Here is a 57,671-nt window from a genome sequence, read left to right as displayed (position 1 = left end):
GGCTGAGTTTTGATGAGGCTCGGGAGCAAATCAGAACGCGGGTTTCAGAACAGTACATTGGGGTACAGGCCAGTGTTTCACTGGGCGAACTGCGCAGCATGAGAGTTTTTGTGCTCGGAGAGGCAAGAAATCCCGGTTCGTACACGGTTAGCTCGCTCTCTACCATCACCAATGCGTTGTATGTCTCTGGCGGTATCAAACAAACCGGCTCCCTCAGAAACGTACAGCACAAGCGCGATGGTAAGTTATTAGGCACTCTGGATTTGTACGAACTGCTGCTCAAAGGTGATAGCCGCAACGACAACCGCCTGCAAGCGGGCGATGTTATTTTTATCCCACCAGTGGGGAAACGAGTAGGTATTGAGGGCGAAGTCTACCGGCCAGCGCTTTATGAGCTGGATGATGAAAGCTCCCTTGAACAACTGGTCAGCATGGCTGGCGGCCTCACGCCTCAGGCCTACCCGCAACGCATTAACATAGAACGCACAAACGAAGACTTTTTGCGCATCATCGCAGAGGCCGATTACACCAGCCATAATGGCAGAAAAGCCCCGATCCAGGCCGGTGACAGAATTACCATTCCTTCCATAGCAGACATTACCGGCCAGTATGTAGAAGTTCAGGGCGCGGCAGCGAGAACCGGCAAATTTGCCTGGATTCCTGGCATGCGTGTCAGCTCCCTGATCAAGAATCTGGACGCAGACCTGCTTCCGGTGGCCGACAAACAATACGCTGCGGTTGTACGCACAGATCCTGAAAATGACACCATATCTGTACTGAACCTGCAGCTGAGAGAAGCCGTGCGTAACCCCGGTGGCCAGCAGGATCTCCAGCTGCAGGAAAAAGACCGATTGCTGTTTTTCTCAGACGCGGGAAAAGTTGATATCGAAAGCGAAGCCGATCTGGCGCATCAACCGGAGAGCAAAGCAAAAGCCGACGAAGTGTCTGCCAGTGATACCTTCACCCGTGAAAAACTGTTCGAGCCCGTTATCCAGCGCCTGAAGGCCCAGGCCAGCCCGACCCGGCCACAGCAAACCATTGCGATCAGTGGTCCGGTGCGATACCCCGGTGAGTACCCCCTGCCTGCTACCCAAAGGCTGGAGGATGCGATTTTTGTGGCCGGTGGCCTGAAAGACTCGGCGTCGCTCTACCAAGGCGAGATAGCCCGTTACACCGTAGATGAGAACGGCGTGGGCCAAACGCGCATTCTTAACGTGAACCTGGCGGATGCCATGGCAGGTAGAAGCAATATCGAATTGCAAAGCCGCGACAGGGTACTGATCAAGTCCATTCCTGAGTTCGCCAAAACGCGCACCATTGAACTCAAAGGAGAAGTCCGTTACCCGGGTATCTACACCTTCCGTGATGGCGAAAGCCTCAAAGATGTACTCCAACGCGCCGGTGGTTTGACAGAGAATGCATTTCCTCGCGGAGCCGTATTTACACGAGAAAAACTGCGTCAATTGGAAGCTCAGCGCCTGCGCGAAGCCGAAGAGCGCCTGCAGGGCGATTTACTAGGCGTACAACTAGAGGGTGACAACTTTGGCGGCCAAACCTCGCAGCGTATCCAGCAGGTTGAAGGCCTCTTGGAGGATGTCCAGAACAGCCGCCCGGTTGGGCGAATGGTGATTGATCTTGCGGCTGTTTTAAGCGATGAAGACTATCAGCCGATTCGCCTGCAAGACGGCGATAGCCTGACCATACCCACGATTCCCCAAGCGGTTTCTGTCTTCGGGGAAGTTCAATTCCCCACCAGTCATCTGCACCAACAAGGCCTGACCGTGGATGACTACCTCGAACGTTCCGGTGGTCCCACCCGGCAAGCAGATGAAGACCGAGTTTATGTGGTCAAAGCCGATGGCTCCGTTATGCTCCCGGAACGCAGCCGATGGTTTGGTGGCCGAAGCCAGCAGTTGCAACCTGGCGACACCATTATCATGCCGATTGATGTAGATCGCCTGAATCAGCTCGAACTCTGGACCAACGTCAGCCAGATCGTTTACCAGATGGCACTGGGCGCCGCAGCTGTGGGGAACCTCTGATGAACGAGACAGCGCCACAACCGACCTATTACCCGGATGATGAAATCGACCTGCGCGAACTGTTCGCCACTCTCTGGCGAGGCAAATGGATAATAATGCTGACGACACTGGTGTTCGCGGCTGCAGGCGTTGGCTATGCGCTATACAAACCCAACATCTACCAGTCCAGCGTGCTAGTGGCGCCGGCCCAGGAAGAGGGCGGTGGCCTCAGTGGCCTGGCCAGCCAGTTTGGAGGTTTGGCCAGCCTCGCGGGCATTAATCTGGGGGGCGGAAGCTCGAATCAGACCGTTATTGCCAAAGAAGTGCTGCAGTCCCGAGCCTTCCTTACTGATTTTTTCCATCGCCATGATATGGAAATTCCGTTAATGGCCGTGGAAGGTTGGAATAAGAAGACCGGAGACTGGGTGTACGACCGAGACAAGTACAATCCCGAAACGGGCGAATGGCTGCCCGACAGCGATGGTGAGAGCCATAAACCCACCGATTGGGAAATGGTAGAAGCCTTCCGGGAAGACCACTTTAGTGTTGGCGAAGCCAAAGACACCGGCATGATAACGGTGAGCGTGAAACACTATTCTCCGATCCTGGCCAAGGAATGGGCGGAAAAGCTGGTGCAAGATATCAACGAGCACATGCGCAAGCAGGATGTGGAAGAAGCCGAAGCCCGGATAGCGTACCTGGAGCAAAAACTGGACGAAACCAACATCGCGGGCATGCAGCAAGTGTTCTACCAGCTCATCGAGAATGAAACCCGCACAGTGATGTTGGCCAATGCCCAGAAAGAGTATGTATTCAAAACGGTAGACCCCGCGGTTGTGGCGGAGGAAAAGGCCGAACCGAAGCGGGCGCTGATCTGCGTAATAGCAACGCTTCTGGGTGGCATGCTCGGGGTATTTATTGTGTTTATCAGAGCCTTTATCAGAGGTTCCGATGGTGAGAGCTCTAGCCAAAGCAATACCGGCGATACAACCGCGTAATGAAGCACCTGGTCATCAGGCTCACCAACCTCGGCCTGCGGGGCACTACCTTAGTCAGCAAATTTCTGCTGATTTTCATGCTGGCGAGGTTTTTGGAGCCCGCCGAGCTGGGCTTATATGGCCTGCTGACGGTTACCATCAGTTATGCGCTCTATTTTCTGGGCTTTGATTTCTACATCTTTACCACCCGTGAGATCCTGAAAACAGAGCCGGAAAACCGAGGCCAGCTGCTTAAGAGTCAGGTTGCTCTCAGTCTAATCTTGTACGCGGTATTCTTGCCGCTTACTTTCGGCTTGTTCGCCCTGGAATTGCTCCCTTGGTGGTTGCTTCCCTGGTTTCTGGTCATTCTGGTATTGGAGCATATAACCCAGGAACTGAACCGCCTTCTGGTGGCGCTGCAACGGCAACTCGTTGCTAGTTGGGTGTTGTTTTTCCGCGCTGGCGCCTGGTGTGTGGCAGTAGTTGCAGTTATGTTCCTCAATGAACCCAGCCAGGAACTGCCAACCGTGCTTACAGGTTGGATAGCCGGTAGCAGTGTTGGGATGTTGATTGGTGTTGTCGTGTTATGGCGAATACCGATGGGTGGCTGGCTTAAAAGGGTAGATTGGGGGTGGTTGAAAAAAGGCCTGAAGATCGCAATCCCCATGCTGATTGCTACACTGGCTCTGCGTGGAATCTATACTGTTGACCGTTACTGGTTCGAGGCCCTCGCAGGGCTTGATGTGCTGGGTGCCTACGTGCTGTTTATTGGTATGTGCATGGCGTTGCTGGGCTTTATGGATGCGGGCGTGTTTACTTTCCTATACCCGGCTATGATCGCCGCCCATGCCAACAACAATGCCGCAGAGTTCCGGAAAAAGTACCACCAGTTGGCCTGGCAGACGGTAGTACTTACTGCGCTGTTCTCTGTGTGCGCCTGGCTGGCGGCCATGCCGTTGCTGCAGTGGCTGGATAAACCGCTTTATCTTGAACGTATTGATCTGTTTGCTTGGTTGCTGCTCTCCACCGGGCTTTTTGTGGTGGGAATGATCCCGCATTACGGTTTGTACGCCAGAGGCCAAGACAAAGCGCTGATTGTGGCTCATATCGCAGGATTCTTGGTTTTCCTGGCCAGTACTGCTGCCCTGGCGCCGATAGCCGGAGAACTAGCGGTACCTTTTGGGCTGATATCCGCCTTCGCATTTATGCTGGCCTGGAAAACCTTCCAGTTCTACCGATTAACACCCGCCGACTGGCGGTGATACCATTCATCTTTACCGTAAAACCCAGAGAAAGTGACTATGCTCGAAAATTCCACCATCCTCGTCACCGGCGGCACTGGCTCCTTCGGCCATAAATTCATTCCAATGACCCTGGAAAAGTACAACCCCAAGAAAATCATCGTGTTTTCCCGGGATGAAATGAAGCAGTGGGAGATGGCCAAGCTGTTCCAGGGTGACGACCGCCTGCGATTTTTTATTGGTGATGTCCGCGACAGAGACCGCTTGTATCGTGCGCTGGATGGTGTGGATTACGTGGTGCATGCAGCCGCCACAAAAATTGTACCCACCGCCGAGTACAACCCGTTCGAGTGTGTAAAAACCAACATACACGGCGCCATGAACCTGATCGATGCCGCCATCGATAAAGGCATCAAGGGCGTTGTGGCTCTCTCCACCGATAAAGCCAGCAGCCCAATCAATCTGTACGGTGCAACCAAGCTGGCGTCTGACAAGCTGTTTGTTGCAGGTAACTCCTACGCGGGTGGCCACCAAACCAAGTTCTCCGTGGTACGGTATGGCAACGTAATGGGGTCGCGCGGCTCAGTTATCCCGTTTTTTATGTCTATCAAAGACAAAGGCGTACTGCCCATTACCGACCCGCGCATGACTCGTTTCATGATCAGCCTGGAGCAGGGCGTTGAGTTGGTATGGCACGCCTTTGAAGACATGGTGGGCGGCGAAATCTACGTGAAGAAAATTCCGTCCATGAAAGTCACGGATCTGGCCCGAGTTGTTGCTCCAGAAGCCAAGCAGGAAATCGTAGGTATTCGCCCGGGCGAGAAGCTGCATGAGCAGATGATTGGTGCTGAGGATTCATACTTCACCTACGAGTACCCCGAGCATTTCAAAATTCTGCCCAACATCAATGATTGGGGAACGTGTAAAGAGCGCATCAAAGACGGCAAGCCGGTGCCTGAAGGCTTTGTGTACGCCAGTGATAACAACACCGAATGGATGACAGACGAAGAGCTGCAATCCTGGATTGATCGCCACAACAGCGAAATTGGCAAGATCTGACCATGATTCCCTACGGTAAGCAGGATATTAACCAGGCGGATATCGATGCAGTACTGGAGGTGCTGAAGTCAGACTTCCTGACTCAAGGCCCGATGGTGCCGAGATTCGAGCAGTCTGTAGCCCAGCATGTCGGCGCTAACCACGCTTTGGCAGTTAACAGTGCCACTTCAGCGTTGCACATTGCCTGCCTGGCATTGGGCCTGGGGGAGGGCGACTGGCTATGGACCTCGCCTGTTACCTTTGTAGCCTCCGCTAACTGCGGGTTGTATTGCGGTGCCAGGGTCGATTTCGTGGATATCGACCCAAAAACCTACAACCTGTGCCCGGTTGCGCTTAAGAAAAAGCTCGAGCAGGCAAAGCAGGAAGACCGTTTGCCGAAAGTGGTGGTGGCGGTTCACTTGTGCGGCCAGCCCTGCAACATGGAAGCGATTGGTACCCTCGCGAAAGAGTACGGCTTCAAGGTAATTGAAGACGCATCCCACGCGATTGGTGGCAAATACCAGGGCGAGTTCATTGGCAACTGCCGTTACAGTGACATAACCGTATTTAGCTTCCACCCGGTCAAGATTGTGACCACTGCTGAAGGCGGTATGGCGGTAACGAACGATGCTGAGTTAGCGGAAAAGATGAACCTGCTGCGCAGCCACGGCATTACCCGAGACCCAGCCTTGATGACCCATGAACCTGACGGGCCCTGGTATTATCAGCAAGTGGATCTGGGCTTCAATTACCGGATGACCGAATTGCAGGCAGCACTGGGTGTAAGCCAGATGCAGCGGCTGGATGCCTTTGTCGCCCGCAGGCACGACTTGGCAGAACGGTATAACCAACTGCTGGCGGATTTGCCTATCGTGCTGCCCTGGCAGCACCCGGACAGCTATTCCGGCCTGCACCTTTACGTTATTCGCCTGAAGCTGGACAGTATTTCCAGAACTCATAGAGAGGTGTTTGAATCTTTACGGGCACAGGGCATAGGCGTAAACCTGCACTACATCCCGGTGCACACGCAGCCTTTCTATACAGCGATGGGGTTTCAGGCTGACGACTTCCCCCAATCCATGGCCTACTACCGGGAAGCCATCAGCCTGCCAATGTTTCAGGGCCTGACCGACGATCAGCAAGACGAAGTGGTTTCGGCGCTTCGCAATGCGCTGGCGGGAGAGTGATAGTGAGTGCTGTAGCAATCATTCCCGCTCGCGGCGGCAGCAAGCGCATTCCGCGCAAAAACATCAAAGAGTTCTGCGGCAAGCCGATGATTGCCTGGTCTATTGAGGCCGCGATGGAAAGCGGCTGTTTTGACCGGGTGATCGTTTCCACGGATGACGAAGACATTGCAGCTGTTGCCAGGCAACACGGGGCTGAAACTCCCTTCATGCGCCCGGCCCAACTTTCGGACGACTACACCGGAACCATTCCTGTTATCCGGCATGCGGTTGAATGGTTGGCCGATAATGGCTACGCGGTGACCCAAGCTTGCTGTATCTACGCTACAGCTCCCTTTGTCGCTCCGGAAGATCTTAAAAGGGGCCAGCAACTGCTGAACAGCGAAGCCTGCAGCTATGCCTTTTCGGTAACCAGCTACGCCTTCCCCATCCAGCGTGCCATTCGCATCACCGGTGGCGGGCGAGTAGCCATGTTTAATCCGGAACACTTCGGAACTCGATCCCAGGATCTTGAAGAAGCCTGGCACGATGCCGGCCAGTTCTACTGGGGAACCGCCCAGGCCTGGACGCAAGAGCGCCCGATCTTCTCAGAGGATGCAGCCCCCGTAACGCTACCGAGGCACCGGGTTCAGGATATCGATACCCCGGAAGACTGGGTACGAGCCGAGTGGCTGTTTAAAGCCATGCAAGAGCAGGGCGCCCAATAATGCGGATCGCCTTCCGGGCAGATGCCTCCGTTCAAATAGGCACCGGCCACGTTATGCGCTGCCTTACCCTTGCGGATGCGCTGCGCGCTCAAGGGCATGAATGCCTCTTTATATGCCGGGATCACCCGGGAAACCTCTCTGAAGTGATTGCCCTGCGCGGGTTTGAGCTCCATCTGCTGAGTCAGGAGACGGAAGCCTTACGCAGTACTGGTAGCAAAGATGCTGCTACCCCCGAGCACGCCCAGTGGTTGGGGGTGCCGTGGCAGCAAGATGCAGAGGAAACCCTTAACGCACTGAACGGCGAAAAAACCGATTGGTTGGTGGTAGATCACTACTCCCTTGATGCGCGCTGGGAACGCCGCGTAGCCGCTCAGGTGAACAACATCATGGTGATTGATGACCTTGCTGACCGGCCCCATGAATGCCAATTGCTGTTAGATCAAAACCTGGGCAGAGAGGCTCAGGACTATGATGGCTTGATTCCAGAAGCCTGTACCCGCCTCATCGGCCCTCACTACGCACTTCTAAGGCCGGAATTTGCCGAACTTCGGGAAGCCAGCCTCGAACGTAGGAAAACTCCTAAACTCGAACGCATCTTGATTACACTGGGTGGTGTGGACCAGAACAACGTAACCGGCCAAGTGTTGGATGCACTAGCGCAGAGCTCATTGCCACCGGAAACTGAGCTGGACATAGTGATGGGGGCATCAGCTCCGGCCCTTGAAACGGTTCGCCAGCAATCGGAAGCATTGCCGTTCCGGAGCAGCGTAAGCGTGAATGTTTCGGATATGGCGGAACGGATGTACATGGCGGACCTTTGCATTGGTGCTGCCGGAAGTACCTCATGGGAGCGTTGTTGTCTGGGATTGCCGTCGATTATGGTGGTACTAGCCGAAAACCAGCGAGAAATCGGCCATGCGTTGGAGCTTAGCGGAGCCGCCTATCTGCTCGACAAAGAAGAGCTACCCGGGCGCTTGGGACCGTTGCTTGATAGGTTGCGCATGTCCAGCAGCTCCATGGTCGAGCTATCAGGCCGTGCAAATGCTATCTGCGATGGTGGGGGGAGCACTCGGTTAGTTAAGGAATTAAGCAGGAACGAAATGCGATGAATATCACGATACTGTGCAGCAGCCCAGAGCACCCGGTGAACACTTACCTGGAGCAATGGGCTGATGCAAAACGAGGGCAGCACCAGATACATCTGGTGCGAGAACGCAGTGAGTTGCCTGGTGGGGATATTCTGTTTCTCGTTTCCTGTTCCGAGTTGATCAAAGCTGAGCACCGGGCTATGTATGAGCACACGCTGGTGTTGCACGCGAGCGATCTACCGAAAGGGCGAGGCTGGAGCCCGCATATCTGGGAGATTGTAAATGGCGCTGACGCCATCATGCTCAGCCTTCTTGAAGCTGAAGATCGGGTGGACAGCGGTAAAATATGGTTGAAACGAGCGATACCGATCGAAAAAACCGATCTATGGTACGACGTAAACCATATGCTGTTTCAAACAGAGATTGATTTAATGAACGAAGCTGTTGAAGGCTTTGGGCAAATACAACCCCAGCCTCAGGATGCGAGCATTGCTCCCACCTATTACGAGCGCCGAACGCCAATGCACAGCGAACTGGACCCTCACAGAAGTATTGCCGAACAGTTCGACCTGATGAGGATGTGCGATCCTGAACGTTACCCCGCCTGGTTTGAACACCGTGGCCAGAAATACAAGATTAGTCTGGAGAAAGTAGACCATGAAGAAAATTGAAATCGCTGGTCGTCCCATTGGTAATGAATACGAGCCGTACATCATTGCTGAAATGTCTGCCAACCATAACGGCAACATCGAAACGGCGTTCCGGATTATTGAAGAGGCCAAGAAAGCCGGCGCAGACGCCGTTAAAATTCAGACCTACACTCCGGATACCATCACACTGAATTCCGACCTGCCGGATTTCCAGATCAAAGGTGGGTTGTGGGATGGCAAAACCCTGTATGAGCTATACGAGTGGGCCCACACTCCTTGGGAGTGGCACAAGCCTATGTTCGAGCATGCTCGCAAACTGGGCATCACCATGTTCAGTTCACCCTTCGACACCACCGCAGTAGACCTTCTGGAGGACCTGAACGCGCCCGCCTATAAGATTGCATCCTTCGAAGCCATCGATCTTCCCCTGATCCGCTATGTTGCCGCTACTGGCAAGCCAATGATCATCTCTACCGGTATGGCGGACGCTGAAGAAATTGAAGAAGCCATCGCCGCGGCTAGAGAGGGCGGTTGCAAGGAACTGGCTATTCTGCATTGTGTGAGTGGCTATCCGGCACCTGCTGAGGACTACAACCTGCGAACCATACCAGACATGATGGATCGCTTTGGTTTGGTGACAGGGCTATCTGACCATACGTTGGACAACACTACAGCGATAGCAAGTGTGGTTTTGGGGGCATCACTGGTTGAAAAGCACTTCACTTTGGATCGAAATGGTGGAGGGCCGGATGATAGCTTTTCATTGGAGCCCGCAGATCTTTCTGCACTTGCAAGGGACAGCAAAACCGCATGGAAGTCTTTGGGATGCGTAGATTACGGTCGTAAATCCAGCGAGCAAGGAAATGTTCAGTTTAGGCGTTCTCTTTATTTCACGAAGAATCTGAGTCCTGGCGAGGTAATTAAGAGGGACTCAGTCCGCAGTATCCGACCAGGTTACGGTATTTCGCCTAAATATCTCGATCAGATAATTGGGAAAAAGCTAAAAGTTAAAGTAAGCGCACAAACTCCGGTTTTAAAGGAGCATTTAGATATTGGGGAGTGTTCTGAGTAGGTGAAATTTCAGACTACCTGATATCTAGATAAAGGCAGTTTAGAATTCTAGAAGACGTTTTAGAAAATGTTTGACGGTGGGGGGGTGATGCGCCAAAACTACTTGAATTCAATGTCATTTTGCTCATGGATATTATGCCACTCCCTGGTTTACTAGTTCTTTATATTGAATGCATTATTATTGAGTCTTGTTAAGAGAAATTTGATGCTAGGGGTGGCATGAAGAATATACTACTTTTAACCGAAAATAGAGAGGAATTTCAGGACTGTATTGCTCTATTTGCTCAGCTAGGTATTCAGAGCTTTATTTATGCTGGAAGCAATGTTCAGCGTACTGAGTGTATAAAGCTTAGTGAGTCTGCAGGGATTAATTGTTATTTTATAAGTCAAGATAGAAAAGGAGCGATATCTAAGGTTATCTTTCTTATTTCTGTCATTCGAAAGCACCAACCTGATTTTATTATGGTTGGTGCTCAAATTATTTATCATCGAGTCGCCCTCCTGCTAAAGCCAAAAAAAACTAAGTTAATTGTTTATAATAGAGGGCTGCTATGCGATATAGGATCCTCACCTATTTGGTCCTTCCGATTGTTAGAGAAGATGCCGAAATTTTTAAGAGAGCTTCGGTTTCTGAATCCATTTTCTGCCGATTATTCACTAGTTATTGGTCCCGCGAATAAGGCGATGTTAGAAAGCTATTCAGTAAAAAACATCTATAGTGTCGGTCTCTATTATAATAAAAATTTCTCTGATTCCTCGGGCACCCCAAGTGGCTGGATCACAAGAAAGAAACGTATTCTTGTTGTCGCTACTCAAGCATACAATACGCATGGTCTTGCTCACATGCACGAGAATCAAATAAATTTGATCAAGAAGTTAGCTTGTTCGCCATATTTTGACGATTACCAGGTAATAATTAAAAAACATCCTCGTGATGAGTTTTGTTACGAAAAACATTTTCAGGATCTGATAATAAGCTCGGAAAACGCCAAGGAGTTCATTTGCACTGCTTTACAATACTACCGACAAGGCTTTGACATTTTTCTTCTGAGCCCCCCTTCAACATTTTTGATCGAGTGGGTGAACTCGGGGCTTTCTGCATTTATCTATCGAGATCAGGAGGTGAATTTTCTATACCAAAATGTACTGAAGAGTGTAAAGAAAAAGAGCCCGGTAAACGAGTCCTTGGCGGATGCTCTTTTTGAAATTGGCGTTGATGCTTTTGAGGTAAATGGTTCAGTGATGTCAAATTTATATAGTGAAGAGGACGTGGGTAAACTAAGGGCTCGGCTATTTGAATGATAATTTATAGTTTTGCCGTACTGCTCTTTCTACTTATTTTAATTTACATTCCGTACAGGTTCGTTTTTGATAGGCCTGTATTTTACGCTCTACTTCTCCCAATTTACTCATTATCTTGGCAGACAGTTTCTGTTTTAGTGGTCGAGTATGGGTTTTATATAACTGAGCAAAAACTAGTTTCATTCCAAACTGGTGCTGCGTTAAGGACGCTCATTTCGCACGCAATTTTTATTCTATTTTTTTGTTTTTTGAGTGTGCGCCGTAGTCGACTAATAATGATCTCCCATAATAATTCCTCATTTGGTAATCGTGTTTCATTGTTTATCATGGGCTGGGTGGCTTTTGGCCTTCTGATTAGCTACCTGAATGCAGTGCTGTCGCCATCTCCATTATTTAGTGGGAATATTACGCGCTTTAATTATATGGAAAATTCTGCAATGCCATGGTTGAAATATTTGACTTCAGAGCGTTTTTTTTATGCATTTTTTCTAATTGGTTCGCTCTATTCATTCTTTAGCATTTCTAGCTATAAATTTAAAAGTCTAGCCTTTTTTTTCTATTTGGCGTTATTGGTGTATTTGTTCCTGGCTGGTGAGAAGTTTACGGGCCCAGTGTTAGGGAGTTTGGTGTTCTTTATCTTCGTCTTTTCTGCGCATAGCTTAATAGGCTGGCGTCGTAAGGATATAATAGTTTTTAGGCGTTTTATTATCTTTTTTTGCAGTTTAATTTTTTTATATGTTTTGTATTCCTACGTATATAAATATGAATTAGGACAGGCACTTGGATCTCCTTTATTAGGACTTCTGTATCGTGGCTTTGTGTTGCAAGGGCACACGCAATGGGGAGTTGATCTGTTATTTGCTCAGGGTGATTTAGGTGGGGGAAGTTTATGGAAGGAGCACAATTTTTCCGGAATGTCCATTGCAATGCACGCAATTGCTCCCCCAGAAGTATTGCAAGCATTTAGTCAAGTTAATAACGCGTCCTTTTCCTCAGCGTATCCTGGTGTAGTTTTATATAGTTTCGGGTGGTTCGGAGTTATCGTAATACAGCTATTCTTTGCCTTTACTTATTTCGTTTTCTCCAGTATTTTTTCATGGGCGATTTCAAGAAGATATATTTTGTCAAGTGTGCTTTCAATGCAGTGTCTGTTTGTGTTTTTTTACGTGTATAACATGGGTAACTTTAATGCATTCTGGTCATTAAAATTTCTGATCGCTTCTTTTGGCTTGTTTTTTATTATCTTTCTGCGCTCTTTTCAATCGCATGGTGGTTTTAAAAATGTATGAATTCTCTGTTTTAATGTCTGTGTATCGAGGTGATTCCGCCGAACACTTCCTTGAGGCTGCTGAGAGTATTTTAAATCAAACCCTTCCGCCCCTTGAAGTTGTGATTGTTCAGGATGGTCCGGTCCCTTCTCTGCTAGAAGGGGCGATTAGCGATTTATCGAATCGGTTTGAGAAGGTTAAGGTCATCAAGCTTACTGAGAATGTTGGTCTTGCTAAAGCCCTGAACGTTGGTCTTGAGCATTGCAAGTTTGAAATGGTTGCAAGAATGGATGCGGATGATATTTCATTGGAGAATAGGTTCGAGTCTATGATTCCAAAATTTTTGGGGAGGCGCGATCTGTCTTTGATGGGAGGGCAGCACATAGTGTTCGACTCAAACATGAGCATTAGCGAAGGTGTTAGGCGCGTGCCAACGGAGTTTGAGGATATCGTAAAGTTTTCTAGGCTTCGCACCCCTATAAATCACCCTACTATCGTGTTTCGAAAGGCAGATGTTCTTGAGGTTGGTGGATATCCTGAAAACGTTGGCCGTTTTGAGGATTGGGGCTTATGTTTGGCTCTTTTCGCCAAAGGGAAAAAAATTGTAAATTCTAATGATGTTGTTTTACATGTTAGGGGCGGTGGCGATATGATGGCGCGTAGGAGTGGTTTTAAATACATGCTTGAAGAGGTACGCGCATTAAATCAGATGAGAAGGAATGGTTTTATTAGTTTGTTTTGGTTTTCTTTTAATGTTGTGGTTCGCTCTCCTTTGAGGTTTTTGTCGTCGGATATGATAAAAGTCTTTTATAATCGGGTTCTTAGAGCTTGATTCTTCGTTTGAGCTAATTAATATTTTTTTCGATAGGGACTTATTCGGTGAAGGTTGCTGTAATTTTTGGTGGAAATGGTTTTATTGGCAGTTTTTTTGCGAAGCATTTGGTTGAAGAAAAAAAGTTTAGTAAAGTTTATATTTTCGATTGTGAAAGCCTTTCTTCAAAGGATTCCTCTTTTCGCCGAGCTTTGTTGCACTCTCCACGCTCTATTACTCAAGTGATTGGGGACGTTCGTTCATCGATCGATTGGCGTCCGAAAGAACATGTAAACCTCATTGCAAACTTCGCTGCTGTTCACCGAGAGCCTGGTCATGAGGGTTATGAGTATTACGAGACAAATTTGCGGGGTGCTGAAAATGTTTGTGCTTGGGCAGAGAAAGTGGGATGTAATAACTTGATTTTTACCAGCTCGATTGCGCCCTATGGTCCGAGTGAAAGCCCGAAGGATGAGGAATCTCTGCCCGTTCCCATTAGTGCTTATGGTTGTTCCAAGCTTGTTGCGGAGGAGATACACCAGAAGTGGTTGGCTGCCGACGCAGACAATCGACACTTGGTGATTGTGCGACCCGGCGTAGTGTTTGGCCCGGGAGAGGGAGGAAATGTCTCTCGGTTGATTAAAGCGGTTTTGAATCGTTACTTCTTTTATATGGGCAATCAAGACACCAGGAAAGCTGGAACCTATGTGAAAGAGCTTTGTGCGGCCATATCGTGGGTATTAGAAAGGCAGATTGCCGAGGGGGAAAATTTTTCGTTGTTTAATATGAGTATGAACCCAGGCCCTTCTATCAAAGACTATGTGGCTGCGGTTGCCAGCGTCTCGAACATGAAAGTTTGGGTTCCGACGGTGCCTTATGGCTTACTACTGATGATCGCATACGGAATTGATACCTTTGCCAGACCTTTTGGGATCAAGCACCCATTTAGTCCGGTTCGCATACGAAAACTCGTCCGTTCCAACAACATTGAACCTCGCTTTTTGATGGACAACGGCTACGAGTATCGCTATTCGCTTGAGTCTGCTTTTGCAGACTGGCGTAAAGAATGCCCCGAAGAGTGGTAGTGTAAACATCTGTGTTTCGGTTGCATCGTTGATTAGAGTTTTCTGGCGGCCGAGCAGTTGCGGTTAGCGAGTGAGGATGGCGCCCAGATTATTCTGGAACCAATGGGGCGCAGTACCGCGCCCGCAATTGCGCTTGCTGCGCTGCAGTCTGTTGCCGGGGGAGAGGACGATATGCTCCTCGTTCTGGCGGCGGATCATTTGATTGCCGACGCGGCGGCATTCCGAGATACAGTTTCTCGGGCGTTGCCTCTTGCTGAGGCTGGTAAATTGGGTACCTTCGGGATTGTTCCCGGAAAAGCCGAAACTGGTTACGGTTACATTCAGAAAGGCGCAGCGCTGGATACCGGCGGTTTTGTTGTTAAGCGTTTCGTCGAAAAGCCAGATTACGGCACGGCTCAAAGCTACCTTGAATCCGGTGATTATCTCTGGAACAGCGGAATGTTTCTTTTCAAAGCCAACCGTTACCTGGAAGAGCTGGAACGTTTCCGTCCCGATATTCTTGACGCCTGTCGGACTGCTTTAGAGAGTTCCGCAAAGGACTTGCACTTTACTCGAGTCGACCGTGGGGCTTTTGCAGCTTGCCCTGAGGAGTCTGTGGACTACGCGGTGATGGAAAAGACATCTTCTGCGGCGGTTGTGCCCATGGATGCCGGTTGGAGTGATATTGGATCTTGGTCTGCATTGTGGGAGGTTTCAGCCAAAGACGAATCTGGTAACGCGGTTTCCGGAGATGTGATCCAACAGAATAGCTCGGGGTGTCTGGTGCGGGCCGATCATCGCTTGGTAGCGACAGTCGGTGTAGTGGATCTGGTTGTTGTTGAAACCAAGGATGCGGTTCTCGTTGCCCACAAAGATCGAGTTCAGGATGTTAAAAAAGTCGTCAGCCAGATTGAGGCGGATGGTCGCCATGAACACTTGAATCATCGGGAAGTCTATCGCCCGTGGGGTGTTTACGATTCCATTGATAATGGTCACCGTTACCAGGTAAAGCGTATAACTGTGAAGCCGGGCGCCAAGCTTTCGGTGCAAATGCACCATCACCGGGCTGAGCATTGGATTGTAGTTAGTGGTACTGCGAAGGTGACGAATGGGGAGAAAACCTATTTGGTCACAGAAAACCAGTCTACCTACATTCCTGTCGGTCAAGTTCATGCGCTTGAGAACCCGGGGGTTGTGGACCTTGAGTTAATTGAGGTGCAATCTGGTTCGTACCTGGGAGGATGACATTGTGAGATTTGAGGATAAGTACGGCAGGGCCTGATTGATACTCGCGCGGAATTTACATGTTACGTGATCGTTACTGAAAAAGTCGTGCTGTTGGCGTAAACTTGCGCCAATCTCCGAGCAAACGGGCTTTCGTGCGGAGCGAAGGCCCGTTTCTGTTTTTTTGTTTGTAAAATTTCTAGGGTCGTACGATGAAGAAGGCGTTGATTACCGGTGTTACCGGCCAGGATGGTTCCTACCTTGCAGAGTTTTTGCTTGAAAAGGGCTACGAGGTGCACGGCATCAAGCGCAGGGCCTCGTTGTTCAATACCCAGCGGGTAGATCATATCTATCAGGATCCTCACACTGATAATCAGCGATTTGTGTTGCATTACGGTGACCTTACAGATTCTTCCAACCTCACGCGCATTTTGCAGGAAGTTCAGCCAGACGAGGTGTATAACCTGGGCGCGCAGTCCCACGTGGCGGTCAGCTTTGAGTCGCCGGAATACACCGCAGATGTAGATGCCATGGGCACCCTGCGCCTGTTAGAGGCCATTCGTTTGCTGGGGTTGGAGAAGAAAACCCGCTTCTATCAGGCCTCCACCTCTGAGCTTTATGGCCTGGTACAGGAAATTCCCCAAAAAGAGACCACGCCGTTTTACCCTCGTTCGCCTTATGCCGTTGCCAAGCTCTATGCTTACTGGATTACCGTGAATTATCGGGAAGCCTACGGCATGTATGCCTGTAATGGTGTGTTGTTCAATCACGAGTCGCCCCGGCGCGGTGAAACCTTTGTTACCCGTAAGATCACCCGTGGCCTGGCGAATATCGCTCAGGGGCTTGAGGGCTGTTTGTACATGGGCAATCTGGATGCACTCCGGGATTGGGGGCATGCCAAGGATTATGTGCGCATGCAGTGGATGATGTTGCAGCAGGATCAGCCCGAGGATTTTGTCATCGCGACGGGCGTTCAGTATTCGGTTCGGGAGTTTATTAAGTGGTCTGCGGCGGAGCTGGGTATTGAGCTTCGTTTCGATGGTGAGGGTGTGGATGAGATTGGCGTAGTTGTAGCGGTGTCTGGTGATGCAGCGCCAGCAGTGAAGCCGGGCGACGTGATTGTGAAGGTGGATCCCCGCTATTTCCGACCAGCCGAGGTGGAAACCTTGTTGGGAGACCCAACCAAAGCGAAGGAGAAGCTGGGGTGGGTGCCGGAGATTACTGTGCAGGAGATGTGCGCCGAGATGGTTCAGGAAGACCTGCAGGCGGCGAAGCGCCACGCCTTACTCAAGGCCCATGGCCATGATGTTCCGGTATCGGTGGAGAACTAAGATGGCAGAACTGCGCAATCAGAAGGTATTTGTGGCTGGCCATCGTGGCATGGTGGGCTCGGCGATTGTTCGCCGTTTGGAGTCCTTGGGATACTCCAACATCCTGACTGCGGGCAGGGATCAATTGAACCTGTTGGACCAGGCAGCAGTACATGCCTGGTTTGCCGAGCATCAGCCGGAGCAGGTGTATATCGCAGCGGCCAAGGTGGGCGGTATTCACGCCAATAACACCTACCCGGCGGAATTCATCTATGAAAACCTGATGATCGAAGCCAACCTGATTCATGCCGCTCACCAGGCCGGTGTGCAGAAGGTGTTGTTTCTCGGGTCGTCTTGCATTTACCCGAAGTTCGCCGAACAGCCCATGCGTGAAGACGCTTTGCTAACGGGTATTCTTGAGCCCACTAATGAGCCCTACGCAATTGCCAAAATTGCCGGTATCAAACTTTGCGAAAGCTATAACCGCCAATATGGACGGGACTACCGCAGCGTGATGCCCACCAACCTGTACGGCCCGAATGACAACTTCCACCCTGAAAACAGCCACGTGATTCCGGCGTTGTTGCGGCGGTTTCATGAAGCGGTTAAGGCCGGCGATGAGGAAGTGGTTATCTGGGGTAGTGGCAAGCCTATGCGTGAGTTTTTGCACGTGGATGACATGGCTGCGGCCAGTGTGCACGTGATGGAGCTGGACTACGAAACCTATGCCCAAAACACCGAGCCAATGCTTTCCCATATTAACGTAGGTACTGGTGTGGATTGCACCATTCGAGAACTGGCAGAGACGGTTGCCAGGGTAACCGGATTCTCTGGAAGGCTGGTTTTTGACAGCAGCAAACCGGATGGCACGCCGAGGAAGTTAATGGATGTGAGCCGGTTGAAGGCGTTGGGGTGGCATGCATCGATTGCCCTTGAAGAAGGGTTGCGTGGTAGCTACGAGTGGTTCTTGCAGCATGAATCGGCTGTTCGAGGCTAACGGAGGCACCAAAAGCGTCTGATCAACATACTGGGTATATAGCTACTATGCATTCTCCTGCTCCTACAGCGAACGACAAGATTCAGGAAGTTAGCCTGATCGATTTGGCATCGGTTTTTATCCGATTTAAAAAAGTGTTTTTTTTGGCGTTTTCGATCATTCTGCTACTGGCGTTGATTGTTGCTCTGGTTCTCCCTGAGAAGTATCAATATACGACGCTTGTGCAGTTGGCTGAGAAGTCCTCGGAGGAACCGATAGAGTCTTCAGGTGCTTTGGTCGGCTGGCTTCAATACTCTGTTTTACCAACAACTGAAACGATCTACAGAGATGAAAGATCGCAGAGGATGCCCTTCCAACTCGTTATTGAAATTCCCGCCGATACGATGCTGTTGAAGCTGACATCCAAAGCGGAACCAGCAGAACAGAATGATTTGGAGCAAGTCCATCAAAGCGTGACGAACGAGGTAATACAGAGGCAAAAAAACGCGGCTGAGCGTTACCTGAAGGGATTAAAGGCGCAACTCGCCAGCGTAAATGAGACGATTGAACTGTTGCGGGCGATGGAAGATTCAGGGGCTGCACTACCCGACGCTGTAGAAAGGAAGGCAGAAATTGAGCAGAAAATTTCATTTGTAAAAGAGCCCGAAGCCATTACTGTGGCGCAACCTAGTTTGGAGCCCGTCTCCCGGAGTCCGCTATTTATTGTTGTAATTGGAGGGTTCTTAGCCGGTGTCCTGGCGAGTATCGTTACTTTGGTGTGGGCGCTTTTTAGCCATGCAAGAAAGCGTATGAGTGCGGTTTGAGGTTGCGTGATGTCTAGGTTATTGAGCTACGCTGTTCGTTTTTTCCTGTCATTTCTTCCGGTCCAATCTAGACATGCGTCCATTACTCCGCTGGAGAATCGGAATACCTCGTTGGTGATTCTCGCCAATGGCCCGGGGTTAAACCAATACATTGAAGCCTCGCCCGAACCAGAGTCGGGCACTGACTTCATGTGTGTAAATCTTTTTGCCTTGAACAGTCATTTTGAGTTCTTTAAACCCCGTCATTATGTCATTTTCGATCCTTTGTTTGTTGTTGGGCTGGAAGATCCTGATTCGGTGGCGAGTAGAGTTTTTCGCACTATATGCGAAAAACTAACATGGTCGATGACACTTTATATTCCTTTACGGTTCAAAGGATACGAAGCAAAAATTGAAAATTTGGTGTCCTCGGAAAAGCTTCATATCATCTATTTTAGAGATGCAGGATTTCCTTTAGATGGTGGAGCCATCTCGTTGTGGCTAATGGAACATCAAGTGATTATGCCACGGGCCCAGAATGTTATGGTGGCCGCAATCTATGTTGGAGTTCTGCTTGGGTACTCAAGGATATTTCTTGAGGGAGCTGATCATAGCTGGCATAAGTACCTTCATCTGAACAATGAAAACAAGCTAATGATCAAGGATGTCCACTTTTATGATGGTAATCCTAAAATGACTCCGCTACTGAAAGATTCTGAAAATGGGATTCATTTTTCTGTGGAAGATATTTTTCGAGCGTATTACTTGTTGCATAAAAGCTATAAGGTTCTCGCCAGAATTGCCATCCGAAAAGATGTTCGAGTTATTAACCGAACTCCCGATTCGTTTATCGATGCCTTTGAGAAGGGGGGGAGGAGTTAGTTGTGGCATTTCTATCTTTGATCAGAAATAGTTCTATTTCAGAGTTGGCAAAAATTAATAAATTTTGCCGTGTGAATAATGCCGTCATAGGGGACTGTTCGTACGTCGCAAATGGAGGTCGAATTAGCAATGCCGAAGTTGGTAAGTTTTGTTCAATTGGTCCGGATGTACGAATAGGTCTTGGTAAACACCCCGTTCGTAATTATGTATCTACTCATCCTGCCTTTTATTCAAAATCCAATGCATCAGGCCTGAGCTTTTCTGATAGGGATAAGTTCAACGAGTCGGAACGTGTTGTTATCGGTAATGATGTTTGGATTGGACAGAGTGTGATTGTCTGCGATGGTGTTCGCATCGGTGACGGCGCCTGTATAGCTGCTGGCGCTGTGGTTACTAAAAACGTTGAGCCATATTCATTGGTGGGCGGTGTGCCTGCCAGGTTCATTCGATACCGGTTCGATGCCGATGTAATCAAGAGTCTGTTGGCAATAAAGTGGTGGGATAAAGACTTATCATGGATAAAGGAAAACTGGGAGCTGTTTTCAGATATAGAAGCTTTCCTTAACGAAAGTGAGAAGATCGGTGAGGCTTAGTCTTAGCCTGCCCGTGGCGATAAGGTTGGATCGGGCGCTCCTAACAGTGGCGGCGTTGTTTTTTTTAGGCTTTTGCTTTTCAGCGGTTTTTTTGGGAAGCGGCACCTTTAGGATGCTGAGCGGCTTGACTGGAGCTTTCTTTCTTACCTATTTTCTTTCGGTTTATCGAGTTCGTGTCTGGATACCCCTTGTTGTTGCTTTGATAATGCTTGGGATTACCATAGTAAAGGCGGACTCTAATTTTCTCGCAAGCCTTTTTTTTATCTTGTCACTTTTTTCGTCGCTTTGTTTGGCGATATTGATTAGAGATCATGATCTTGGGTGGGTTTTCATAACAATACCGCTTTCCCTGTTTTCATTTTTCTTGCTTTACCTCTTTGCAGTCCTGGAATTCGGGCCGAGTGAATTCAACAGTGTGTTTAAGGGATACAGCAGGAATGGAGTAGGTGCAGTGTTGCTGGCGCTCTTGTCAGGCTATGTGTGGTACTGCTATGAAAAAAACTCAAAGCCTTCAATACTGTTAGGTGCACTGGCACTTTTATTAATGTTCCCGCTATACGGTAGGGCTAACATTGTGGGCGGTGCGGTGCTATTCGCGCTGGTACTGTATCTGAACTTTGGCCTCGCAGGCTCGTTTTTCCTGGGCCTCCTTTCAGTTCTTTTGCTGACGCTGGGCTTCGATCCACTCCTAAACTATATTTCTGGCAGCACTAACTTTTCTGCTGGCTTTGAGAGCCCCCGGAGCGAGATGCTGAGAGAGTATGCCGATCAAACGAACGTGAGCTCTTTGTTTTTGGGTACGGAGCTTTCGGCGGTGGACTCAATTGTTGATCACGGTGGTAACACTCACAATGCCTTCCTTCGTGCCCATAGTTATTTTGGTTTGGTGAGTATTGGTATTATTCTAGCTCTTTCGGTGGCTGTTCTTCTGATGCTATCTAATGGCCTTTTTGTCCTTTCAGTAATATCAGCGGTTTTCATTGCTCGCGCATCGCTCGATATTATTTATCTCGGAAATATCTTTGATTATTTGTTGCTGGGGCCATTCGTGTATTTTTACCGGCCGGATCGTTCAACTGTCGTTTTGTGAGTTTTATGAATAATAAGCTATCTGTATCGATCATTACTGTATGCTTCAATAGTGAGGCAACGATTCGTGGCACATTGGAGTCTGTGCGGTCGCAGTATTATGAAAAACTTGAGCATGTTGTGGTCGATGGTGCCTCGAGTGATGGCACCGTAAACATTGTGAATCAGTACCGTGATAGCGTCAGTACCGTAGTTTCGGAGCCGGATCGCGGTTTGTACGACGCAATGAATAAGGGGATTCACCATGCTACCGGCGATATTATTGGGATTCTGAATTCGGATGATTTTTTTGAAAATAAAGAGGTGGTTTCTGCGGTTGTGCGTCTATTCGAGGATCATCCAGAGATTGATATCGTATTCGGTGATGTGGTCTTCGTTGAGCCTGACAATCTCGAGCGAGTAACACGTTATTACAAGAGCGGCCATTTTCGGCCCTGGAAACTCCGTTTCGGATGGATGCCGCCGCATCCTGCAACGTTTGTCCGGAAAGGCGCATATGAGCGGGTAGGTAAATACCGTCTGGATATGCGTATTGCGGCAGACTACGACATGTTTGTTCGCTGGTTATTGGTGGCTGGTTTAAAATGGCAGTATCTGGATAGAGTGCTCGTTCGCATGCGTGCCGGTGGAGTCAGTACCAGCGGTATCCGAAGCAGCATCCGGCTGAATCGGGAGATTGTCCGCGCCTGCAGAGATAACGGCGTATACACCAATCTGCTGCTTGTTTTAAGCAAGATTCCGTTCAAATTGCTGGAGCTGATCAGGCGGCCCATGCCATGACCAGGCAAAGGATATTGGTAACCGGGGCTTCGGGTTTTGTTGGCGGTGCCGTTGTAAAGCGCCTTTTAGAGCACCCTGAGCTTTACGACGTTGTGGCAGCAGGTCGCTCGGAGCGGGGCGTTGACAGTTCAGCTTGCCGGGTTGTTTCCGGCCTGGAACTGAGTGAGCCAGCCGGCTGGGCTGAAGCGCTTCAGGGTGTTGATGTCGTAATTCATTGCGCTGCTCGCGCTCATGTGATGAATGACACTTCTTTGGATCCGCTAGCAGAGTTTCGGCGTGTGAACGTTGATGGCGCTCTGAATTTGGCTACTGAGGCCAGCAAAGCCGGGGTTAAGCGCTTGGTGTTTGTGAGTACGGTTAAAGTCAATGGTGAGAGCACCAACCACCGCGCTCCATTCAGGGAGACTGATGAGCCGTCGCCGGAGGACGCATACGCTCGTTCAAAGGCTGAGGCCGAGTGGAAGTTGCGCGATTTCTGTAAGCAAGTGGGCTTGGAGCTGGTGGTGGTGCGTCCTCCGTTGGTTTATGGGCCGGGCGTGAAGGGTAATTTCCTGAGTTTATTGAAACTGTGTAACTTGCCGGTACCGCTTCCATTTGGTTCTATGAAGAATAAACGAAGCATGGTTTACGTTGGTAATCTCGCAGACTTTTTGGTGAGGTGTGTTGGTGAGCCCAGGGCGCCGGGTGAGACGTTTCTGATTGGTGATGAGGTAACGCTTTCTTTGGCTGAACTTCTGAAGAACCTCCGGCGAGCGCAGGGGAAAGCGGCCTGGCTGATACCTGTGCCGGTTTTTCTGTTTCGATTGGCGGGAGCTGTGTTTAGCAAGGCAGAGGCTGTGGACCGTTTGACGGGAGAATTGACGATCGATTCGAGCAAGGCTCGTAACGTTTTGGACTGGTCAGCCCCTTATTCAGTTCAGCAAGGACTGAAAGCGACGGTGGACGCTTTCCATCAACGCCCGCAATCCGGAGAGTCCGCGTGATCAGAGTTCTGGATATTCTATTTGCCGCTATGGGGCTTGTGTTTGGGCTTCCGTTTCTGGTGGCTATTTATGTCGTTGGATTGTTTGATACTGGCTCACCTCTGTTTCGCCAAGAGAGGGTTGGGCGTTATAAAAAGCCATTCATCCTGGTGAAGTTTCGTACCATGGCGCCGGAGACCAAATCGGTCGCCAGTCACTTGGCGGATTCTTCGTCTATTACGCCAGTTGGCCGGTTTCTCCGGCGAACCAAGCTGGATGAGCTGCCGCAACTCTGGAATGTGCTCAAGGGCGAGATGAGCCTGGTCGGCCCTCGGCCGTGTTTATTTAACCAGGTGGAGCTCATTCAGGAGCGGGAGAGCCGCGGGGTGCTCGATGCCCGGCCGGGCATTACCGGGCTGGCACAGGTAAATGATATTGATATGTCCACCCCCCAACTGCTTGCGGAAACTGATGCCGCGATGCTTCGCTCGTTGAATTTGAAGCATTATTTTCGCTACATCTTGCAAACGATAACAGGCAAAGGGGCGGGGGATCGCGTTAAATCGCGGGAGTAGACCATGATATCCAGCGCTATTAATTCTATTCTGGGTTGGCCCAGGCCTGTAAAGCGACTTATTTCAGTGGCTGCGGACTTCCTGCTGCTTTCCGTCGCGGTCTGGGGCGCCTTTGCGTTAAGGTTCGAAACTGTTAGCTGGATGCCGGACAGCAAGCAATTGATTGTTTGTTTGGCGGCGGTTCTGGTAACGATTGGCGCATTCATCAAGCTGGGTCTGTATCGAGCCGTTATCCGTTATCTCAGTGAGCATGCGTTTCTGGCCATTATTGTGGGAGTGGCTTTTTCAAGCGTGGCTCTTATCGTGTTTGGTTTCCTTTTTCAGGCCTTGGTGCCGCGCTCCGTTCCTGTTATATACGGCGCCTTTGCGTTTCTTCTCGTTGCCGGAACACGCTTTACGGTTCGTGCCATTGTCCGACGGCCTAGGGAAAAGGCCAAAAACAGCGTGCTTATTGTTGGCGCCGGCCCCAAGGGCATGCAATTGGCATCGGCTCTCTCCCAAGGGGTTGAGTATCGCCCGGTGGGTTTTGTCTCCCTGTTAAGCAGCAATCATCGTTCGGTTATTGGTGGATTGCCGGTCTATTCGGTTGAACATCTGGAAAAGGCGGTGAGGGAGTTGGATGCCTCCCGAGCATTACTGGCATTGGAAGATGCCGTACCGGTGAACAGAAAGCAGCTGCTTTCGTCCCTGGAGAAGCTGTCCATCCCGGTTCAGACCGTGCCGTCGATGTCTGAGCTTGTTGCGGGCCAGGCTCGCATTAACGATATCCGGGATCTGGAGATTGAAGATTTGTTGGGGCGTGACCCCGTTCGGCCGGATACTGCCATTGTCTCCGAAAGCCTCTACGGAAAGTCAGTTATGGTAACCGGAGCTGGCGGTTCCATTGGCTCTGAACTGTGCCGGCAGATCATTCGACACAAGCCAAAGGTGTTAGTGTTATTTGAGCAATCCGAGTTTTCGCTGTACTCCATTGAACGAGAACTTCGGTCCATTAGCCAGATCGAAAGTCTGGATGTAACGGTACACGCAATTCTTGGGAGTGTGACCCACAGAAGGCGGTGTGAGGCCGTTTTGAAGGCGTTTGGTGTTCAAGCGGTATACCACGCAGCCGCCTATAAGCACGTGCCTTTGGTGGAGCACAATGTCATCGAGGGCATACAGAATAACGTGTTTGGTACCTGGCACACGGCAGAAGCGGCCATTGCGGCGGGTGTCGAGCGTTTTGTGTTGATCTCAACGGATAAGGCGGTTCGCCCCACCAATGTGATGGGTGCTACCAAGCGTATGGCAGAGCTTGTTCTGCAGGGCTTGTCGCAACGCCAGAGTCAGACTGTTTTCTCTATGGTGCGCTTCGGAAATGTGCTGGGTTCGTCTGGATCTGTGGTGCCTCTTTTTCGAGACCAGATTCGTGATGGTGGGCCGGTAACGGTTACGCATCCGGATATCATCCGCTACTTCATGACCATTCCGGAAGCCAGCCAGTTGGTGCTGCAGGCTGGCAGCATGGGGCAGGGGGGAGAGGTTTACGTGTTGGATATGGGAGAGCCGGTAAGAATAGCCGACCTTGCCCGTAAGATGATCCACTTGATGGGGCTTGAGGAGAAAACTACGGATTCTCCGGACGGCGACATTGAAATTGTATATACCGGATTGCGGCCGGGCGAAAAGCTTTTCGAGGAATTGCTGATAGGCGATAACCCGCAGGGTACGGCTCATCCCAGAATATTGATGGCGCGCGAAGTGTCATTGACATGGGGTGAAGTTGAGGAATATCTGGGGCGACTAACACGAGCCAGCCAGACCTTTGACTGTAAAGCCGCATTGAGTATTTTGATAGAAGCCCGAACAGCCTATGCGCCGAATGGTGATGTGGCTGATCTGGTTTGGTGTAAAGCAGGGGCGGCAACTCCCGAACATCACGATAAAGATGGCAAGGTCCTCCGCTTAAGCTAACCGCCTGGAACCGTTCCGTTTGGGACATCAACAAGGACTGTTGAATGATTGAAATAAAACACCACGGCGCTGTTAATGGCGTCACAGGTTCCTGCCATGAGCTCCGGGTTCCGGATTTTGGCATTCTGGTTGATTGCGGCCTGTTCCAGGGGCAGGAAAAGGGCCGGGCCTCCTCCGCCATGGACCTGGCGATAGACTTCCCCATTGATCATATCCGCGCCCTTGTGGTCACTCACGTCCATATTGATCATGTCGGGCGGATTCCCTATCTTCTGGCAGCCGGATTTGAGGGGCCCATTGTCTGCTCTGAACCCTCAGCCATTATGCTGCCGGAAATCCTCGAAGACGCGCTGAAGATCGGCTTTACGCGGGATCGGGCTTTGATTACCCGGGTTTTGGACCGTATACGCAGCAAACTGGTGCCGCTGCCCTATGGTCAGTGGTATGAGCTGGTTTCTGAGGGCGATGCTGCGCTGAGAGTCAGGTTGCAGAGGGCCGGGCATATTCTCGGTTCTGCCTATGTGGAATGCGAGCTCCACGATGGCCATCGCAACGAACGTATTGTTTTCAGCGGGGATCTTGGCGCGAGTCATGCACCACTCCTGCCCGAGCCGTTATCACCTGAGAAGGCTGATCGCCTGATCATCGAAAGCACATACGGCGATAAGAACCACGAAGACCGGGAGAGCCGCCGCTATCGATTGAAATCGGTTCTTGAGCATGCCCTGGAAGACGGCGGTACGGTGCTGATTCCGGCATTCAGTATCGGTCGCACCCAGGATCTGCTTTATGAGATCGAAGCACTGATTGCCGAGTTTGGGGAGACTGAGATTTTGCAGTCGAGTGCAGAAGGCTCCTCTGGACCACTCCGATGGCAGGATCTGGAAATTGTTGTGGATTCCCCGCTGGCCGCTGAATTCACCCGAATCTATCGGGATCTCAAGCCATTTTGGGATGATGAGGCCCGGGAACTTGCCAGTGCCGGCCGGCATCCTCTGTCGTTTGAGCAGCTCACAGTGATCAATTCCCACGAGGACCATTTGAATGCGGTTGAGTATTTGGCTCGCACTCATCGTCCCTGCGTGGTTATTGCAGGATCTGGTATGTGTGCTGGTGGAAGGGTGGTGAATTATCTCAAGGCGATGCTGGGCGATGCCCGAAATGACGTGGTTTTTGTGGGGTATCAGGCGGCTGGAACGCCAGGTCGGGATATTCTGACTTACGGGCCGCGTGGTGGATGGGTGGAGCTGGACGGAGAACGATATGGCATTTCGGCTCGCGTTCACGCAGTCGGTGGTTATTCTGCTCACGCCGGGCAAGATGATTTGCTTCGGTTCATTGCAGGTATTCCTGAGACGCCCGCCGAAATTCGCGTTGTCCATGGCGATTCGGGTGCCAAGCGCGCTTTTAAGCTGGCGTTGGAGGCAATGGCGCCGGATTCTGATATTCTGATTCCAGTAGGATAACGGGGTGGGCATGCGCTGATCATGCGATCGTTCGCCCAAGCGCTTAGACCTTATTTAAGGCAGGAGAATATATGAAAAGGATTGCGGTAATCGGCCTTGGTTACGTGGGCTTACCATTGGCGGCTGCATTCGGCGAAAAGCGCGAGGTGGTTGGCTTTGATATCAACCCCAAACGGATTGCCGAGCTGAAGGATGGCATTGATTTCACGCGCGAGGTGAGCCGGGATGAACTGGCGGCGTCGTCGAAACTGTCGTTTACGGATTCTCTGGATGGCATTGCCGATTGCCAGGTCTACATCGTGACCGTGCCAACCCCGATTGACGAATACAAATCGCCAGACCTTACCCCGTTGGTAAAGGCCAGTGAGAGTGTGGGTAAAGTCCTCAAGAAGGATGACATCGTTGTTTATGAATCGACGGTGTTCCCCGGTGCGACTGAAGAAGTCTGTGTGCCGGTTCTGGAAAAGATGTCCGGCCTCAAGTTTAATCAGGATTTCTTTGCCGGTTACAGTCCGGAGCGTATCAACCCGGGCGATAAGGAACACCGCGTTACCACCATTATGAAGGTAACCTCCGGCTCCACGCCCGAGATTGCCGATGAGGTAAATGATCTTTACGCCGGCATCATTACTGCGGGAACCCATAAGGCCAGTTCCATCAAGGTAGCGGAAGCGGCAAAGGTTATTGAAAACACTCAGCGGGATTTGAATATTGCGCTGATGAATGAGCTGTCGATGATTTTTGCCCGCATCGGGATCGATACCCATGAAGTGTTGGCCGCTGCTGGTACTAAATGGAATTTCCTGCCGTTCAAACCCGGATTGGTCGGCGGGCATTGTATTGGTGTAGATCCGTATTACCTCACCCATAAAGCTCAGGCCATTGGTTACCATCCAGAGATTATTCTTGCTGGCCGCCGTGTGAACGACAATATGGGGCCGTACGCTGCCGCTGAACTGGTCAAAGCGATGATCAAGAGGGGGCATACCATTGCCAATTCTCGTGTATTGGTCATGGGGCTAACGTTCAAGGAAAACTGCCCGGACTTGCGTAATACCCGCGTTATTGATGTGGTTAATGAGTTAAAGGATTTCGGTTGTCAGGTGGATGTCACCGATTGCTGGGCCAATAATGAAGAAGCCGAACATGAGTACGGTATTTCTCTGGTTCCGGAACCGAAAGCCGGTGAATATGATGCGGTATTTCTTGCGGTACCGCACCGCGAATATGCCGCTCTTTCAGCGGAGCAACTGCGTGCTTATACCAATAGCAACGGCGTTTTATTTGATTTGAAGGGTGTGTTGCCGTTAGGGCAGGCTGATTTACGCCTTTGATCTTTAGGTGAAATACAAAGCCGGCCATTGTGCCGGCTTTTTTGTTAAATGGATTTAAGTAATTTATTTTGCCTCGTTTCGGTTTCTCTATTATTATTTGTTTCGACTTTCGGTCATATTCAATCAGTATTTAAAACCCCACGATAAAAGGTTTTATTTCCATGGCAAAGATTAATGATTATTACCAGAAGAAGCAGCTGATGGAAAAGCTGGCCGCCGAGCTGGAGAAGCTCGAAAAGGACCAGGCACTGAAAAGCGAACTGGAATTCGAAAACAAAGTTCGTGATTTGATGAAAGAGTATGACAAATCACCGAAGGACGTTCTGCAGATTCTGTCTGCTATTGATCCTTCTATCGCTGGCGCCAAGGCCGAGACTGCAACCGGTACCCGTGCCAAGCGTCCGCTGAAAACCTATAAAAACCCGCACACCGGTGAAGTGGTAAAAACCCGAGGTGGTAATCACAAGACCCTGAATGAGTGGCGTGAAAAGCACGGTAAGGAAGCGGTACAGAGCTGGCAGCAGGATTAATTGCCCATTCCCCTCTCTCAATAGAGGGAGGGGGATATTAACTGAGTACGACTTTGTTCCGCCCGCTTTCCTTGGCTTTATATAAAGCCTCATCTGCCTTTTGCATCCACTGCATATAGTTCTCTGGCGTTTCAGTTAATTGCGCGATGCCCATGCTCACTGTGTAGCGAATATCGCCTGCGGTTGTGCTAACCGTGCTGTTCTCAATCGCCTCACGAATGCGCTCGCAAATGACCCGGGCACTCTCGGCATCGGTTTCTGGCAGAATAATGCCGAACTCTTCACCGCCATAGCGGCCGGCGCTGTCCGATTGCCGGATGTTATTGCGAGTGACTTCGGCGGTATAGCGAATCACCTCGTCTCCGGCCAGGTGGCCGTAGGTGTCATTCACCGGTTTGAAGTGGTCGATATCGAACATCACCAGGCTTGTGGCCTGGCCATAGCGCCGGAAACGTTCATATTCGGCATCCACCAGGTTTTCCCAGGTGCCCCGGTTCAGCAGCCCCGTTAGCCGGTCTGTCATGCTGAGTTTCGCCAGCTGTTCGTTTGCACGTTCCAGGGCCCGTTTGCTGCTGGCGAATTCGGTTACGTCGTAAATCAGCAGGCACACCTTCTCCACCTCTCCGTTCGGAGCGGTGATCGGGCTGATGGTCAGGTTCTGGAACATGTATTCTTCCGTGCCTGTGATAGGGCGTGTATTCCGGAACTTGAACAGGTAAGGGCGCTGTTCCCAGGACGTAAAGGCCCGGGTGTTCAGCATGGCGACGGCGTCTACCTTTCGGGTAAGCCAGGCTTCCGGGATGTCCGGAAAGGCTTCGAACAAAACCTTGTCCTGAATCTGGCTGGCGGTAATGCCACTGTGGTGTTCCATGAAGCCGTTCCATGCCTGGACGTGGAAATCCAGGTCCAGCACGACCAGCCCCACCTCGACGGATTCGAGCATGTCCATCAGCCAATGGAATTCGTTGGCGTCCTGATTAAAGGCCATAGTCAATCCACCAGATACGCGAGGCGTTTTTCAAGGAATGGGATGGAGTCCTCGGTTAGCAGGATCAGCATGTTGCATCGGATATCCCGGTTTTCCAGAGCATAGCTGATCTCAATACACAGCAGCTGTTCTTCCCGCTTGCTGTGATGATCCAACAGTTCGTTAACCGGGCGGTGCTGGCCGAGAACGGTCGGATGACCCAGGCCCAGCTTCAGGTCGAGCTGATCGCCAATACCGTTGATGAACGCGCCAAACAAGATGCTCGACATATCCATGAGCACTTCCACGTTCACGGATTCGCCTTCCAGCACATCGTAGTGCAGCAGTTCCGCCATTTCCCGGAAACTGGCGTCTTCAAACAGCAGCAGTGCCTCACCGGCGATACCCGCGCCTGTAAAGCCCTGGCAAACGGCTGAATAGTTTTCTGCTCGTTGCGCAGCCGATATCGCCATGTGCAGCTCAGAGTTGGCGATAAAAGCGACTTTGGGGATAGGTTGTTTGACAAACACCTTTAGCAGCCGGGCCAGCAGATCTGACGACCGGCCCATGGCCACGTTGGAGATCTCCTGCAGGTAGTCGCTCAGGCTCACGGAGATTTCCGGAGCTTCTGCCTCTCGGCTATGCAGGCTGGCGTCGTTCAGCGCGGTGTCTTCCAGCTCCGAGGGGCGATAGAAGCCGTACTCTTCGAGCAGTCGGGAGACAACGCCGGTGTCGGTTGGCTTCTTGATGAAGTCGATGGCACCCAGTTTGCGCACACGTTCCCGGGCTTCCGGCTGAATATCACCAGAGACCACGATGGTGAGAACCGGCAGGTCTTCCTTGCGAATGTGTTCAAGCACCTGGTAGCCATCGAGCTCCGGCATGTTCAGGTCCAGGAATAGCAGTTCGGCTTTCTGATCGCGCAGGATTTCGAGGGCCTCTTTGCCATCGCCAGCAAACAGGATGTCGTCTGCCAGGCCGGGTGGCAGAGCTTTGGCCATTTGTTTGCGCGCCAGGGCAGAGTCGTCGCAGATCAATATTCTGGTGGTCATGGGGTGCCGTTTGGGGCCTTCAATGAAAGGGCGTAAGTATACCAATATCGAGATTTATGTATATGCGGGCTACATTAAACGTTCGCTAAGTTACTTGTTGCCCATGGGGTAATTGTAATCCTGTGACGGAAATCAAGCTTGAACGACAAATGACGGCCAAGTAATGAATGAATGTGATGTACCTCACTCAATATACGAGCCTCGGTCGGGTATAGTCGTGTTGCGGTCAAAAAGAAACAGTTTGTTACAAAGAATAACGGGCCGCATGCCAGCACCGAAATAATAAAACCAGCGGGCAGGCATGGAGTCGGGTGTCGAAACTGACTCACTAAAACAATCAGAGACACAATCTATGACAACGCAAGCGTACGGATGCGCTGCCCTTACCATGCTTTGCCTGGGTATTTCGCCCGTTTCCCAGGCAGAACTTGAACCCATTTCAGATAATGCAATGGGTAAGGTAACCGGGCAGGCTTTTATGCAGATTGAGAATATTCCAGGCCAGAACCATGAGTTCACGCGCATGACGCTGACCATGGATGTGGAAACCCGCGTGAATATTGATGATATTCAGGCCGGCCAGATCAATGGCGGCACGGATTTCTCTGCCACCCACCTGGCCCTTGGTCACATCGCCCGTAACGATGGCGAGGTTTTCAACGGCAAAACCTACAACGCCGGCGAGGAAATTCCTTTCGAAGCACGCATGCCCTACATCGAACTGGCGGAAGATGCCGCCGGTCTTGCCGGGTTCCGCATGGGGTTTCAGCAAGCTCGGGGTTCGGTGTCGTCTAACACCACCAGTTTCAGCGGTAATATTTCCGGGCTTAAGGTTCGGGAAGATGTGTCGGGCACCATATACGATACCGCGTTGTTTGCCGGGGAAGGAGAGACGGCCACTAATTATCGGGCGTCCCATATTGGTATTGCGCCCAATGGCAGTGAAACGATGACCTGTATTTCGGGTGTAAACTGCGCACCACTGACCAACCTGCGGTCCGTTATCGTAGGCGAGGAAGGCTCCGCCGAAGGCGAGGTTGCCTTTACCGATGGGTTTTTTATCGGTTTACAGCGCGATGATAATGTCGCTTGGCAGACACTGGATGGTGCCAACACCATCAGTGTAGGGAAAGGTGTATTTATTAACCTGCCAACGAATATGACGGTAGATTTGAGTCAATTGACGGGTGGAGGCATTGACCGCCTGCGCACCCATCAGACGGATATGGGTACCAAGCTGTTTTGATTTTGCTAGACTCCTGCCTCTGAACCAACACGCAGGAGTCTTCCTTTGATCCGCTCTTTCTACTGGCACGATTACGAAACCTTTGGCGTAGACCCGGTTCATGACCGGCCCTCCCAGTTTGCGGGTGTGCGCACCGATGCGGATCTGAATATCATCGAAGACCCGCTGGTGATCTATTGCAAGCCAGCCGACGATTACCTGCCTTCTCCTGAAGCCTGCCTGATTACCGGTATTACTCCTCAGAAAGCGCTGGAGGACGGATTTCCGGAAGCGGAGTTTATCGCCCAGATTAACGCGGCTTTCAGTCAGCCTGGCACCTGCGCCGTAGGCTATAACAGCCTGCGTTTTGATGATGAAGTCACCCGCCATACGCTTTACCGTAATCTCCGGGATCCCTATGCCCGGGAATGGCAGAACGGCAATTCCCGCTGGGACATTATTGATATGGTGCGGCTGACTTATGCTTTGCGGCCCGAAGGTATCAACTGGCCCCGGAAAGAAGATGGCAGCCCGAGTTTCCGGCTGGAAGAGCTGACAGTAGCCAATGGCATTGCTCATGAGGCTGCCCACGATGCCATGTCGGATGTGTTGGCCACCATTGCCGTGGCAAAGCTGATCAAGGAAAAACAGCCCAAGCTGTTCGATTTCGTTCTGAACAACAAAGACAAACATTCCGCGAGGCAAATGCTGGATACCGCCGCTATGAAGCCGGTGTTTCATATTTCTGCCAAATATCCAGCTACAAGAGGCTGTTGTGCGCTGGTGGCACCGTTGGCAGAGAGCCTGAGCAACAAGAACCAGGTGATCGTTTACGATCTCCGGGAAGACCCGGAGGCGCTGATCAACGCCTCGGTAGAGGAAATCCGTGAACGGGTATTTACGTCTCAGGCGGAACTGGGGGAGGGCGTTAGCCGTTTTCCACTGAAAGGCGTGCAATTGAACAAGTGCCCTGTGCTGGCGCCGGCGACCATGCTCTCCACGCTGTCACAGGAGCGGTTGGCCGAGCTGGAGTTAGATGGTGATGTGCTTCGGGCAAATCTGGCCAAATTGCGCAAAGCCCCGGATCTTCCTGCTCGTATTGCCCAGGCATTCGAACAGGATTTTCAGGGCAGCCACCTGACTGATCCCGACGAGCAACTTTACGCTGGCGGTTTTATCAGCAAAGCCGACCGGGAGAAACTCAACTGGTTGCTGACCCAACCCGTGGATACCCTGGCCGAGCAGGAAGTGAGGTTTGAAGACGCGCGCCTGCCAGAGATGCTGTTCCGTTACCGTGCCCGCAACTATCCGGATACCCTGATTGGCGAGGAAATGGAGCGCTGGGAGCAGTTTCGTACCGAACGGTTGATGCAGCCGAAAAAGGGGTGGCGCTCACTGGAGGCCTATGGTCAGGAGCTACAGCGATTGGCGGCTGATACGGAGCTGACGCCCAAGAAGCAGCAGATACTGGAGGACTTACATCTCTATGGCGAATCCCTGATTCCCTATATGTAAGTGGGGTCAGACCTAAAGACATTTGGCGTTGGCGAATGTTCGGGGGGGCTGACCCCTTTTATTTCTCGAATAGGACGGAAATATCGTCGGCGGTAATGGCCGAGCTGAAGGCATCAGCTTTGCCGTACAGACCGTCTGCAAGCTGGCTCTTCCTTGCCTGTAGTGCCTGAATTCGCTCTTCTACCGTGCCTTCGGTAATCAGACGGTACACGAAGACAGGTTTGTCCTGCCCGATGCGCCAGGCGCGGTCTGTGGCTTGTTGTTCGGCTGCGGGATTCCACCACGGATCATAGTGAATAACGCAGTCCGCGGCGGTCAGGTTCAGGCCGGTACCACCGGCTTTCAGGCTGATTAGGAAGACCGGGCTCTCGCCATTCTGAAACCGTTTAACCGGTGTGGCGCGGTCTCTGGTTTGGCCGGTGAGTTTTTCATAGCCTATGCCTGCCGCCTTCAAAGTGGTTTCGATCAGTGCCAGCATGCTGGTGAACTGAGAGAAGATGATGACCTTGCGTCCTTCATCCAGCAGTTGTTCCAACATCTCCATTAAAGCGTCGAGTTTGGCCGAACCGGCGGTTTCTTCCGGGTTAAGCAGAGCGGGATGGCAGCAGATTTGCCTGAGTTTCAGGAGCGCATCCAGTATTTCTATCTGGCTTCTTGCTGCGCCCTTTTCGGCAAGCAATTTGCGAATGCGCTTATCCATGGTGGCGCGGATGGTCTCATACAGATCTTTCTGCTGGCGATTCAGCTCAACGTGACGCACGATCTCGGTTTTTTCCGGCAATTCGGGGGTTACCTGATCTTTCGTGCGCCTCAGCATAAATGGTCGCACCCGGCGGCTCAGCTCCGCATAACGGCTCTGATTGCCCTGTTCTTCAATAGGTTTTCGGTAGTGTTCGCGGAAGATTTTCTGGTCTGCCAGGTAGCCCGGCAGAATAAGATCAAACAGGGCCCATAGCTCCCCGAGGTGGTTTTCCATTGGTGTGCCGGTAAGTGCGATGCGGTTTTCGGCTGGCAGGCGGCGAGCCGCTTTGGACGTCACGGCTGCCGGGTTTTTCAGGTGTTGGGCCTCGTCGAAAAAAGCCAGGCTGTATGACTGGTTCTGGTGCTGTTCCAGATCCCGGTGCAGGAGAGGGTAGCTCGTGATCACCAGATCGGCCTCCGCTACTATGTCGAAGAATGGTTTACGACGTTGGCCATAGATCACCAGGCGTTTCAGTCCCGGGGTGAATTTCTCGGCTTCTGCCTCCCAATTGGCAATAAGCGTGGTCGGGCATACCACCAGAGCAGGCGCGGAAAGCCGACCTGCGGCTTTTTCGGCCTGAATACAGGCGAGGGTTTGTAGGGTCTTGCCCAGGCCCATATCGTCGGCAAGAACGCCACCGAGCCCGAATTCTCGCAGGAACATCAGCCAGTTCAGGCCATCTTGCTGGTAGTGGCGCAGCTCTGCCCGAACCTCTGAGGGAATTGGAACATGGTTTAGTGCCTGAAAGGACGTGAGTTTTTCGCTGAGGTTGCGCAGTTCTGCGTTGCTTTGCCAGTCTGCCGCCAGATCACCCATTACCTGTGCTGCATCCAGTTTCGGCAGCCTTAGTTTGCCGCCACGTTCTTTCCCTAACAGGCTCAACAGGGTTCGGGCCAATGGTCGGATGCGGTCTGAAACAACCCGGATAAGGGCGTCGCCGTTATGGAGCCAGAGGGTTTCAGGCAAGGCATCGTCACTGTCATTGTTGAGGTCGAGATAAACCAGGGCCTGTTGTAGTAGCGGAATCAGGTCAATCTGTGTGCCGTTGTAGTCAATGCCCACTTCTACATCAAACCAGCCGGGTGATTCTTCATCCGGCTTCAGGCTGCCGTGCAGCTGGTCTATTTCAATAACAGGTACATCAAAACTCTCGTCCATTTCAATTTGCCAGCCACCTGCATCCAGTCGCGGTAAATCGAAGGCAATGAAATCCAGCCACTGGTTACGGGTTGGCAAGGTGAAATCGAGAAAGCTGCCATACGGTAGCGCGTTAACCATGTCTGCTTCGAGATGATCGGTCATTGTTCCCGCCATTTTAAAATCGGGCAAATCACGATGTAGCCATTCGATTTCCGCATCCTCATCCCGAATGACCAGCAACGGGCCATTGTTGCCATCAACCAGAACCCGGGGTTCCTGTTCCGAGAACGCTACCCGGTGGCCTTCATAGCTGAACATTAACCTCGCCATTAGCAGGGGCAGTGTCCCGGGGGCGGGATGCTGAAGGCTGTACAGCTGCAGTATCGGCTGGGGTGCTGCCTGCACCATGGAGGGCACCTGGAAAGATTCAGGCAGAACGGCGCCGGCTTTTTCCAGTATGGGCGCAAGATCTGGCAAAGCCTGCTGAAGCTGGCTTTCCGTAAAGGGAGGGCACTGTTGCAGAAGCGCTGTAGTGCGGGCATCCAGCGAGTTCTCCACCCGCCCGATCAGGAGCTCTTTTTCGTCCAGATAGTAGGCGGGCGAGGTGTTCAGCAGCCGGATGTGTGACGGGAGCGCCTTGCTGACCAGTTGCCAATGTTGTTTATCTGGCAACTGCATCCACTCAAAGCCGGATTCTAGAGTCTCTCCGAGTTGAAGCGGCGGGTTTCGAGTGGATTCCAGAAAGAAGCGGCGGGTTTTCAGCGCCGATTCAATAAAATAGGCGCCCGTGGTCCCCTCCAGAACCGGTGCAACACGAAATGCTGTGGGCAGTGCGTTTAACCATGTGAGCGGTGCAATATCGCTCTCTCGCAGGTATTTCGGGCGATCGTATTCAAGGTTGGTACGGCTCCACACGGTGGTTTTGGAGCCACTGGAATATTCTCCCGATTTACGACGCCGAACCTTGTTCACTGACAGGCTCTGCTGGCTGCGGTGCGGCTCTATGTGGAGCAGATACGCCAGACACTCAGGGTTGGAAGCGTTGTCGATCGAACTGAAAACTGAGGCCGCCTGTTCCAGCCATGTTTCCGCCGTCGGGTATTTGTAACGAGTATCGGGTTCCGGTTCGTATTTTTCAGCACTCAGGCCTGCTTCGTAATTGGCCTGAAGTATAACGGCCGCCGCATGCTTACACCGGAACCCCACCGGGCAACTGCAGAAGGTGTCTATTTTTCCGGGCAGGTAGCGGTCGAACCGAACCTCGGTGATATAGAACTGGCGCTGGCTGCCAGAAACCTCCGCTCGCAGCACCTGTATGCTCATGCCTTCGGTTTCACGAACCAGGTTTTGTACCCGGCCCTGGCTGAAATAGCGCTTGCCTCGTTGCAGGCTGTTGGCGTCAAAGTTGAGGTTCAGGTTTGCTTGCGAGACTTGCATGGCTGAGAGCTGGCACCGGTAGATTCAAAAAAGGGAAAGCTACCGGAAACCAGCACCATGCTCAAACGAATTTGGGCCAGGCGCTCCGGACATTTTGCCTGGGCAAATGTCCGGAGGGCTGACCCCCATTGTTTAGCGCCGACGCTGAAAATACACGCTCAGGTTCTGCCCCATCAGACTTTGAACCTCACTCCCCAGAGCTTCCGCCTGGATCTGGCGCTGTACCGGGCCGGTGGCCAGGCTGTGGCCGTCTTCATCCCGGGCTTTGACCAGCTTCCACTCCACTTCATTACTCACCAGGGCCAACAGTTCTTTGAGCTGGTTGGCATCCTGCGGCCGGAACCATCGATCGCGGCAGCCGCCGAGGCTGTAGAAGTCGTCGTCTTGCAGCAGACTTGACCAAACCGCGTCTTGCTTGTTGGCCAGTACCATACGGCGAAGCTGGCGCAGGCTGGTGCGGGTAGGTTGCAGTTGGTGTTCTGCAATCAATCGGCGGATCTGTTTGTCGCCGGCGGTTTGCTCGGCCATGCTGGTGTGCATGTGCACCACGGCACCGGCAATGGAGGCGCTGTTGATGAGTGCTGCCAGGGAAAGTTCCGTCATGGCCGGTGAAGGCAGGCGGCCCACTTCCACCCAATGGACCTTGTGACCATCGGCCACAAAACGCTGAGCGATGGACCAGGGCCAGAACACGATGTTGTCCATGTTCAGGCTCTGGGCCATGCGGGTGCCTTTGGCGATGTTCGCCAGGGATTCATCAACCGCGATCACTTCCACGTCGTCCAGATATTGAGCCAGCTCCATCGCTCGCTGGCCGGACTGCGCACCGCACACCATGATGCGCAGAGTGGCCGGAACATTATCGGTGTCCAGCCCCAGTTCGGTGGCCATCAGTGTTTTCAGACTGCTCTCTGTGCGATAGGCCAACCGCGACCAGGACGGCCATGCCTGGGGAACATCGTTCTTCTCCAGACAGAGCTCCTCGGCCTTCTCATCGAAATTCTGCTTGATGGCTTCTTCTTCGGCCCGGTTGTAATAGCTGGCGGCCAATACTGGCTGCAATGCCAGGGGCCAGTCCATCAGGTTCCACTGACTAAGTTGCACGGCGAACGGCTGGTGAAAAAGTGCGCCGTACATCGTGCTGATCATTAGCGAGCCGATGAGTCCGTCTTGCTCCTCGCCAAGGGCAAACTGTGCCTGGATGCTGTCGTTGATGGCAGAGACCAGTCGTTCTTCATCGTCTTCTGCGGCCAGGGCATAGCCGGTTCTGTCGGCGTATTGAGCGATGGCCAGTGTCAGGCGCTGAAGTTCGTCCCGAAGTTCAACGGTTTGTGCGACTTCGGCAATGATCGCCCGACGCAGCATTGTTACCAGTTCTTCCACCGCCGGATTCGGCATCAGGGTTTTCTCTAGAGCCAGGATCAGCAGTTCGTCTTCGCTGGCAGCATCCAGGAAAATCTGTGCATCGGGGTTATCCAAATCATACTGCTGATGGATGATCGCGCCGACAAACCGACCCAGTTCCTGATGCGGCAAACCATCCCGCTGGAGCAAGGCGATCGCATCGTGGGCGAGGGCTGAATCGGCCTTGTTCACCTCCAGATGCTGGGCACAGCTCAGCATGCCGCTGTATACGGAATCCCATTCAGCGCCGGTTTCAAGAAGCTTGCGATAATACAGATAGGCCACATCGAACTGCCCCTGCAGCCGCTTGGCATGGGCAACACCACAGAAAGCGGCGGCAGATTGCCGGTCGCAGTCCAGGGCCTGCAGGAAATACTGCTCTGCAAGCGCCGGTCGCTCGGTTTTCAGGGCCCAGTAACCCAGGTTGCAGTACTGCTGCGCCTGGCCCGGCTGATGATTCAGGCTCGCGTTGAACAGGCTGTGTGCCTTCTCAAGCTGCCCGTCGTCCATCTCCACACGGCCAAGCAGGCCCAGCCCACCGGCATGCTCCGGCTCCAGAGCCAGCGCCTCGTTCAGATAGCCCCGGCATTCCTGCCGGGCCTTCAGCCGCTGGATGTGGCTGAGGCCGTTGCTGTTGGACTCCCCATAGGCAAGGTTGGCCTGAAGAAGAAGGCGGGCAACCTGGGCCTGTTGGGAATGGGATATCTGTAGTTGATGGTTGGCTTGCATGGGACACCTCATAAAACCTGCCGCGGCAGTCACTGCGATGAAAAAGTAGGTCGGGTTAGCCAGAGGCGTAATCCGACATCACCCGGTCTGCCTTATTAACCCTGTAGCAACTGCAGAACCTGCTGAGGCCTTGCGTTGGCCTGGGCCAGGACGGACAGGCCAGCCTGCTGAAGGACCTGGGTTCGGGCCAACTCGGCGGTTTCCGCCGCGAAATCTGCATCGCGAATTCGGCTGTTTGACGCTGCAAGGTTCTCTGATGTGGTGCTCAGGTTTGCGATGGTTGATTCAAAGCGATTCTGAATGGCGCCGAGTTCGCTCCGAATGGAATTGATGGTTGTTAGCGCACTATCAACCCGTAGAATTGCGTCATTTGCGCCATTGACTGTATCAATGGCTGCCAACTCTAAGTTGTCACCAGCATCTCCAGCCGTAGCCGCAGTATCGGTTCCTGTTGTATCAAGGGCTGTCGTTCCATTGGTGGTGTCGAGAGCAATAGCACTGAGGTCTTGTAACGACTTGATTTCAATAGCCGTTCCGTCGGCAGAAACGATTGCGGAGGCGTTGTCTAACTGACCATTGATAGTCTCGACGGCTTCGGCAATGTTTGTCTCTTCACCCGTGAAAGTGATGGTCTGCGGTGACGATGTCCCGACGGTTACAGAAAGCGTGTCTCCAGCAGCGATGGCGTTTGTTCCGGAGAAATCAACATTCAAGGCCGTGGCTGTTGCGATCGAACCAATATCACTGGCACGAGAGCCGGCGGTTAGATTGATACTGATAGTATCGCCCGTATTGGCCCCAACCTGAAAAGATGCAACGCCAAATGACCCGTCAAGCACTTTCAGACCATTAAATGAAGTTTGGTTTGCGATCCGGTTGATCTCTTCAATTCGTTGCTGAACTTCATTATCCAGTGCTTGCCGGTCTGACTCACTGTTCGTGGCGTTCGCCGACTGGACAGCTAGCTCTCTGATACGTTGGAGGTTTGATACCACTTCGTTTAACGCGCCTTCAGTGGTTTGGGCGAGAGATATGCCGTCGTTTGCGTTTCTCTGAGCAACATTTAGCCCAGAGATTTGAGATTCAAAACGTGTAGATATTGCGAGGCCGGCGGCGTCGTCTTTAGCGGAGTTTATTCGAAGTCCAGACGAAAGGCGTTCCAGAGCTACATTGGCGTCTCTTTGAGTGGAGTTCAGGTTTCGTTGAGCGTTCAAAGACGCAATATTGGTATTGATGATCTGTGGCATGGTAGTTTTCCTTTTATTGCGAACCAACACGCCTTGATGCTCACCCGGAGCCACGGCGTATCCACTGTTGCTGTCTTTTACGGTCAATCAAAATACGTGCCATGCCTGGTTTTTCGGGTGTAAGGTGCTGTTATATAAAATAAAAGTATATTAAGAGGTCTTTGTTTCAAGATTTTTTTGGGGGCAATGTGGAGATTCGGCAAGTTTTTGCCGTTTTCTCGGAGAGTCCAAGCTTTATAGTTTCTTTATGCTTTGACTGGCGCCTTTGCTGCGCCGGCTGAGCCCTGACGGTAGCTTTATTCCTGCGCTTCGTAGGGACCTTGGAGATATGAATGAACGAAAACTACGAGAAAACGATAGAAGAGTTTATCGCCCGTAAAAAGAAAAACCTGACATATTTCAAGACATATCGTCCCGAGCTGTACGATTTTTTCGCAGAGTTTGAGCCCTCCGACTCTGAAGTAGTGATTTCTCCAGAAACTCAGGACGTTGATCTAGTTGTTGGAGGAGAGTCTGTTTACCGTGGTGTAGCAAAAGCGTACTCGATCCAGGAAGTGAAGAGATTTTTGGCGGAGAATCCGAGAGAGAAAAAGATGGTTACCTCGTCTCCGACTTTCTCTGGAGCGTCAGCTGGGAACAGGTTTGCAAGCTACTTCCTTCTTAAGGCGATAGCCCGCTCAAATCTGACCAAAGAGCAGTTCTCTGGATATTACCGAGGTGATTCATTTCCTTCCGTTATTTTCTTGGGATGTGGGTTGGCATATCACATCGAGGAGTTGATCAGAACTTCCAAAGTAATTGATGCTATTGTCTTCGAGCCCAACGCGGAGGTCTTTTACTTGACCCTCTTCACAGTGGATTGGGAAGCGATCTGCAGCAAGTTCAGGGGAAAGGGTCAATCCATCTCCTTCTGCATTGCTACCTCGGATGATCAGGAGAACGTTCGGAGAGTTCTAGGTGCGAAGCTATCAGAATCTGTTCCGCTTTACCCCTATTTCTCGATCTACTACAACCATCTCGGCAGAAGCGAGTTGTATGAGGTCGCCAAAGATCTTGAGCGTGATCTTCCGATAATTGGCGCCAACTGGGGGCATTACGATTTCGAACTTCGTGGTTTGAAGAACGTGATTTTTAATATGAAGGCTGGCGGGAACTATTTGCAACGCGAGCGTTCAGTGCTCAGTGACGTTCCTGTTATCGTAGTAGGGAGCGGGCCGTCTATTGATCAGCGTATCAGTGATATCCGGAAAGCTAGGGATAGAGTTGTGGTGGTCAGTGCGGGAACAGGATTACGGGCTTTGCTGGTTAACGGTATCAGGCCTGATTTCCACGTTGAACTTGATGCTGACTACATGATCTACGAGATGCTGAAAGATCTCTCGGAACTTCACGGGTTGGCTGGCATCACTTTGATCGCATCGATTAGCGTAAATCCGTTGGTTCAATCTTTGTTCGAGAGGCATAGTTTTTTCTTCCCCAAAAAATCTTATATTCCCTTGTTTTTTGGGGTGACCGATTCGAATTTTGACTACTGCAATCCAACCTGTACCAACGCTGCACTAGTTCTCTCTTATGAGATTGGTTATCGCAATATCTATCTGTTTGGCACTGATTATGGGCAAAAGACGAAAGAAGCCCATCACTCAAAATACTCTGTTTATGGGAATGAGAAGTCGTCTGAATTCAGTAGCCAGTTTCGAAAAGAGATGCATGGAAGTAACGAAAAAAGGCCGCTGTTTCCAGTTCCGGGTGTAGATGGTGGGACCGTACTTACGCGAGCCGACTATTACTCAGCGAAGCGATCGGTAGAGCAGTTCCTTGCAGAAGTTCCGACGCCTGCGGACGGTCTGCAGGTGTTCAATTGCTCAGACGGTGCAGAGATAGAGGGGGTTTCGTGGCTGTCCAAGGAGAGCTTTCTCCGGGACGTCCTTGGGAGGGATGCTGGGGATGATTCCAGAGAAAAGGGTTGCCTTGATCTCTCCACATCGCCCTTGCCAAATGAAGATTTGAGCAAGAAGTTGCGTGATCTAAGTGAGGAGATCAGATCCTCTGCCCAGCACTTCAGTTCGATACTCCGACATAGCCGATTGGAAGGACGGTCTGATCTGATTGTGGCTTCCAATGAGGTTCGTAGCTATCTAAATAGAGTAGGTGCGCACAGCGGCAGGGAATCCTCTGTTACCGTCCAGTTGATTGGTTGGCAGATGATGAAGGGGACGATTCAGCGTTTCCTTCAGATAGGAATGTGTCATGGGCTTGCCTGCAAGTCGGATGATGAGTTGGTTGAGTTCTCGAAAAAATGGAGGGATGTGTTTGTTCAGTTTCTGGCAAGCCTTCCAAGGCACTTTGACTCAGTTGTGTTCAGAGATTGCGCGCCGGAGGAAGATTCGATGACATCAAGCAGACTTGTGAATCCAGAGCCTGGAGTGCCCTCTGAGTGGGATTCAGACTAGAGTTACGCATCGTTACATTTTTTTTGTTCAGCTCGTTAAAGTAAAAACCAAGCAGGCCGTTAAGAGGGGTAACGGGGCCGGACAGCTAAAAAGAGTTCGCGGTCCTTCCTTGAGAGACACAGATAAAATCTACAGGAGATCAACCATGGCTCTCGGTATCAATACTAACGTTGCCTCACTTAGTGCTCAAAACCAGCTGAGCAATTCCCAGCAGCTGTCCAATCAGGCTTTGGAGCGTCTTTCTTCTGGTTTGCGGATCAATTCTGCCAAAGATGATGCGGCCGGCCTTGCGATTTCAACCCGCTTCGATACTCAGATTCGTGGCCTCACTGTCGCCCAGCGAAATGCCAATGACGGGATTTCCATGTCGCAGACTGCAGAAGGTGGTCTGAATGAAACTGTGAACAACCTCCAGCGGATTCGTGAGCTGGCTGTTCAGGCAGTCAACGGCTCTAACACAGACAGTGACAGGGCTGCCCTGCAAGCTGAAGTGGATCAGCGTGTTGCTGAGGTTGGGCGGATTGCGACAGATACTAAGTTCAACGGACTCAATGTTCTTACTGGTACAGAAGGTACTCTTTCCTTCCAGGTAGGCGCTAATGCTGGCGAGAAGATTGATATTGACTTCGACGTCACTATGACTGCCTCCGGTCTGGGTGTAAGTGGTCTTGATATCAGTTCCTCGGCTGGCGCTGCGAGTGATGCTTTGGCAACGATTGACGCCGCACTTTCAAAGGTAAACGGTTTCCGTGCTGACCTTGGTGCTGTTCAAAACCGATTTGAAAGCACTGTTAACAACCTCGGCACAAACATTGAAAGCCTCAGTGCTTCCAATAGCCGAATCCTTGACGCGGATTTCGCTGCTGAAACCGCTAAGCTCGCTAAAGCGAACGTTCTGCAGCAGGCTGGTATCTCAGTACTCGCCCAGGCGAATGCTCGACCCAACCAGGTTCTGTCTCTCCTGCAGTAAATGAGGCGTTGCGACGCTGACCGGCTTTTCTCAACAGAAAGGTCGGTTGGCGTCGTAAAAGGAAAATGAGGTGAGCTATGAATGACGTGAACCTGAACAGCCCGGATTTGAAGCTGGTTCGCTCCAGTGAGCAAGCTCCGGCTCGGGCGTCTGCGTCACCTCTGGCTGAAGGGAGGAATGTCTCCGCTCAAGCCAATACTTCTGCTCCGGGTAGGGTGGCTTCTACCGAACTGACCGAATATTCTTCTCTGGTGTTCTCTGCAACTGGTCGCATGCAGCAGACAGAAGCCAACCGGGAAGAGCTTGATCAAGCCGTTTCTAAACTTAATGATTTTGTCCAGAATGTTCAGAGAGATCTGCAGTTTGAGGTGAACAGTGACTCGGGACAAACTGTTGTTAGAGTGGTTGATCAAGAAACCCAAGAGGTCATTCGCCAAATTCCGGATGAGGTAGCTTTGAGGTTGGCAGAAAAATTGCAGCAGGATGAACCACTAACTCTGTTCGAGGTGAAAGTGTAGGCCGACTGATCGGTGGCCTTTCCTTGGGCGACGTTTGTTAGGTGCCGCCGTGTCTGAGAAAGGCTCGGCGGCACTTACAAATATGCAATGAGTCAGGATTACATTTCTTTGCATTTTGGTATTTGGTAAGAGGCAAAGAATTGCCGGAATTTGCCGATATACTTGTTAAGTGGAATAGAGAGCCTTTCAGGAGGCGATTCGTATGGCATCAATTACATCGTTAGGCGCCGGGTCCGGTATTTTTAGCGCGGATTTGGTCGATCAGTTGGTCAATGCGGAGCGCCAACCAACAGAGGTTCGTCTAGACAGAAAGCAGCAGGAAACGCAGGCCAAGATTTCGGCCTTTGGTGCATTGCGGAACGCCCTGGAGTCTCTAAGGTCTCCGATCGAGAAGCTAAGCTCGACGGATGGAATGAAAGCATTGACTGCCTCTTCGTCGAACGACGCGGTTGCTGATGTCACCGTCGATGCCTCGGTTGCGAGTCGGGGCTCTTACAATATCGAAGTTACGCAGCTTGCCCGGGCGCAATCCCTTGCTTCCTCTGAATTTGCTGACCGCGACACGACCACGGTTGGAACTGGAACTCTCAGAATTAGTGTGGGCGGGTCAACTACTGAGGTGGTCGTTGATGGAAGCAATAACACGCTTCAGGGGCTCGCCGATTCCATAAATGAGGCAAATGCCGGTGTATCCGCTGGAGTGGTCGACACGGGGTCTGGCTTTCGCCTTGTTCTTTCCTCGAACGAAAGCGGTGTGGACAACGCTATTCAAGTATCAGTAACAGATGACGACGGAAACAACTCCGATGCTGCTGGACTATCCCAGTTTTCGTTTGGCGGCGGAGCCTCCAATCTTGAGGAGACCGTGCAGGCCAAGGATGCTCTGCTTGAAGTAAATGGGATTGCGATCAGTCGCCCGACAAACCGGGTCGAGGGCGTTGTTGATGGGGTTGTTTTTGACGTCAAGACAGTCGGAACGACATCGGTTAACGTGGCTCGCGATTCTGATGCGGTTGCAGGTCGAGTTCAGGACTTTGTGGACAAGTTCAATGCACTTAGGGGTATTATTCAGCAGGCGTCTGGCTACAATGCCGACGCTGGGGTTGGGGGAGTCCTGTCCGGCGATTCCAGTGTTAGGTCGATACAAAACGATCTGAGGTCTTCTTTAACGGCTATCCCTTCTGGTCTCGAAAACTCTCCCGTGCGTACTTTGGCTGACATCGGGATAAAAACGGATCCCAGCACTGGGAGGCTTGAGTTCGATCAGGCGGTCTTCAAGGAGAAGCTGGAGGCTAACCCAGAGTCGGTTACAGCTCTTTTCGCAGAGCAGGATGGCGCTGACGGTATCGCTGCGAAAATCGAAGATACGATAGCAGGTTTTCTTTCAAGCGATGGGTTGCTGTCTACCCGTACTGAGGGACTGAACCGGACCCTCGAGGATATTCAGGATCAAAGAGATCGTCTGGATCTGCGTATCGAGGCGTATCAGGAGAGGCTGGTACGGCAATTTTCGGCAGCAGATTCCCTGATCGCTCAGCTTAACAGCACGGGTGATTATGTGAGCCAACAATTAGCGTCAATTGCTCCTCAGAGCACTGGCCAGGCCTAAAGCAAAGCTGAATTTTAAGAGGTTTCCTATGAACGGCCTTCAGCAATACCAGCGAATCAATGCCCAAACCAGTATTACTGATGCGGACCCGCACAAGTTGATTCAACTTCTGTACAGCGGTGCACTTGAACGTATCAACATGGCCAAGGCCAAAATACAGGCGAGGGATTACGATGCTAAAGGCAGGTTGATCTTAAAGGCGATTGACATTGTCGCAGGGCTGCGTGGGTTTCTCGACAAGGAGCGGGGTGGGGATCTCGCAGAGCGACTTGATGCGCTTTACGAGTACATGGAGAAGGCGCTCTGGCAGGCAAACGCTCATAATGACATTGAAAAATTGGATGAGGTTTCAGGGCTGCTCCGTTCCATCAAGGAAGGCTGGGACGGCATTCGCGAAGAGGCGATGAGCCAACAGCAAGCTATTTGAATCAAAGAATTTGCTGTATCTATTAGGAGTCGAGTGGGGGCACCGACTCCGATGTTTCCTCTTGAGCTGCTAATACCCCGGCCCAATAGCCATTCCCCCCGCTGTCCCGTACAATAGCGCCCTTATTTTCAACACATCCATTCTGTTCAGTCTGGAGCAAGGGCATGTCTGATATTAAAAAGGTGGTGCTGGCCTATTCCGGTGGCCTGGATACTTCCGTCATCGTTCGGTGGTTGCAGGATACCTATAACTGTGAGGTGGTAACCTTTACCGCCGATATTGGTCAGGGCGAGGAAGTGGAACCGGCGCGTGCGAAAGCCGAAGCGCTGGGCGTTAAGGAAATCTACATTGAGGACCTGCGCGAGGAGTTTGTGCGCGATTACGTGTTCCCGATGTTCCGCGCCAATACCATCTACGAAGGCGAGTACCTGCTGGGTACCTCGATCGCCCGCCCGCTGATTGCCAAGCGCCTGATCGACATTGCCAACGAGACTGGTGCAGACGCCATCTCTCACGGTGCTACCGGTAAAGGTAACGACCAGGTTCGGTTCGAGCTTGGCGCCTATGCCCTGAAGCCCGGCGTGAAGGTGATCGCTCCCTGGCGTGAGTGGGATCTGAACTCCCGCGAGAAGCTGCTCAAGTACTGTGAAGAGCGCAACATTCCGGTGGAAATGAAGAAGGGCAAGAGCCCGTACTCCATGGACGCCAACCTGCTGCACATCTCCTACGAAGGCATCAACCTGGAAGACCCGTGGGCGGAAGCCGAGGAAGACATGTGGCGCTGGAGCGTCTCTCCGGAAGCCGCGCCGGATAAGCCCACCTACGTGGAACTCACCTACAGGAAAGGCGACATCGTTGCCGTTGATGGTCAGGAAATGAAGCCCCACGTGGTGCTGGAAACCCTGAACAAGCTGGCCGGTGAAAATGGTATTGGCCGCCTGGACATCGTCGAGAACCGCTACGTGGGCATGAAGTCCCGCGGCTGTTACGAAACCCCGGGTGGTACCATCATGCTGCGCGCCCACCGCGCCATCGAGTCCATTACTCTGGACCGTGAGGTGGCACACCTGAAAGACAGCCTGATGCCGCGCTATGCCGAGGTGATCTACAACGGTTACTGGTGGTCTCCGGAGCGTGAAGCCCTGCAGGCGCTGATCGACCAGACCCAGAACTACGTGAACGGCACCGTTCGCCTGAAGCTGTACAAGGGTAATGTGGACGTGGTCGGCCGTAAATCTGACGATTCTCTGTTCGATGAGAAGATCGCCACCTTTGAAGAAGACCAGGGTGCGTACGATCAGAAAGATGCGGAAGGCTTTATCAAGCTGAACGCGCTGCGCCTGCGGATTGCCGCTGGCAAAGGTCGCAAGCTTTGATGGTCTGTTGATGCCCTGAAAACGCCCGGTTCATAACCGGGCGTTTCTGTTTATACTTTTCAAATAATTCCAACAACGAAAGTCGTCACCATGAATGCGTTGGGCACAGCTTCCGTGGCCGCTTTGCGGCAGTATGTTCGCTACGCCGACGCCAAAGGTATCGCGGTTGATTCGCTGTTTGAAAAGGCGGGCTTGAAGCCGGAGATTCTGAATTCCGATGAGGGCCGAATCGGCGGCGAACAGCTCCAGGCGTTCATTCACCTTCTGGCCGAACATACCGGTAACCCGGTATTGGGATTGGAGACCGGCGACTATGTGCAACCCGGTTCCTACAGTGTGCTGGGTTACATCACCATGAGCTGCGCCACGTTGGGGGAAGCGGTTACCCGTATTGCGCCCTACGAGAAGCTGGTGGGGGATATGGGTACCACCCGCCTCAAGATGAAGGGCGATTCCGCGACACTGATCTGGACCTGCAATTTTACCGATCCTGTGGTGTGGCCCCAGGTGGTGGACAATGTCTTTGCCTCCTGGATCAACTATGCGCGATGGCTGGCAGACAGCGCGGACGCCACGCCGCTGGAAGTTCGCCTGAGGCGGCCTTCTCCCGGCCCGGAGCATGAGAAGGCCTATGCTTTGCGCTGGCAATGCCCTGTACAGTTTGATGCAGAGGAGGACAGTGTCACCTTTGCTCAGGCACTGCTCGCAACCCGCCTGCGTCAGCCAGACCCGCTATTGCGAAAAACCCTGGAAGCACACGCATTGTCTCAGTTGGCGTTGCTCGACACCGACACGGATCTGACCAGCAAGGTAAAGCAAAGTATCCAGAAACAGCTCGCCGAGGGCATTACCCGTCAGGATATGGTCGCCGAGGATCTGGGGATGACCAGCCGTACCTTACAGCGAAAGCTGAGCCAGGAAGGGATGTCTTATCAGAAGTTGCTGGATGAGGTGCGCCAGCAGATGGCGGAGGACTATTTGCAGAATACCGACATGAGTATTCCGGATATTGCCTTGCGCCTGGGCTACAGCGAAACCACGTCGTTTCATCGAAAGTTCAAGGCAGCGACGGGTAAGACGCCGGGGGATTTTCGCAGGCAATAAAAAAGCCAGCTTATAAAAGCTGGCTTAAGAAATTCGGAAAGAACGAAAGTGCCTGAAAAATTCGTTGATCCTGAGGAATCCACCTGCGGTACCCATATGGCGGCGGAGGTACTACTCGGCTCCTCCGCCATGGGTGGATACTGCTTGATTCCACAATGCCAGAATAAGCCTGATCGCCTTTCCTGTCTGTTTGTGAAGTGTGTCCCAGTGTTACTGTTTGTGATCGCTACACACCTGCCCGTATCTCCGGGGTGGTTTCGGTGAAACGACGGGTTTCATAGGCATCTACCAATCCTTGCACGGCTGTGCGCTCCAAATCCTGTACTGTTGGCGTGCCGTCCTGGGCATCGGCTTTGCACAGGGCCATACCGGCCTCCACAGAGATGAAGCCGGCGGTGGTTTTCAAGGCTTTGTGGTTGATGCCGTCAAAAATGCGCCGGAACGCGGTGGTGGTGCAGTGATCACTGTTGGGAAAGTAGGAGACAATCGCAAACTGGTTATCACCCACCCGGCACAGGGCATCAATCGGGCGAATCAATGTGCTCAGGCGCCGGGCGATGCCGATCGACAGTTCGCTCATCACGCTGGGCGGATGTTTGCGCTTCAGCTCTTGCCAGTTACGGATGCCGCACATCACGTAGGCGGTTGACCCGCCCCGGGATTCGGCGTGGCGCAGGGTTTTCTGCAAGCGCTGGCGCGCGTATTTGTTGTTGGTCAGCCCGGTTTCCAGATCAATGATGTTGCTGGATTCCAGTTCCCGGTTGTTCTCCACCAGCAGGGCGTTGGCGCGCAGCAGGGTGTTCTGCCGGTCTGCCATGCGGTCCGCCGCAAAGATACGGGGGATGAGCTGTTTGGTCATGTCTGATTTGTAGATGAAGTCGTCCACACCCCGGTCGAACGCTTCTGACAGGGCTTCCACGCTCTCGCGGGCGGTGAGCAGAATCACATAGGTGTAGTGGTTGTTCTGCTCGTCTTGCTGGCGCACCTGGTCGGTAAGCTGCAGGCCGTCCATTTCCGGCATCAGCCAGTCTGCAATCAGTACGCTGACCGGGCGTTGTTCCATGAGTTTCAGGGCAGCCGGTGCGTTGTTGGCGATGCGTATGTCGCGGTATCCGGCATTTCGCAGCGTACGGCCCACCACCATACTGCTGAATTTGGCGTCGTCTACTACGAGAATGGGAAGATCGAGGTTTGGCATTGTTTGTCTACTTCTTACCAGTCCATTGTCAGATGCGGTTCGCCACAGCTCTTGGTATTCTTGGCGGTTTCGAACATCCGTAATCAAATTGTCGCCACAGTATACCCCTCCGTGGCCTTTGGAGAATAACGACTATGCCTTCTTTTGACATTGTTTCAGAAATCGAAATGCACGAAGTTACCAACGCGGTGGACCAGGCCAAGCGTGAACTGGGTAACCGCTGGGATTTCAAGAATGTTGAGGCGGACATCGAACTGGAAGACAAGCGCCTGACGCTGAGCGCCGAGCAGGAGTTCCAGCTGGAGCAATTGGTGGACATGATGCGAATGGCCTTTGCCAAGCGCAACATCGACACGCGTGCCCTGTCGGAAGATGGCGAAAGCAAAGCGGGCAAGCTGGTGAAGCAGCATTTCACCCTGAAGCAGGGTATTGAAACGGACATGGCCAAGAAGATCGTGAAGATGATCAAAGAGCAGAAGATGAAAGTGCAGGCCAGCATTCAGGGCGACAAGGTACGGGTTACCGGCAAGAAACGGGACGACCTGCAGGAAGCCATTGCCATGTTGCGTGAGGCAGAACTGGACATCCCGCTGCAGTTCAACAACTTTCGCGACTGATTCGGAGAGGCTCTTATTTATCTTCCCCCCAATGTTGTAGCCCTGATTCGGGATACCGCCTACACCTACACCCGCTGGCAAGTAATTGCCATGTTGTTTCTCGGGTTCTCGGCGGGGCTGCCCTTTCTGCTGGTGTTTTCCACCCTCAATGCCCGCCTGGCAGACGTTGGGGTGGAGACCGCCACCATCGGTTTTTTCAGCTGGCTTGGCATTACCTATTCCATCAAGGTGTTCTGGGCGCCGGTGGTGGACCGGCTGAAACTGCCGGTGCTGGACCGTTTATTTGGCAAGCGCCGCAGCTGGATTCTGCTGGCCCAGGCGGGCATTGCCACCGGGTTGTACCTGATGTCCCAGACGAACGCCCTGGCGGCTCCGGAGACACTGGCGTTGTTCGGATTGTTGGTGGCTTTTTCCTCCGCCACGCAGGATGTGGCCATTGATGCCTATCGCATTGAGATTGCTCAGGAGCGCCTGCAGGCGGCGTTAGCGGCCACATACATCTTTGGTTATCGGCTGGCGTTGCTGGTGGCTGGCGCCGGTGCACTGTATGTGGCGGAGTTCTGGTCCTGGGAAGTGTCGTATAAGGTGATGGCAGCGCTGGTGGGTGTGGGTGCCCTGACGGTTCTGATCGTGAAAGAGCCGGAAGTAAACCATTTTGCGGCTGCGCAGGACATTGCCCATCGAATTGAGGAAGAGGTGGAGAAACGAAGCCACCTGCCGGAACGCCTGGCCAGGTTAACTGGCTGGTTCTATGCCGCGGTGGCTGGCCCGTTTCTGGACTTCTTCCGTCGGTATCGGGAGCTGGCGGTGGCCATTCTGGTGCTGGTGGCGGTGTATCGCATTTCGGATATTGCCATGGGGGTGATGGCCAATCCGTTCTATCTGGATTTTATGGGTTTCAGTAAAACCCAGGTGGCCGATGTCACCAAGGTGTTCGGGTTTTTTATGACCATTGTTGGCTCCATGGTCGGTGGGGTGCTGGTGGTGCGCTATGGCGTGCGCCGGATACTGCTGGCAGGTGCCGTCATGACGGCGGCAACCAATCTTCTATTCGTGCTGCTAGCCCAGCAACCACCGGATATCGCGGCGCTGGCCTTGGTGGTAAGTGCCGATAACCTCAGTGGCGGTATTGCCAACGTGGCGCTGATTGCCTGGCTGTCCAGCATGACCAGTGCCTCGTTCACCGCCACCCAGTATGCCTTGTTCAGCTCGCTGATGACGCTGCCGGGCAAGTTCCTGGGGGGCTTTTCCGGGATTGTGGTGGCGAACTTTGGCTACGCCGAGTTCTTCCTGATTGCGGGGTTGATGGGCGTGCCTGCGATTCTTCTGGTGCTGTTTATGATGCGACACGGCGCCAGGCTGGATGCGCTGGCGCCAGTCAAACATGAGGAAGATGCCCTGGTGAAATAGCGGCCGTTCAGGAAGAGCAGCTGATGTTCAGATGTTTCCCCCAATCCGGTGGCAGGGCAGCGTATTTCTCATACTCGGGTTGCTCATCAAAGGGCTTTTCCAACACCTTGAGCAGTTCCTTCATTGGCTCATAGTCGCCGTTCTGCGCCTCCAGGATGACTTGCTGGGCCAGGTAGTTGCGCAGAATGTACTTCGGGTTTACCCGGCGCATGGTGTATTCCCGTTCATCGTGGCCACGGCTTTCCTTCTGTAGTCTGGCTTCGTAACGTTCCAGCCACTCGTCAGCCACGCTGCGGTCTGCGAACAGATCACGAACCGGCGCGGTGCCATGGTCGTGCAGGTTGGACAGGCCGCGGAAAAACCGGGTGTAGTCCACGCGGTGTTCGTGGAGCATGCTGAAGGTGTCCATGATCAGGCCCATATCTGACCCATCCGCTTCCTCCAGCCCCAGCTTGGCGAGCATCTGGTGTTTGAAATGCTCGTTGTAGGCGGTTTCATAGCGTCGCAGTCCCCGGCGAACGGTATCTTCGTCCATGATCGGCAACAACGCATTGGCCAGGTACTGACAGTTGATAAAGCCTACCTGGGGCTGGCGGTTGTAGGCATAGCGGCCTTCGTGATCGGAGTGATTGCAAACGAAGCCGGCGTCGAAATCGTCCAGGAAGGCGAAGGGGCCATAGTCAAAAGTGTCTCCGATAATGGACATATTGTCGCTGTTCATCACCCCATGGCAGAAACCAACGGCCTGCCATTTCGCAATTAGTCTGGCGGTGCGTTCCACCACTTCCTCAAACCAGCGGGCGTAGCGTTGGTCCTCCGGCAAGCTGATCAGTTGAGGGAAGTGCAGGGCAATCACATGCTCTAGCAGTGTTTTCAGGGCGTCCGGCCCTTCATGGTGGGCTGCAAACTCGAAGTGGCCAAACCGGATGTGGCTTTTCGCTACCCGCATCAAAGCGGCGGCGGTTTCAATAGATTCCCGGCGCACCGGGTCTTTGGCGCTGATCATGAACAACGCCCGGGTGGTGGGAATTCCCAGGCCATGCATGGCCTCACTGCACAGATACTCACGAATGGTTGACCGGAGTACTGCCCGGCCATCGCCGAAGCGGGAGTAGGGCGTGGTGCCTGCCCCTTTCAGGTGCCAGTCCCAGCGTGTACCGTCCGGTCCCACGGTTTCCCAGAGTAAGAGGCCGCGGCCATCGCCCAGTTCCGGGTTGTACATGCCGAACTGATGCCCGGTGTACTTCATGGCGACCGGGTCCATCCCCTCCAGAAGTTCGGCGCCGGCACCAATGGCCGCCCAGTCATTTTCATCCCGCACCAGAAATCCCATATCGCTGGCCAGGGCCTGGTTAAAGCAGACCATTCGCGGTTCAGACAGGGGGGATGGCTGCACCCGACTGTAGAAGCTGTCCGGTAATTCCAGGTAGCGATGTTCCACCTGAAAGCTGTTGTTGCTCATAAAACGACCTGGCTTTGGTATGAATACTGCGTATGTATAGGGTTGAAGCCTAACAACAGATTGCAGAGCAGGTGAACCAAATGCAACCACACCTGATAGTTTTCACCGACCTGGACGGCACCTTGCTGGACCATCACAGCTACAGCTGGCGGGCCGCATCGCCGGCCATGGCAAAGTTGGCCGCTAACGGTATCCCCTTGATTTTTAACTCCAGTAAAACCGCCGCCGAGATGCGCCATCTGCAAAACGCGATGGGCATACGGGCCCCCTTTATCGTCGAGAACGGTGCGGCGGCGGTTATCCCGGCGGGCTGTCTGGGCCGCACCGAAGAACAGGTGATGAATTTTGGAGCAGATCACCAGCAGGTCCTTCGCACGCTTATGGTGCAGAGAAAGGCAGGTGCACAGTTTCGGGGCTTTTCGGATATGGCGGATGCGGAACTGGCGGAGGTTACGGGCCTGGATGAGGTGGAGGCCTCTCGGGCCCGGCAGCGCCTGGGTACGGAGCCGCTGATCTGGCAAGGCAGTGACCCGGAGCTGGACCAATTCAGTGCGGCACTGGGTCGTGAGGGGCTCCGTCTGGTGCAGGGGGGCCGCTTCTGGCACGCCATGGGGCGCTTCGACAAAGCCGAGGGGGCCCGCTTTTTGCTGGAGCAATACCGGGAGCACTATCGGGGCGAGCCGCTAGTCACCATCGCATTGGGAGACAGCCCGAACGACCAGCGCATGCTGGAGGCCGCGGATATCCCGGTGGTGATTCGCGGGGTGAACAGCGATCAGGTCCAGTTGCCATCGCAGAAGCACCCCATGCGCTCCCTGAAGCCCGGCCCGGAGGGATGGAACGAATGCGTACTCAATCTTCTTTTCGAGTACGGCTACTAGGCCGCCAGGCGTGGCCAAAAGCATAGGAGAGGCGCCATGGGCGACTTTTACCAGAATGGCATAGTAACGACCCTGCACAATCTTGTGCGACGACCGGTAGAAGACATCGAGGCCGATCTGCTTCAGTTCCGTAAAGCGCGGCCCATGTCACTGGTGTTGCCGTCGCTGTATTCAGAGCTGGAAGGCCCCGCCCTGAAACACATTGTCCAGGAGCTGGCAAAGGTGCCTTATCTGGAAGAAATCGTGATCGGGCTCGATCGTGCCGATGAAGCACAATACCGGCACGCATTGGAGTACTTCTCCGAGCTGCCTCAGCCGTTCAAGGTACTGTGGAACGATGGGCCGCGTTTGCGGGCCATCGACCTCAAACTTCGCGAGCAGGGCCTGGCCCCAACTGAAATGGGCAAGGGGCGGAATGTCTGGTACTGCTTCGGTTATGTGCTGGCCTCCGGAGTGAGCAAATCGGTGGCGTTGCATGATTGCGATATCCTGACCTACTCGCGGGACCTGCTGGCACGGTTGATTTACCCGGTGGCCAACCCTGGATTCAACTACATGTTCTGTAAGGGCTATTACGCCCGGGTCGCCGACAGCAAGATGAATGGCCGTGTCAGTCGCCTGCTGGTAACCCCGTTGATCCGTGCCCTGAAAAAAGTCTGCGGCCCGAACGATTTTCTCGACTACCTCGACAGCTACCGCTATCCCCTGGCCGGAGAATTCTCGTTCCGCACAGATGTTATCAATGACCTGCGCATTCCCAGTGACTGGGGGCTCGAGATTGGTGTGCTCTCGGAGATGAAACGAAACTACGCCACTAATCGCCTGTGCCAGGTGGATATTGCTGATGTCTACGATCACAAGCATCAGGATCTCTCGCCGGAGGATGCCAGCCGAGGGCTGTCCAAAATGAGTGTGGATATCGCCAAGGCCCTGTTCCGAAAGCTGGCCACCAATGGCGAAGTGTTCTCCAATGAAAAGTTCCGCACCATCAAGGCGACCTATTTCCGTATTGCTCTGGATTTTGTGGAAACCTATCAGAACGACGCCGTGATCAACGGGCTCGGCTTTGATCGGCACAAGGAAGAAAAGGCGGTGGAATTGTTTGCCCAGAATGTGATGCGCGCCGGTGCCTACTTCCTGGATAACCCCATGGACACCCCCTTCATCCCCAGCTGGAACCGGGTGACCAGTGCCATTCCGGACATTCGTGAGCAACTGCTGGAGGCTGTTGAACTGGACAATCAGGAATATCGGCCATGACTCAGCCACTGAAGAGCAAGCTGCAAGGTATGCTCGAGGTCGTCTATCCCTCGGTAGATTGTGACTTTCTGGCGGAGCAGTTACTGGCCACCATGGGGCTGGCGCCCAATGCCGACGCCCCACCGGCCCACCAGAACCATTGGGACGAAACCGATGTGTTGCTGATAACCTACGCGGACACGCTCCAGCAACCGGACGAGAAGCCACTGGTGACGCTCAAGCGCTTCCTGGATGACTGCCTTGAGGACTCCGTTTCCGCGGTGCACATACTGCCCTTTTTTCCCTTCAGCTCTGATGATGGCTTTTCGGTGATGGATTACCTGGCGGTGAATGAGAGTCACGGTGGCTGGCCGGAAATTGAGGCCATTGCCCGGGACTACAAGTTGATGTCCGATCTTGTGATCAACCACATGTCGGCCCGCAGCCGGTGGTTCGAAAACTATAAGAAGCGCATCGACCCGGGTAAGGACTATTTCTTTGAAGGCAACCCGAAAGACGACCTCAGCCAGGTAGTGAGGCCACGTACGTCGCCGCTGCTCAATCCGGTGCAGACCGACGACGGCGAGCGCTATGTGTGGTGCACCTTCAGTGACGATCAGGTAGACCTGAACTTTGCCAACCCGCAGGTATTGTTGGAGTTTGCGGGGATCATCCGCCAATACCTGAAAAGGGGTGTGATGATTTTCCGTATGGATGCCGTGGCCTTTCTCTGGAAAGAGCCGGGCACGCCGTGTATTCACCTGCAGCAAACCCACGAGCTGATCAAAATTCTGCGCTTGCTGATTGAACATCACACGCCGGACGCGGTGGTGATTACCGAAACCAACGTGCCTAACCGGGAGAACCTGACTTATTTTGGCAATGCCAACGAAGCCCACGCCATCTATAACTTTTCGTTGCCGCCTCTGCTGATCAACACGCTGGTGACCGGCAATTGCCGACATCTGAAAACCTGGCTGATGAGTATGCCCCCGGCGCAGCTGGGCACCACCTATCTGAACTTTATCGCTTCCCACGACGGCGTTGGACTGCGGCCCACAGATGGCCTGCTGACTGAAGATGAAAAGCAACGCCTGATCAACACCATGGAGTCGTTTGGGGGTAAGGTGTCCTACCGCCGGACGGCCGACGGGCGGGATCAGCCCTATGAGATGAACATTGCGCTCTGGGATGCCCTCAAAGGAACCGCAGAAGGCGGTGCTGACCACTGGCAGCTCGCGAGATTCCTGTGTGCGCATACCATCATGCTGGCTCTCGAGGGCATTCCCGCCTTTTATATTCACAGCTTGCTGGCCACGGAGAACGATCAGGCGCGGGTGGAGCATACCGGGCGCCTGCGCTCCATTAACCGCAGTCAATGGCAGTTGTCGCAACTGGAGGAAACCCTCGCAGATCCACTGACCCACCACAGCAAGGCATTCCGGGAGCTGAAGCGTTTGATTGCCATACGCCGCGCTCAACCTGCGTTCCATCCGAACGCCACGCAGTTCACCTTGCACCTGGGGTTGCAGTTGTTCGGGTTCTGGCGCCAGAGCATGCGACGGGAGCAGTCGGTGTTCTGTATCCATAACATCAGTCCCGAGGTGCAGCAGGTGGCGCTCAGTGATATCAATCTGATCGGAACGGATCGCTGGGTAGACTTGATCTCCGGAATGGAGGTGGATGATCTGGCTGGATCAATCACCCTGAAGCCGTATCAGAGTGTGTGGTTGTCCAACCAGCAGAGACGCTGAGCGTTAAGGCGAATGCCTCAGGAATGAGGCATGGTTGGTTTGTATTCTGCAGGTCGGTGGTTATAATCGGGACTGCTCAGGATGAGTCAGTTCAACATAATCTTCAGGGATCGAAGTCATGCCCCAGGCAAGCGGATTGCAGTTCACCGCCCGTGTAGGCGAATTCCCCTCGGACCACTTTGTCGTTGTCGGCTTCGCGCTGACCGAACGGCTGTCTGATCTGTTCCATGGCCGGTTACAGCTGGCCAGCACCGACCCGGATGTGGCCGCCGCCGATGTACTGGAACAGCCGGTAG

Annotated in this window: 47 protein-coding genes and 1 pseudogene (1 of these 48 running past the window's edge); 41 read left to right on the top strand and 7 right to left on the bottom strand. The window is 52.5% G+C overall.

Features of this window, described 5'->3' with window-relative positions; genetic code table 11:
* The 27 genes and pseudogenes from QPL98_RS04470 to QPL98_RS04340 all read left to right on the top strand — a co-directional run.
* A protein-coding gene (locus QPL98_RS04470; RefSeq protein WP_303292783.1) for an SLBB domain-containing protein crosses the window boundary here: on the top strand, positions 1-2,042 show its 3' portion. 505 nt of this gene lie to the left of the window's left edge; 2,042 of the gene's 2,547 nt are visible here — the last part of the coding sequence; its start codon lies beyond the left edge, outside the window; it ends in the stop codon at positions 2,040-2,042.
* Complete coding sequence (locus QPL98_RS04465) at positions 2,042-3,019, top strand: Wzz/FepE/Etk N-terminal domain-containing protein (protein ID WP_303292782.1); 978 nt, start codon at positions 2,042-2,044, stop codon at positions 3,017-3,019. Before QPL98_RS04470 ends, QPL98_RS04465 begins: the two co-directional genes overlap by 1 nt.
* Positions 3,019-4,260 (top strand): lipopolysaccharide biosynthesis protein, encoded by a 1,242-nt coding sequence (locus tag QPL98_RS04460; protein ID WP_303292781.1) that lies wholly within the window; start codon positions 3,019-3,021, stop codon positions 4,258-4,260. Before QPL98_RS04465 ends, QPL98_RS04460 begins: the two co-directional genes overlap by 1 nt.
* A gap of 39 nt (positions 4,261-4,299) precedes the next feature.
* Positions 4,300-5,298 (top strand): UDP-N-acetylglucosamine 4,6-dehydratase (inverting), encoded by a 999-nt coding sequence (gene pseB, locus QPL98_RS04455; RefSeq protein ID WP_113880598.1) that lies wholly within the window; start codon positions 4,300-4,302, stop codon positions 5,296-5,298.
* Between the two features lie 2 nt (positions 5,299-5,300).
* The gene (pseC, locus tag QPL98_RS04450) at positions 5,301-6,464 is read left to right on the top strand and encodes a UDP-4-amino-4,6-dideoxy-N-acetyl-beta-L-altrosamine transaminase (protein ID WP_303292780.1); all 1,164 of its coding nucleotides are present in this window, start codon (positions 5,301-5,303) and stop codon (positions 6,462-6,464) included.
* Positions 6,461-7,168, top strand: a complete 708-nt coding sequence (gene pseF, locus QPL98_RS04445) for a pseudaminic acid cytidylyltransferase (RefSeq protein WP_303292779.1) — start codon at positions 6,461-6,463, stop codon at positions 7,166-7,168. Before pseC ends, pseF begins: the two co-directional genes overlap by 4 nt.
* The gene (gene pseG / locus QPL98_RS04440; RefSeq protein WP_303292778.1) at positions 7,168-8,277 is read left to right on the top strand and encodes a UDP-2,4-diacetamido-2,4,6-trideoxy-beta-L-altropyranose hydrolase; all 1,110 of its coding nucleotides are present in this window, start codon (positions 7,168-7,170) and stop codon (positions 8,275-8,277) included. Before pseF ends, pseG begins: the two co-directional genes overlap by 1 nt.
* Complete coding sequence (locus QPL98_RS04435) at positions 8,274-8,927, top strand: formyltransferase family protein (RefSeq protein ID WP_303292777.1); 654 nt, start codon at positions 8,274-8,276, stop codon at positions 8,925-8,927. Before pseG ends, QPL98_RS04435 begins: the two co-directional genes overlap by 4 nt.
* Entirely contained in the window at positions 8,914-9,978 is a 1,065-nt protein-coding gene (gene pseI / locus QPL98_RS04430) for a pseudaminic acid synthase (protein ID WP_303292776.1), read from the top strand. The genes QPL98_RS04435 and pseI overlap by 14 nt, the downstream gene beginning before the upstream one ends.
* A gap of 218 nt (positions 9,979-10,196) precedes the next feature.
* Entirely contained in the window at positions 10,197-11,279 is a 1,083-nt protein-coding gene (locus tag QPL98_RS04425) for a hypothetical protein (protein ID WP_303292775.1), read from the top strand.
* Positions 11,280-11,554: 275 nt separating this feature from the next.
* Entirely contained in the window at positions 11,555-12,568 is a 1,014-nt protein-coding gene (locus QPL98_RS04420) for a DUF6418 domain-containing protein (protein WP_303292774.1), read from the top strand.
* Positions 12,561-13,379 (top strand): glycosyltransferase, encoded by an 819-nt coding sequence (locus tag QPL98_RS04415; RefSeq protein ID WP_303292773.1) that lies wholly within the window; start codon positions 12,561-12,563, stop codon positions 13,377-13,379. Before QPL98_RS04420 ends, QPL98_RS04415 begins: the two co-directional genes overlap by 8 nt.
* A 47-nt stretch (positions 13,380-13,426) precedes the next feature.
* A complete protein-coding gene (locus QPL98_RS04410; protein ID WP_303292772.1) occupies positions 13,427-14,443 on the top strand; it encodes an NAD(P)-dependent oxidoreductase in 1,017 nt (338 codons plus the stop codon).
* Between the two features lie 39 nt (positions 14,444-14,482).
* Positions 14,483-15,704: pseudogene (locus QPL98_RS04405) on the top strand (mannose-1-phosphate guanylyltransferase/mannose-6-phosphate isomerase); the annotation flags it as partial.
* Positions 15,705-15,858: 154 nt separating this feature from the next.
* The gene (gene gmd / locus QPL98_RS04400) at positions 15,859-16,977 is read left to right on the top strand and encodes a GDP-mannose 4,6-dehydratase (RefSeq protein ID WP_303292771.1); all 1,119 of its coding nucleotides are present in this window, start codon (positions 15,859-15,861) and stop codon (positions 16,975-16,977) included.
* Position 16,978: 1 nt separating this feature from the next.
* Positions 16,979-17,953: a GDP-L-fucose synthase gene (locus tag QPL98_RS04395; protein ID WP_303292770.1), complete on the top strand. Its 975-nt coding sequence runs from the start codon at positions 16,979-16,981 to the stop codon at positions 17,951-17,953.
* A 47-nt stretch (positions 17,954-18,000) separates the two neighbouring features.
* Complete coding sequence (locus QPL98_RS04390) at positions 18,001-18,756, top strand: Wzz/FepE/Etk N-terminal domain-containing protein (protein WP_286714651.1); 756 nt, start codon at positions 18,001-18,003, stop codon at positions 18,754-18,756.
* A gap of 114 nt (positions 18,757-18,870) precedes the next feature.
* Positions 18,871-19,617, top strand: coding sequence for a hypothetical protein (locus QPL98_RS04385; protein WP_286714650.1), 747 nt, complete (start codon positions 18,871-18,873; stop codon positions 19,615-19,617).
* Between the two features lie 2 nt (positions 19,618-19,619).
* A complete protein-coding gene (locus tag QPL98_RS04380; RefSeq protein WP_286714649.1) occupies positions 19,620-20,210 on the top strand; it encodes a CatB-related O-acetyltransferase in 591 nt (196 codons plus the stop codon).
* A 46-nt stretch (positions 20,211-20,256) separates the two neighbouring features.
* Positions 20,257-21,300, top strand: coding sequence for a hypothetical protein (locus tag QPL98_RS04375; RefSeq protein WP_303292769.1), 1,044 nt, complete (start codon positions 20,257-20,259; stop codon positions 21,298-21,300).
* A gap of 5 nt (positions 21,301-21,305) precedes the next feature.
* Complete coding sequence (locus QPL98_RS04370; protein ID WP_286714647.1) at positions 21,306-22,079, top strand: glycosyltransferase family 2 protein; 774 nt, start codon at positions 21,306-21,308, stop codon at positions 22,077-22,079.
* Entirely contained in the window at positions 22,076-23,062 is a 987-nt protein-coding gene (locus QPL98_RS04365; RefSeq protein ID WP_303292768.1) for an SDR family oxidoreductase, read from the top strand. Before QPL98_RS04370 ends, QPL98_RS04365 begins: the two co-directional genes overlap by 4 nt.
* Complete coding sequence (locus QPL98_RS04360) at positions 23,059-23,616, top strand: sugar transferase (protein WP_303292767.1); 558 nt, start codon at positions 23,059-23,061, stop codon at positions 23,614-23,616. The genes QPL98_RS04365 and QPL98_RS04360 overlap by 4 nt, the downstream gene beginning before the upstream one ends.
* A gap of 3 nt (positions 23,617-23,619) precedes the next feature.
* Positions 23,620-25,569 carry a nucleoside-diphosphate sugar epimerase/dehydratase gene (locus QPL98_RS04355; protein ID WP_303292766.1) on the top strand — a complete coding sequence of 650 codons (1,950 nt, stop codon included), beginning with the start codon at positions 23,620-23,622 and terminating at the stop codon, positions 25,567-25,569.
* 44 nt (positions 25,570-25,613) lie between these two features.
* Positions 25,614-27,035 (top strand): MBL fold metallo-hydrolase, encoded by a 1,422-nt coding sequence (locus tag QPL98_RS04350; RefSeq protein WP_303292765.1) that lies wholly within the window; start codon positions 25,614-25,616, stop codon positions 27,033-27,035.
* A 71-nt stretch (positions 27,036-27,106) separates the two neighbouring features.
* On the top strand, positions 27,107-28,369 hold the full coding sequence (tviB, locus tag QPL98_RS04345) for a Vi polysaccharide biosynthesis UDP-N-acetylglucosamine C-6 dehydrogenase TviB (protein ID WP_303292764.1): 1,263 nt from the start codon (positions 27,107-27,109) through the stop codon (positions 28,367-28,369).
* Between the two features lie 161 nt (positions 28,370-28,530).
* Positions 28,531-28,899, top strand: coding sequence for a histone-like nucleoid-structuring protein, MvaT/MvaU family (locus QPL98_RS04340; RefSeq protein ID WP_014422046.1), 369 nt, complete (start codon positions 28,531-28,533; stop codon positions 28,897-28,899).
* A 37-nt stretch (positions 28,900-28,936) separates the two neighbouring features.
* Here QPL98_RS04340 and QPL98_RS04335 read toward each other — a convergent pair whose 3' ends face one another.
* A complete protein-coding gene (locus QPL98_RS04335; RefSeq protein ID WP_303292763.1) occupies positions 28,937-29,887 on the bottom strand; it encodes a sensor domain-containing diguanylate cyclase in 951 nt (316 codons plus the stop codon).
* A gap of 2 nt (positions 29,888-29,889) precedes the next feature.
* Positions 29,890-30,918 (bottom strand): response regulator, encoded by a 1,029-nt coding sequence (locus QPL98_RS04330; protein WP_303292762.1) that lies wholly within the window; start codon positions 30,916-30,918, stop codon positions 29,890-29,892.
* A 301-nt stretch (positions 30,919-31,219) separates the two neighbouring features.
* On the opposite strand from QPL98_RS04330, the gene QPL98_RS04325 reads away from it, so the two are divergent.
* Positions 31,220-32,164 (top strand): DUF6160 family protein, encoded by a 945-nt coding sequence (locus tag QPL98_RS04325; protein WP_303292761.1) that lies wholly within the window; start codon positions 31,220-31,222, stop codon positions 32,162-32,164.
* 45 nt (positions 32,165-32,209) lie between these two features.
* Positions 32,210-33,658, top strand: coding sequence for an exodeoxyribonuclease I (sbcB, locus tag QPL98_RS04320; RefSeq protein ID WP_303292760.1), 1,449 nt, complete (start codon positions 32,210-32,212; stop codon positions 33,656-33,658).
* A gap of 58 nt (positions 33,659-33,716) precedes the next feature.
* On the opposite strand, the gene QPL98_RS04315 is transcribed toward sbcB, so the two are convergent.
* The 3 genes from QPL98_RS04315 to QPL98_RS04305 form a co-directional block, all read right to left on the bottom strand.
* Positions 33,717-36,977, bottom strand: a complete 3,261-nt coding sequence (locus QPL98_RS04315) for a DEAD/DEAH box helicase (protein ID WP_303292759.1) — start codon at positions 36,975-36,977, stop codon at positions 33,717-33,719.
* 132 nt (positions 36,978-37,109) lie between these two features.
* Positions 37,110-39,110, bottom strand: a complete 2,001-nt coding sequence (locus tag QPL98_RS04310) for a hypothetical protein (RefSeq protein WP_303292758.1) — start codon at positions 39,108-39,110, stop codon at positions 37,110-37,112.
* Between the two features lie 95 nt (positions 39,111-39,205).
* On the bottom strand, positions 39,206-40,357 hold the full coding sequence (locus tag QPL98_RS04305; protein ID WP_303292757.1) for a flagellin: 1,152 nt from the start codon (positions 40,355-40,357) through the stop codon (positions 39,206-39,208).
* A gap of 332 nt (positions 40,358-40,689) precedes the next feature.
* Here QPL98_RS04305 and QPL98_RS04300 point away from each other — a divergent pair, with 332 nt between their 5' ends.
* The 7 genes from QPL98_RS04300 to QPL98_RS04270 all read left to right on the top strand — a co-directional run bounded on the left by QPL98_RS04300 (position 40,690) and on the right by QPL98_RS04270 (position 48,814).
* Positions 40,690-42,810, top strand: a complete 2,121-nt coding sequence (locus QPL98_RS04300) for a motility associated factor glycosyltransferase family protein (protein ID WP_303292756.1) — start codon at positions 40,690-40,692, stop codon at positions 42,808-42,810.
* Between the two features lie 145 nt (positions 42,811-42,955).
* Positions 42,956-43,780 carry a flagellin domain-containing protein gene (locus QPL98_RS04295; protein WP_303292755.1) on the top strand — a complete coding sequence of 275 codons (825 nt, stop codon included), beginning with the start codon at positions 42,956-42,958 and terminating at the stop codon, positions 43,778-43,780.
* Between the two features lie 77 nt (positions 43,781-43,857).
* The gene (locus tag QPL98_RS04290; protein WP_303292754.1) at positions 43,858-44,298 is read left to right on the top strand and encodes a flagellar protein FlaG; all 441 of its coding nucleotides are present in this window, start codon (positions 43,858-43,860) and stop codon (positions 44,296-44,298) included.
* 202 nt (positions 44,299-44,500) lie between these two features.
* Positions 44,501-45,907, top strand: coding sequence for a flagellar filament capping protein FliD (gene fliD / locus QPL98_RS04285; protein ID WP_303292753.1), 1,407 nt, complete (start codon positions 44,501-44,503; stop codon positions 45,905-45,907).
* Between the two features lie 28 nt (positions 45,908-45,935).
* On the top strand, positions 45,936-46,334 hold the full coding sequence (gene fliS, locus QPL98_RS04280) for a flagellar export chaperone FliS (protein ID WP_303292752.1): 399 nt from the start codon (positions 45,936-45,938) through the stop codon (positions 46,332-46,334).
* Between the two features lie 164 nt (positions 46,335-46,498).
* Positions 46,499-47,710, top strand: coding sequence for an argininosuccinate synthase (locus QPL98_RS04275; protein ID WP_011786034.1), 1,212 nt, complete (start codon positions 46,499-46,501; stop codon positions 47,708-47,710).
* 90 nt (positions 47,711-47,800) lie between these two features.
* A complete protein-coding gene (locus QPL98_RS04270; RefSeq protein WP_303292751.1) occupies positions 47,801-48,814 on the top strand; it encodes an AraC family transcriptional regulator in 1,014 nt (337 codons plus the stop codon).
* Between the two features lie 226 nt (positions 48,815-49,040).
* Here the strand turns inward: QPL98_RS04270 and QPL98_RS04265 are convergent, their stop codons facing one another.
* A complete protein-coding gene (locus QPL98_RS04265; protein ID WP_303292750.1) occupies positions 49,041-50,012 on the bottom strand; it encodes a response regulator in 972 nt (323 codons plus the stop codon).
* Between the two features lie 134 nt (positions 50,013-50,146).
* Here QPL98_RS04265 and QPL98_RS04260 point away from each other — a divergent pair, with 134 nt between their 5' ends.
* Together QPL98_RS04260 and QPL98_RS04255 are read left to right on the top strand one after the other, a co-directional pair.
* A complete protein-coding gene (locus tag QPL98_RS04260; RefSeq protein ID WP_011786031.1) occupies positions 50,147-50,629 on the top strand; it encodes a YajQ family cyclic di-GMP-binding protein in 483 nt (160 codons plus the stop codon).
* 90 nt (positions 50,630-50,719) lie between these two features.
* The gene (locus tag QPL98_RS04255) at positions 50,720-52,039 is read left to right on the top strand and encodes an MFS transporter (protein ID WP_199452262.1); all 1,320 of its coding nucleotides are present in this window, start codon (positions 50,720-50,722) and stop codon (positions 52,037-52,039) included.
* A gap of 7 nt (positions 52,040-52,046) precedes the next feature.
* Here QPL98_RS04255 and QPL98_RS04250 read toward each other — a convergent pair whose 3' ends face one another.
* On the bottom strand, positions 52,047-53,501 hold the full coding sequence (locus QPL98_RS04250) for a YdiU family protein (RefSeq protein WP_199452261.1): 1,455 nt from the start codon (positions 53,499-53,501) through the stop codon (positions 52,047-52,049).
* Positions 53,502-53,581: 80 nt separating this feature from the next.
* Between QPL98_RS04250 and QPL98_RS04245 the strand changes: the two genes are divergently transcribed.
* Genes QPL98_RS04245 through QPL98_RS04235 form a run of 3 tightly spaced genes read left to right on the top strand, consistent with a single transcriptional unit; the run spans position 53,582 to position 57,375 of the window.
* Positions 53,582-54,382, top strand: a complete 801-nt coding sequence (locus QPL98_RS04245) for a mannosyl-3-phosphoglycerate phosphatase (RefSeq protein ID WP_303292749.1) — start codon at positions 53,582-53,584, stop codon at positions 54,380-54,382.
* Between the two features lie 36 nt (positions 54,383-54,418).
* Positions 54,419-55,642: a glycosyl transferase gene (locus tag QPL98_RS04240; RefSeq protein ID WP_022992716.1), complete on the top strand. Its 1,224-nt coding sequence runs from the start codon at positions 54,419-54,421 to the stop codon at positions 55,640-55,642.
* Positions 55,639-57,375 (top strand): alpha-amylase family glycosyl hydrolase, encoded by a 1,737-nt coding sequence (locus QPL98_RS04235; protein ID WP_303292748.1) that lies wholly within the window; start codon positions 55,639-55,641, stop codon positions 57,373-57,375. The genes QPL98_RS04240 and QPL98_RS04235 overlap by 4 nt, the downstream gene beginning before the upstream one ends.
* Positions 57,376-57,671 lie beyond the last annotated feature (296 nt).

The sequence above is a fragment of the Marinobacter sp. ST-43 genome, assembly GCF_030541085.1.
Classification (GTDB): Bacteria; Pseudomonadota; Gammaproteobacteria; order Pseudomonadales; family Oleiphilaceae; genus Marinobacter; species Marinobacter nauticus.
Note: the sequence above shows the minus strand (reverse complement) of the source record. Positions and strands in the feature narration are given on the sequence as shown.

What these genes read in the sequence shown, in the direction of transcription:
- QPL98_RS04465 (WP_303292782.1), top strand. Translation starts at nt 2,042, where the DNA reads ATGAACGAGACAGCGCCACAACCGACCTATTACCCGGATGATGAAATC.
- QPL98_RS04460 (WP_303292781.1), top strand. Translation starts at nt 3,019, where the DNA reads ATGAAGCACCTGGTCATCAGGCTCACCAACCTCGGCCTGCGGGGCACT.
- pseB (WP_113880598.1), top strand. Translation starts at nt 4,300, where the DNA reads ATGCTCGAAAATTCCACCATCCTCGTCACCGGCGGCACTGGCTCCTTC.
- pseC (WP_303292780.1), top strand. Translation starts at nt 5,301, where the DNA reads ATGATTCCCTACGGTAAGCAGGATATTAACCAGGCGGATATCGATGCA.
- pseG (WP_303292778.1), top strand. Translation starts at nt 7,168, where the DNA reads ATGCGGATCGCCTTCCGGGCAGATGCCTCCGTTCAAATAGGCACCGGC.
- QPL98_RS04435 (WP_303292777.1), top strand. Translation starts at nt 8,274, where the DNA reads ATGAATATCACGATACTGTGCAGCAGCCCAGAGCACCCGGTGAACACT.
- pseI (WP_303292776.1), top strand. Translation starts at nt 8,914, where the DNA reads ATGAAGAAAATTGAAATCGCTGGTCGTCCCATTGGTAATGAATACGAG.
- QPL98_RS04425 (WP_303292775.1), top strand. Translation starts at nt 10,197, where the DNA reads ATGAAGAATATACTACTTTTAACCGAAAATAGAGAGGAATTTCAGGAC.
- QPL98_RS04420 (WP_303292774.1), top strand. Translation starts at nt 11,555, where the DNA reads ATGATCTCCCATAATAATTCCTCATTTGGTAATCGTGTTTCATTGTTT.
- QPL98_RS04415 (WP_303292773.1), top strand. Translation starts at nt 12,561, where the DNA reads ATGTATGAATTCTCTGTTTTAATGTCTGTGTATCGAGGTGATTCCGCC.
- gmd (WP_303292771.1), top strand. Translation starts at nt 15,859, where the DNA reads ATGAAGAAGGCGTTGATTACCGGTGTTACCGGCCAGGATGGTTCCTAC.
- QPL98_RS04395 (WP_303292770.1), top strand. Translation starts at nt 16,979, where the DNA reads ATGGCAGAACTGCGCAATCAGAAGGTATTTGTGGCTGGCCATCGTGGC.
- QPL98_RS04390 (WP_286714651.1), top strand. Translation starts at nt 18,001, where the DNA reads ATGCATTCTCCTGCTCCTACAGCGAACGACAAGATTCAGGAAGTTAGC.
- QPL98_RS04370 (WP_286714647.1), top strand. Translation starts at nt 21,306, where the DNA reads ATGAATAATAAGCTATCTGTATCGATCATTACTGTATGCTTCAATAGT.
- QPL98_RS04365 (WP_303292768.1), top strand. Translation starts at nt 22,076, where the DNA reads ATGACCAGGCAAAGGATATTGGTAACCGGGGCTTCGGGTTTTGTTGGC.
- QPL98_RS04355 (WP_303292766.1), top strand. Translation starts at nt 23,620, where the DNA reads ATGATATCCAGCGCTATTAATTCTATTCTGGGTTGGCCCAGGCCTGTA.
- QPL98_RS04350 (WP_303292765.1), top strand. Translation starts at nt 25,614, where the DNA reads ATGATTGAAATAAAACACCACGGCGCTGTTAATGGCGTCACAGGTTCC.
- tviB (WP_303292764.1), top strand. Translation starts at nt 27,107, where the DNA reads ATGAAAAGGATTGCGGTAATCGGCCTTGGTTACGTGGGCTTACCATTG.
- QPL98_RS04340 (WP_014422046.1), top strand. Translation starts at nt 28,531, where the DNA reads ATGGCAAAGATTAATGATTATTACCAGAAGAAGCAGCTGATGGAAAAG.
- QPL98_RS04335 (WP_303292763.1), bottom strand. Translation starts at nt 29,887, where the DNA reads ATGGCCTTTAATCAGGACGCCAACGAATTCCATTGGCTGATGGACATG.
- QPL98_RS04330 (WP_303292762.1), bottom strand. Translation starts at nt 30,918, where the DNA reads ATGACCACCAGAATATTGATCTGCGACGACTCTGCCCTGGCGCGCAAA.
- QPL98_RS04325 (WP_303292761.1), top strand. Translation starts at nt 31,220, where the DNA reads ATGGAGTCGGGTGTCGAAACTGACTCACTAAAACAATCAGAGACACAA.
- QPL98_RS04315 (WP_303292759.1), bottom strand. Translation starts at nt 36,977, where the DNA reads ATGCAAGTCTCGCAAGCAAACCTGAACCTCAACTTTGACGCCAACAGC.
- QPL98_RS04310 (WP_303292758.1), bottom strand. Translation starts at nt 39,110, where the DNA reads ATGCAAGCCAACCATCAACTACAGATATCCCATTCCCAACAGGCCCAG.
- QPL98_RS04305 (WP_303292757.1), bottom strand. Translation starts at nt 40,357, where the DNA reads ATGCCACAGATCATCAATACCAATATTGCGTCTTTGAACGCTCAACGA.
- QPL98_RS04300 (WP_303292756.1), top strand. Translation starts at nt 40,690, where the DNA reads ATGAACGAAAACTACGAGAAAACGATAGAAGAGTTTATCGCCCGTAAA.
- QPL98_RS04295 (WP_303292755.1), top strand. Translation starts at nt 42,956, where the DNA reads ATGGCTCTCGGTATCAATACTAACGTTGCCTCACTTAGTGCTCAAAAC.
- QPL98_RS04290 (WP_303292754.1), top strand. Translation starts at nt 43,858, where the DNA reads ATGAATGACGTGAACCTGAACAGCCCGGATTTGAAGCTGGTTCGCTCC.
- fliD (WP_303292753.1), top strand. Translation starts at nt 44,501, where the DNA reads ATGGCATCAATTACATCGTTAGGCGCCGGGTCCGGTATTTTTAGCGCG.
- fliS (WP_303292752.1), top strand. Translation starts at nt 45,936, where the DNA reads ATGAACGGCCTTCAGCAATACCAGCGAATCAATGCCCAAACCAGTATT.
- QPL98_RS04275 (WP_011786034.1), top strand. Translation starts at nt 46,499, where the DNA reads ATGTCTGATATTAAAAAGGTGGTGCTGGCCTATTCCGGTGGCCTGGAT.
- QPL98_RS04270 (WP_303292751.1), top strand. Translation starts at nt 47,801, where the DNA reads ATGAATGCGTTGGGCACAGCTTCCGTGGCCGCTTTGCGGCAGTATGTT.
- QPL98_RS04265 (WP_303292750.1), bottom strand. Translation starts at nt 50,012, where the DNA reads ATGCCAAACCTCGATCTTCCCATTCTCGTAGTAGACGACGCCAAATTC.
- QPL98_RS04260 (WP_011786031.1), top strand. Translation starts at nt 50,147, where the DNA reads ATGCCTTCTTTTGACATTGTTTCAGAAATCGAAATGCACGAAGTTACC.
- QPL98_RS04255 (WP_199452262.1), top strand. Translation starts at nt 50,720, where the DNA reads ATGTTGTTTCTCGGGTTCTCGGCGGGGCTGCCCTTTCTGCTGGTGTTT.
- QPL98_RS04250 (WP_199452261.1), bottom strand. Translation starts at nt 53,501, where the DNA reads ATGAGCAACAACAGCTTTCAGGTGGAACATCGCTACCTGGAATTACCG.
- QPL98_RS04245 (WP_303292749.1), top strand. Translation starts at nt 53,582, where the DNA reads ATGCAACCACACCTGATAGTTTTCACCGACCTGGACGGCACCTTGCTG.
- QPL98_RS04240 (WP_022992716.1), top strand. Translation starts at nt 54,419, where the DNA reads ATGGGCGACTTTTACCAGAATGGCATAGTAACGACCCTGCACAATCTT.
- QPL98_RS04235 (WP_303292748.1), top strand. Translation starts at nt 55,639, where the DNA reads ATGACTCAGCCACTGAAGAGCAAGCTGCAAGGTATGCTCGAGGTCGTC.